The following is a 47,345-nucleotide window of genomic DNA, read 5'->3' as shown; positions in this document are numbered from 1 at the left end:
AAGAAGTCCTTGCCGCCTGGAAAGCTCGTTGGGATCTGGAGCGGGTGCATCGCCTGCTCAAACAGAACCTGGGTTTATCCAAATGCCTCTCTCGTTCCTATGCTACTCAACTCAAACATGCTGACCTGGCCATCGAGGCCCTACACCTTATTCGACAGCAAAAACAACTACATCCAGATCTTTCTTGGCGGACAGCACAGCACAATGCCGCAAAAACCCTCAAATCCCAGCTACTGACCGTACTCCCTGCCCTTTCAGTCTGACTTTATGCCCTTTTTTTACTACTTTTCACTACAGTTCAATCTCTTGGTTTATAAAAACAAACACACTGTCTTTTTGAATCCTAGAGCACACCCCTCCCGAACGGTCGGCGAAGAAAGCGTCTCCCTTCCAAGGGGCAGTATCGCCCTCCGCTACGCGGATAACTTCGGCCCTGTTGATTCGTTACCGTTCGGTAACGAATCAACCGAATCTGATATAAATCTGCCAAATGGCCTTTCGTAACCATTGCGTGCTGGGCAAAATCCCTGAGTGAGGAATGGTTGGCCGTAACCTACAATAGCTGCGGGAATCACTTAGAATCGGCTGGCATGCAAGGGCTCGAGGCCACCTACCATATCGAATCTACCCCTGACCAGATTGGGGCCAGGGCCGAAGCCCTGGCCATCGAACAAAGCATCGAGATGCCCCCCTCTGCCGTGCGTCAGCCGGAGGTTCTGCGCGAGGTGCTGGCCCAGGTAGTCTCCATCCAGGAAGCTGAAAAAGGCTATTACCGGGTCGTTTTGCGCTTTGCGGGCCAGACCACGGCTTTTGAAACCGCAGGCTTGCTTAACGTGTTGTTTGGCAACTGTGCGTTGCAAGAAGACGTAGAGCTGGTAGACCTGAACCTGCCCTCCGAACTTCTTTCGGCGTTTGCTGGGCCTCGCTTTGGGATTGTCGGGTTGCGCCAGCTTACCCAGGTACATGACCGGCCCCTTACCTGCACCGCCCTCAAGCCGCAGGGACTCTCCCCTACCCAACTGGCCGAACTGGCCCGTACCTTTGCACTGGGGGGCATAGACATCGTCAAGGACGACCACGGCCTTACCAACCAGCCCTACGCGCCCTTTGCCGAGCGGGTTCCCATCATTCAAAAAGCCATTGCAGAGGCCAACGCACAAACCGGAGGCCACACCCTGTATGCCCCCATGCTGACAGGTGGCCCCAAAACCCTGCTCGAGCGCCTGCAAACCGCCAAGCAGGCAGGGGTTCAGGTGGTGCTGGTAGCCCCAATGCTCCTCGGGCTTCCGGCCTTTGCCGAGCTGGTGCAAGACCTGAAGATGGCCGTGCTGGCCCACCCCGCCTTTGCGGGCCATCGGATAGCCCCGCCCCTGATGCTGGGTAAGCTGTTCAGGTTGCTGGGGGCCGATGCCACCATTTTCCCCAACTACGGCGGGCGATTTGCCTACAGCACCGAGACCTGCATGAACCTGGCCCAGGCTGCCCGGGTTCCTTGGGGACATCTCCGCCCCACCCTGCCGGTTCCGGCTGGGGGTATGACGGTGGAGCGAGTGGAAGAGATGGTGGGTTTTTATGGGACTGACTCCATGTTGCTGATCGGGGGCAATCTGCTGGCAGCAGGGGACAGTTTGCTGGAACGTACCCAGGCTTTCGTACAGAAAGTGGCGGCCAGCGTGGGCAAAATATAGCGGTAGAATGGGACCATGGCGGTCACTCGAGCCAAAACCAAGCGGGCTTTCCAGAACTACACCTGGGAGGATGTGGAGGTGCTGGCCTACAAATCCGAGGAAGCAGCGCCTTTCAAAAACGTAACCCGCCAGGTGCTGTTTGACGACCCCCACCTGGCCGCCCAGTGGCGCTACTTTGAGGTTGCACCGGGGGGACACACCACCCTCGAGCGCCACCAACACGTGCACGCCGTGATGGTCATCCGGGGGCGGGGGGCTTGCCTGGTGGGGGACGAGGTGCATCCGATTGGTCTGCACGACCTGATTACCGTGCCGCCCCTTACCTGGCATCAATTCCGCGCTACCGAGCATGAGCCCCTGGGCTTCTTGTGCCTGGTAAATGCCGAGCGCGACCGGCCTCAGTTGCCGGGCCCCGAAGACCTGCAAACTTTACGACAAAACCCCCAGGTAGCCACTTTTATTCGGATATGAACGAAGCTTGTCTAACTGGGAAAGGCTTGAGAAAAGCTTGTGATAAGGTGATGGCATGTCGAAAAGAGGTGTATTTGAAGAAACTAAGGGGGCTGAGAACCCCGATGCCCACCTCGAGCAAATTCGCTCGATTTTGTTTGGGCAGCAGATGCAGGAGTTTGAGCGCAAGCTTCAGGGACTGGAACAGCGTGTTCAGGAGAATGCAGGGCAGATGAACCAGAGCCTGCTGGATCGAATCGCGACGCTGGAAAACCGCTTGGTGGGACTTTTGCAGCAGGAGGCTGAGGAACGGCAGATCGCCGACCATTCATTGCAGGGCAGCCTGGATACTGCGGTGGACAACCTGGAGGGCAAACTGGCCTCACAGATGAAAGAAATGCGGGCCGACCTGAAGGATCAAGGCAAGGAGCTACATAAGAAGCTCGACCACCTGGCCGCAAGTCTTCAGGCCGCTATAGACGAGTTGCGCCTGCACAAAACCGACCGCGCTACTTTGGCCAACTTGCTGGTTGGCCTGGCCGAAAAGTTGCGGAAGGAGTAAAGCGCTTAGGGCTTTGGAGATGTAGGTTTCTCCCTCTCTACCCTGCCCCGCTCCAGTCATGGCCCACCCCACTCCCCCCTCCCCCCAAGACGACCTCGAGGCGCTGCGAAGATTGTTGCTCGAGCCCGAGCAGCAAGCCCTGGAGGAGTTGCAAAACCCCAGGCTCTGGGAGGAGCAGGTCGCTAAGGTGCTCCCCGAGGCCCTGGTTCGGCGGGCCCACGCAGATAAATCGGTACAGTACGCCCTGAACCCGATTCTGGAAGAAACCTTTGTGCGGCTGGTGCGGCGCAACCCCAAGCTGCTGGTGGAAATTTTATTTCCTGTCTTGCTGCCGGCCATTCGCCGGGCGGTGGCCAGCCTGTTTGCCTCGCTGACCCAGAGCCTTAACCAGACCCTCGACCAGGTTTTTAGTATTCAGGGGTTGCGTTGGCGGCTCGAGGCCCTCTCTACCGGCAAGAGTTTTGCCGAGGTGGTGCTCTCGCACACCCTCTTGTACCGGGTGGAGCAGGTGCTGCTCATCCAGCGGGACAGCGGGCTGTTGCTGGCCCATCAGGTAGCCGAAGGGGTCAATGTCCAGGACGGCGCTCTGGTCTCGGGCATGCTCACGGCCATCGGCGATTTTGTGCGGGACTCCTTCGACCCCGAGGCCGGGCTCAACACGGTGAACTTTGGTGAGCGGGTGCTGGTGGTCGAGCAGAGCGCTCAGGCCATCCTGGCAGCGGTAGTTCGCGGTAATCCACCCCCGGAGCTACAGGGGCGCTTACAGGACACCCTTTCGGAAATTCACACCCGTTTTGCCGAGGAACTGCGGCGCTATTCAGGTGATAATCAGGTTTTTGCCGATGTTCACCCAATGCTGGAAGCCTTGCTGGAAACCCGGTACAAGCGCCCGGAGAGCCGCCGCCCTTATGCGGTTTTGCTCATTGTGGGCGTATTTTTGGCTGGGCTGGGCTGGTGGAGTTGGAACAATTTCCAGGCTCAGCGAGCCTGGCAGAGCTACCTCGAGCGCCTTTCCCAAACCCCTGGCCTTGTGGTCACCGAGGCACCTCGCCGCTACGAAGTGCGCGGCCTGCGTGACCCCCTGGCCGCCGACCCCCAGACCCTGCTAAAGGGCCTTCCCCTTCGCCCCGAGCAGCTCCGGGCTACCTGGCAGCCCTACCAGTCCCTCGAGCCCGAGATGGTGCTCAGGCGGGTGCAGGAGCGCCTGGACACCCCCAGCACGGTGCGGCTGGCCTGGCGCGATGAGGTGCTGGTGGTCTCGGGCCGCAGCACCTGGGCCTGGCTCAGCCGTCTGCGCAACCTGGCCCCTTTGCTGGGGGTGGAGCAGCTCGATGCCAGCCAGCTTGTGCTCGAGCCGCTCCGCAGATGATGGCAATATTCTGCCAGGCCCGCCCCTTGCGCCCATTGCACCTGCAACCGTAGACTGCACTCACCATTGTGAAGCCTCTATTCAAATGCATTTGCTGTTCAGCTTCAATCGATGAAGGACAGGGGGCCAACTGGTGATTCAGAAAAAAATCTGCATGCTGGGCGCATTCGCCGTGGGCAAAACCAGCCTGGTCGCACGGTATGTGCACGGCATTTTTTCAGAAAAATATCAGACCACCGTGGGGGTCAAAATAGATAAGAAAGTGGTCACGGTAGGACATCAGGAAGTCAGCCTGGTGCTATGGGATCTCTATGGTGAAGACCAGTTCCAGCGGGTGCAACCGTTTTACTTACGCGGTAGTTCGGGCTACTTGCTGGTTGCCGATGGCACCCGCTCCGAGACCCTCGAGGTCGCCCAGAGCATTCAGCAGCGCGCCCAGGAGGTGCTGGGGCCGGTTCCCTTCATCCTGATGCTCAATAAACGCGACCTGCCCTGGGCCGTGAGCGAAGCCCAGCTAAACGATCTTCGAGCCAGCGGCTGGGATATCCGCTACACCAGCGCCAAAACGGGTGAGGGAGTGGAGGAAAGCTTCGAGTCCCTTGCCAAACGAATGCTGGAGCAATCTTGAGAGCCCGGGGGTATGAAAGACCAACATACCCTGGAGGCGCTTAGCGGATGCCCATGACCTCGAGGGCTTTCTCCAGCATGGCATCGCGCCCGGTACGGGCAATGGCTTCGGGTTCGTAGGCCATCTCAACATCGGGGGTGACAAACGCCGGCAAGGCCTCGCCATTGGCCTTGAAAGTACGGATATAGGTAATGGCAATCGCCGAGCCATCCGCCAGCGGCCAGAACTCCGTAGCGGTGTTCATCACACCTGCTGTGCGCTGACCAATCACCTTGATGCCGCCAAACTGCTGGAGTACATAGGCCATAATCTCGCCACAAGAGGCTGTTCCGGGGCTTACCAGGACCGCTACCTGCCCGGTGAAACGAGCAGCTTGGTTCAGACGATAGGGTGGGTTGGGGTCTTTGGGGTCGTTGCCCAGCACTGCTCCGTCGGCATATCCAAAAGGTACTGCAACGCTTTTAGTACGCATTTCCAGAGCAAAATTGCCCACAAAAGCACCCGGGGCACTCGAGCATTCAGTCTCTTCCCCACCCGAGTTGTCCCGTAAATCTACAATGAGCGCTCTGGCACCCCTGGCCTGGGCTTCCAATACAAGCTGGTGCACCCTGGGGCCAATCTGCTGGTAGACCGCAAAGTCGGGGATGCGCAGCACCAGCACCCCCTCTGGCAATCCCCCGGGGGCGTACAGGGTAGGCAGCACCGGCAAGCTATAGGGTTGGCGGCTCAGGGTAAGTTGCAAACGCTCTTCCCCACGCAAAAGCGTCAGGCGCACGGGCTGGTCGGTATTGATGCGGGCTCTGAAATCTTCCAGGCCGGTAAGCGGCATTCCATTGACTGCCTCCACACGGTCATAAGGGCGCACCCCCGCCAGGTCGGCGGCACTCTGAGGAAGCACCTCACTAATCAGCACCCGCCCATCGGCATAAGCCGGGATGGTGATGCCGTATACGGGTCTGGAGTCGGGCTTTCCTGCAAACCTTGCCAGAATTTGCTGGTAGCGCTCCCGGCTCAGATAGAAGGTGTGCCCATCGCCAATATTACGCACCAGACGAGCAATAATCCGGGCCGCTTCCTCAACCCCACACTGCGGCTGACCCGTGCAGGCCTGCGCCAACTCGCGCCCAGACTGCTCGGCCAGAGCATCCCAATCCACCACGCTGTAGCCATAGTAGTGGGTTCGCAACTCACCTATTGCCTGTTGCAGCAAATCGCTGGCCGGCGAGGCCCGGACCAGCTGAATCAACAGCACAAAAGCCAGAACCACCGGGCGCATACACATGGCAGTAATGTAGCAAGACTCTACATGGAAACGGTGAACACACCTCAGGGTTGGCGGTTCAGCAGCAAATACACCACCACAATCACCAGCAGCCAGAGCCACCAGCGGTTGCCAAAGCTGCCCAGGAAGGGGCGGCGTTCGGGCTGGGGCAGCGGAGCTGAAGCACCCGGGATTATGGAGCGAGGCGGGCGGGCCGCAGGCTGCATCTGCAAGCGCTGGCCGCGTTTAATGTGGTAAACCGATTTGTCAATCTGGCCTTTTTTGCGGTAGGCCGCGCCCAGGTTGTGATGCGCCAGGGCATACTCGGGATTGAGTTTCAGCACCTCTTCATACATGCGAATGGCTTCGTCGGTCTGGCCGGCCTCGAGGGTCAGGTTGGCCAGGTTGGTCTTGACCCGGTAGTGGCCGGGGTCGGCCAGCAGGGCCCTATCAAAAGCCTGTCTGGCCTCTTCCCGATTGCCGCTGCGAATGCGCAATAGCCCCAGCGCAGCCCAGGCCTCTGCGCCCAGGTGGGGGTGGTCGAGGTAGGCAGCAATTTTGTTTTCATCTTCCAGGTCAAATGCTTCTATGGCCGCCTTAGCCTGAGAAACATCCAGGTAGCCTGCGATCAGATCGCCATCCTGTTCCAGGAGCTTCTGGGCCTTGTCATACTCCTTTAGCCGTAGCCAGTCACGCAACTCCAGCAGCACCGCTAGCCCATCGGCATTTCCCTCTTCCCCAGCTAGAATTCGGCCTCGAGCTTCCTCATAGCGCCCCAAACGGATAACCTGGTCAAGTTCTTCCATCTTATTGATTCAACAGCCTATTGCACGCAGGCGGGTGAGAAAAGAGCCCACTGCCGAAATCACCGTTCCCACGACCCGGCACGGCAAAAACCGCACTACTGGTGCAAGCACTACTGGTGCAAGCACCTGGCATCTGGAGTAAGTTCTCGAAGAAACCGCTCTCAGTGCGAAGGTGCTTTTGGAATAGCGGCCTGGTTCAACGCCAACAATTCCGGCACGGTCACAAACCGATACCCCTGGGCTTGCAAGGCTGGCAGAATGGTGTGCAAGGCCTCCACCGTTTTACGGCGATCCCCCCCACCATCGTGCAACAAGACAATGCTGCCGGGCTGGACGTTGTGAAGTACGTTTTCCACAATGGACTCTGCCTCGAGAACCTCGGTATCCTTGCCCAATACCGACCACTGCACCACCGTATATCCCTGCTGCAAGGCATAATCGGCCAGACCATTGTGCAGGCGGCCCCCAGGAGGCCGGAATAAGGAGGTGGTGAGGCCCGTGGTATGCGCGATAAGAGCTGCTGTGCGCTCTATTTCCTCTCCGGCTTCCTCTGGGGTCATGGGGGTGTTGCGGTGGCTCCAGGTATGGTTGCCGATGGCGTGGCCTTCCACCACTACCTGCTGGGCAATCTCAGGACGCCTTTGCAGGTGCAGCCCCACCCAGAAAAAGGTGGCCTTCGCACCATACTGCCGCAACACCTCCAACACCGCCACGGTGTCGGGCCAGGGGCCATCGTCAAAGGTAAGGGCAACCAGTTTTTCTTCCCCCACGGGCACAACCCGGCGCACCACCCCGGTATAAGGCGAGGCAGATTGATGGGATTTCTTTGCCATCAAAGGCTGGGGTTGAGGGTTGGGGGCAGGCCTCGAGACGGGCGCCGGAGGCTGTCCTGACTGCTCCAAGGCTTCTGGAAGGGGGTCCTGGCCTGGTGGGGCAATCGGCGTTTCCTCCAGTACCCTGCTTGAAGGCTTTTGGACAGGAGGGCTGGGGTTGGGTTTCGGCTCCACCGCAGGCGTTGGTTGGGCTTCAGCCGGGGTAGATGGAACCAGAGGGCTCTGAGCAGTCCCGGACGCTGCTGCCTCTGTCGGTTGGAGAACCGGAATAGCCCCGCTAAAATAACCCATTTGCAACACCACCACCACCGCAAGAAACAGGGCCAGCCACGGCTTGTAGTGGGCCTTGGGCTTGGTTTTGCGTTTACGAGCCACCCGAATTAATTATTGCACGCATTTGCCATTAGAACGGTGCGGTTGTCATTTTTACTGTTTTGCCACCCCAGCGGTTCCACAGTTCGCTGCTCGGCGTGTTGCAGTTATCGGCTTTTGGAGCCGTGAGCTTGACATGGCCAGGTGCCTTTTTTAGAGTCGGTCCAGTTATTGCAAAGCTAGCAAGTACGAATGACACCAAAATGCATTGGTAAGATACAAACGCTATGGCAGACAATACGCGGGCTTGGATGGAAGAGCTGCTGGCCGAGATGGAAGAGCGACGCAAACATATCGAGGCGGGCGGTGGGCCAGAGCGAATCAAAAAGCAGCACGAGGCGGGCAAAATGACCGCCCGTGAGCGCATTCAGTATTTGCTCGACGAGGGTACCTTCGTCGAACTGCAACCTTTTGCCGAACCCACCGAGACCGAGCTGATGCACGGTATACAAGCACCTGCCGACGGCGTCATTACGGGATACGGCAAGATAGGCGGACGCACAGTTTTCGTCTTTAGTCAGGATTTTACCGTGCTGGGCGGGAGCCTGGGCAAGACCCACGGACGGAAGATTGCCCACGCGATGGATATGGCCGTAAAGGTGGGCGCTCCGGTGATCGGCCTCAACGACTCGGCGGGAGCCCGCATCCAGGAAGGCGTGGACAGTCTTTCGGGCTATGGCGAGGTGTTTTACCGTAATGCCATCTACTCGGGCGTGGTGCCGCAAATCTCGGCGATTCTGGGGCCCTGTGCGGGCGGGGCGGTGTACAGCCCGGCCATCACCGACTTCGTGCTGATGAGCAAGGGCAATAGCTACATGTTTATTACCGGGCCGGAGGTCATCAAGAGCGTGACCCGCGAGGAAGTTACCTTCGAGCAACTGGGGGGTTCGGAGGTTCACACCGCCAAGTCAGGGGTGGCTCACCTCGAGTGCGAGGGTGACCAGGGGGTGCTGGACACCATCAAACAACTGCTGGTTTACCTCCCGCAAAATGCCAGGGAAAAGCCACCCATTATCGAGAATGGCGATCCCAAGAACCGCAAAACCCCCGAACTATTGGATCAAGTACACCCCGACCCCCGACGCCCCTACAACATGCACCAGGTGATCGAAACCATTGTGGATGAAGGCAAGTTTCTGGAGCTCCACACCAACTTTGCCAAGAACATTATCGTGGGCTTTGCCCACCTGGGCGGCCAGAGCATCGGGATTGTGGCCAACAACCCGCGCTACATGGCTGGTGCGCTGGATATCAACGCCTCGGACAAGGCCGCCCGCTTTATTCGCACCTGCGACAGCTTCAACATTCCCATCCTGACCCTGGTAGATGTAACCGGCTTCTTGCCCGGCGTGGCCCAGGAACATCAGGGCATCATCCGCCACGGGGCCAAAATGCTCTACGCCTATGCCGAAGCCACCGTCCCCAAGATTACCCTGATCACCCGCAAGAGCTATGGCGGGGCCTACCTGGCCATGAACTCCCGCGACATGGGCGCGGATGTGGTGCTGGCCTGGCCTACCTCAGCAGTGGCCGTGATGGGCGCTGAGGGGGCCGCCAACATCATCTACCGAAAGGAAATTCAGTCCTCGCCTGACCCCGCCGCTACCCGCCAGGCCAAAATTAATGAATACAAAAAAGCCTTCGACAACCCCTACGTAGCGGCTGGACGGGGCTATATTGACGATGTAATTGACCCTGCCGAGACCCGGCGGCTTTTGATCCAGCACCTCGAGATGCTCTCTACCAAACAAGAAGAACGGCCTTATAAGAAGCACGGGAATATCCCGCTGTAGAAGCTGCTATCTCGAGCGCTGCATTCGCCCCTGGGGACGGGCCGACAAAACCCAATCAAAGCTGCTGCGGGCGCGGGTTTTCATGGTTTCGATGGCACTCCAGTTGGGCTGGCGTTGTGTAAGCACCGCCGAGGCCAGCAGGTCGGGGTCGCCGGGCATGTCCACATACACCGCTCCAGCATCGCGGCAAAAACCGGCCACCTTGGGGTCGTAGGCGATGCCGGCAAAGGGGGTTCCGGCAGCCGCCGCCAGAATGGCCCCATGCAGGCGCACCGAGACCACGTAGCCTGCCTGGGCCAGCAGGTAGCTCACCCGGCGCGGATCCCAGGCCAGCTCGCGGGTGAAGCTGCTGAATTTTTCCAGCACCGGCTCGTCGAAGCCCGGTTGCAGGGCCAGGACAACCACCTCCAGGCCTTCCACCCGTAGCCGATCGGCCAGCTTGTGCAGGCTGGCGTTGGCCTCCTCGGTGCCGTATTTGGGTACCAACACCACCATATTGGGCTCGCGCTCTACCGGTGGAGGGGCCAGCAGGAGGGCCGGGTCGGCCCCCAGGTGAACCTCGAGCCCTAGTCTGCGCCCATACTCGAGCGAGCCTTCATCGCGGAAGAAGCACGTCACCCCACGTAAGGCCCGCCTTACCCGCTGCTCACCCCGCTTGCTGAGGGGCCCCAGGGACTGGTTGAACACATACACCGGATTGCCCCGGCGGCGGGCCAGGCCCATTATGGACAGGTAGTACCACAGGCTCAGGCTCGAGGTCTTGTCCTGTAGCAAGCCCCCCCCGCCCGACAAGAGCAAATCCAGCGTGCCCAGGGCCTTCCAGACTTCCAGCGGCTGGGTGCGCTTGACGGCCTCAACCCCGTAGCGCTGGGCGGTTTCGTCGGGGTTGTTGGAGAACACCACGGCCTCGTGACCACGGGCTTTGACCTCATGCACGATGGCCTCGAGGATGGCCTCGTCGCCCGCATTCTGAAAACCGTAATACCCGCTGACCCCCACCCGCATGAATACCCTCCAGGCTTTTTATATCTTGGCACGCCCCGGGATTAAATGCTTCTATTTGAACCACCATTCACGCACCCGCCGGATAACCCAGACCCCCACCAGGCCAACCGCCAGGCCAATCAGAAGGCCGTTCAGCACCCGGAAAAAAGAAATGCTAAGGGGCGTGTGGTAGTGCGAAAAGGTGTTCAGGATGGAGCCCATCCCCACCGCTACCAGCACCAGCAGGACGTTTTTGAGCCAGGTCGGCCAGGGCAGCAGCAGCGCCACCGGGGCCAGGGCGTGGGCGAAAATCTCCTTGAAGCGGGGCCGCACCATCACGTCCTGCAGGAAGGCCCGAAGCTGCAACTCCCACTCGGGCACGATGGAGGGGGCCGCGTCGTTGCCCCGGCGCAGCACCGCGAGCCCAACCACCGCCAACCCCAGGAGCGCCACCGCCACCTCGCCTAACTTCAGGGGATGGTTGTACAGCGCGTTGAGGGCAGGCTTGTAAGCAGCAGGCAGGAACGATAACGCCACCAGCAGGGGCGGTACCACCAGGGTCAGCGAGACCCCCCGGAAGGGCTCGAGGCCCAGCACGCTCTGGGGGGTGCTGCCCAGGGCCGCCAGGAACACCACCCCGGCCAGCGAGTAGAGCACCGCCGCCAACCACAAACGCAAACCCGGCAGATGGCGCTCGAGGAAGCCCAGCGCCGGGAACACCATCGCGGCCAACAAGGGCCCTGCGTCTCCACGGGCTACCCCCAGGGCAAACAGGGTGAGCAGTACCGCCACTGGAATGCCCCAGGGCTGCGGCAGCCCCACAGCCAGCAAGGCCAGACCTGCCAGAATGCCCACCAGGGCCACAAAGCGCAGCGGCGAAGGGCTGAAGTCGCGAGCGGTGGGCGTGCCGATGGGGATGCTCGAGCGCTCGAGGTCGCGCCGCAGGATGGTTAGAAAAGCCTCGGTATCGCTCGGTTGTTTGTAGGGCCGCAGGTAGAGCAACTGGTGCCCGCGCTCTCGGGCAGCCAGCACAAACTTATCGGCGGTTTCGGCGGGGGTCAGCTTGTCCTGCCACTCGGGCCGAATGCTGAAGAGCCGCTTGACCGGCAGGGTCTGGCTGAGCTGCGCAAACCCCCGCTGGGGGGTGCCCTCAATCCAGGCCATGGGCTTGCCTTGCAGGCCGGCTGCCACGACCTCGAGGTTGTCCTTGTAGCCCAGCACGTCCAGCCCCGCAAAAACCACCGCATCGGCCTCGGGCGGAACCAACTCCACGTCGTATTTGCGATAGGGGTGGTCAAAAGGCCGGGCCACCAGGTAAAAACCCTGGGCCTTGAGCTCGCGGGCCAGGGCCAGGTCGTAGCCCGCCGGGAAAAAGTCCACGTTGACCGGCGTGGCCAGCCAGGTCTGGGTGCCAATCAACACCCGCTCGGTGGGGATATTCCACCGCGCCACCATGGCCTCCAGGAGACTTACCGGGCCGGTCAAGTAGAACCAGCCAGGCTTGATCTGGGCGTTGGGATAAAGCAGCTGCAGGGTATTGGAGGGATGATAGGTTAGAAGCCCTCGGCTCACCCAGTTCCGCACCGATTGTTCATACAGCGCGACCCCCTGCACCCCCAGGGCCTGGTATTCCCGTATCACCTGCAAAAAAGTTTTGCCGGTGAAGCGGGCCTGGTCGGCCACCTCCTCGCCGTCCATAATAAGCACCACCGGCCCCGGACGTTCGGCCTGCATCCGCGGCAGCAACGCGGGCAAGCTCAGCACCACCGAGAGCAACACCGCCAGCCGCAAAAGACTGCGTAGGTTCACGAACGCCCCCCATGATTCACCTTCGAGGGAACCAGGCTTCGTACCCGTGCTGTGAGCATTGCCAGGGCTTCTTCGTTATGCCCCCCATGGGGAATGATCACATCGGCGTAGCGCTTGGAGGGCTCCACAAAGGACAGGTGCATGGGACGAACCTGCTCCAGGTATTGTTGAATCACGCTCTCTACGGTACGCCCACGCTCGACGATGTCGCGTTGCAAGCGCCGGATAAAACGCACGTCGGCGTCGGTGTCCACAAACACCTTGAGGTTCATCTGGGCCCGCAGGGTGGCATCCACCAGCAGCAGGATGCCCTCGAGCACCACCACCGGAGCGGGCTTCACCAGAATGGTCTCCTGGGAGCGGGTGTATTCTCTGAAGGAGTACACCGGAATCTCCACCGGTAGCCCCGCCACGAGCTGGCGGATATGGCTCAGGTAGAGCTCGAGGTCAAACGCATCGGGGTGGTCGTAGCTTTGCTTGAGGCGCTCCTCAAAGGGCAGGTGGGCGTTGTCTTTGTAGTAGTTGTCCATCGGCAACAAGGCTACGTGCTCTGGCCCTGCCGCATTAATCACCGCCTCGGTCACGGTGGTTTTGCCGCTGCCGGTGCCCCCGGCAATTCCAATCACAAAAGCCCGACTCACAAAGCCAATCATACGCTGCGTGGTTTAGCCTGGGTAGGCTCTAACATCAGCAAAGGCTTCGCTAAAGGTGGTTTATCGCGCCCTTCACAGATGTTGCCGCCCGCGAAAACGAGAATGTGTCTGCACCCAGACGCATGTTATGCACCCAAGCGTGGGCCGGGCCCGGCCCACGCTTGGGTTTCGAGTTTCCGGGTGGCAACTGTTCTGTCTGGGATAGAGGATTCTTGATTCTCGAGAGGCTCCTTCTATGTGAAGAGCGCTCTACAGTATAACCTGAAGCCAAAAAGCTGAAGGCCGAAGGCCAGCTCAATGCTTCCGGAGCCCTGATGTACCAGGTGCCCTGCGCTCGAAACGAATCATACCGGATTCAAAAAGACAGTTTACAAAACCAAAAACACTAGAGGCTGTCTTTTTGAATCCTAGAGCACACCCCTCCCTTGAGTACCGGCGCTAGCCGGGGGCCGATGGCCCTTCACTGTCGGTCGGCGAAGAAAGCGTCTCCTTTCCAAGGGGCGGTATCGCCCTCCGCTACGCGGATAACTTCCAAGGGGCGGTATCGCCCTCCGCTACGCGGATAACTTCGGTCGGGTTAGTTCGTCACCAAAGGGTGACGAACTAACCGAATCTGGTATCAAAAATCCAGATCCATGCATAAAGCGTCCGATGAGGACTGAACCGACCCCGCAAGGACGTTGGGCACCACCGAGTCTGTTAGAGTATTGGGCGAAGATGATCGTCCTGACCGGCGAAGTACTGGTTGACCTCATTGGCCGCAATGCGGACTCGCGCGCAAGCCTAGCCTATACCGGCAGGCTGGGCGGCTCGGCTTTGAACACAGCCTCCACCCTGGCTCGATTGGGCGCACCGACCCGCTTTGTGAGCGAGGTTGGGCAGGATTTTCTGGGTGAATGGGCCATCGCCCGCATTGCCGAGCGAAAAATTGAAACCCGTTTTATCCAGCAGCTTCCCGGCGTACCCACCCCCCTGAGCGTGGCTGAGGTAGACCCGGAAGGCAACGCCCGGTTCAGCTTCTATCGGGCTTTTGGCAGTACCCAGTTCAGCCCCGATAGTGCGGCCATGGCCCGGGCCAAGTGGTTTCACTTTGGCTCCTTATCGGCTTTTGAACCCCGCAACATTGCTGGCATCGAAAACCTGCTGGAAATTGCCCGTGAATACGATGTGCTGGTGAGCTTCGACCCCAACCTACACGCCCGACCCAATGAAACCTATTGGGAGCAGCTTCGGCGCTACATGCCCTATGTTTCGGTGCTAAAGGCCAGCCTGAGCGACGCTCAGCTCCTCTTTCCGCACGCCCCCAACGATCCGCAGGTCTTGCTCGAGCACCTGGTTGAGCTTGGGGCCCCGGTCACGGTGCTGACCCTGGGTGCCACCGGGGCCATGGCCGCTTTTCGTACCCGGATGATACGGGTTCCCGGAGTCAAGGTCGCGGTAGCAGATACCATTGGGGCGGGGGATGCCTTCATGGCAGGGCTTATTTACGGCATGATGAAGCAGGAAATCGGCTCCAGAATGGAGCTTTTATCCTGGGATGGAACCCAGCTCCCGGTAATCCTTTCCTCTAGCAATCACCTCGCGGCCATTACCTGCACCGTGGAAGGCGCCAGCCCGCCCGAGCAGCCCTTGCATGCCTGGTGGGAACGTTTTGGCTAAAGACACCCAGAAGATACATCACCGGAATCACACCTCGAGTTGACCGAAAGCCCAAAGCCGAAGGCTGAAAGCCCTACAGCAACTCGTGCAAGCCCTTCTGGGGTCATTGCAAGGAGGCCCCTGGGCCGACTAATACCGGATTCAAAAAGACAGTTTACAAAACCAAAAAAACTGTAGGTTGTCATTTTTGAATCCTAGAGCACACACCTCCCTGTCGGTCGGCGAAGAAAGCGTCTCGCTTTCCAAGGGGCGGTATCGCCCTCCGCTACGCGGATAACTTCCAAGGGGCGGTATCGCCCTCCGCTACGCGGATAACTTCGGCCCTGTTGATTCGTTACCATTCGGTAACGAATCAATCGAATCTGGTATAAGCAATCCAGCGGGTCGCTAAGCCCGGCCAATGAGATGCTCTGAATGGCTTCCCCATCGGCTTGGCCTCAGGGTTGCAATGACGTGAAAAACATAACGATCCACGCCAATTCCATGAGCAACTATCGCAAAATGTACCCGGCACAGCAAAAGCCGCTGTACCGGGTATTCTCGTGTAGCGCTAGACTCGAGCCGCTGAACGGGTGTCCTGGGCCATGGCGTGACCGATGGCCTTTTCGTGCCCATCCACTTCAAAGGCGTGGAGTTTGCTGGTGTCTACCAGCAGTTCAACGGTGTCGCTGGGCAGTACCATGGCGTGGCCGTCTACCTTGGCGGTCAGCATGTGGCCCCCCACTTCTACATGCACTTCGGTATCGGCTCCCAGAGGTTCAACGATTTCGACCCTGCCCTTAACCACATTGTCGCTCTCGGGAATGCTGGTCCAGCCCTTGAGACCGATGTGTTCGGGGCGAATGCCCATCCAGACTTCCTTGCCGTTGTAAGGCATCAGGCTGGCCCCCAGGGTACCGTTGGCCTTGACCTTGAACCCCTCACCCACAAAGTAGGCGCTACCGCCTTCGGTCTGCACCCTCGAGCGAATGAAGTTCATCGAGGGGGAGCCGATAAAGCCGGCCACAAACTTGGTTTCGGGGAAGTCGTAGAGGTTCAGGGGGCTATCGACTTGCAAGACCTCGCCGTCCTTCATCACCACAATGCGCTGGCCCAGGGTCATGGCCTCGACCTGGTCGTGGGTCACGTAGACGGTGGTGACCCCCAAGCGGCGCTGGAGCTTGGAAATTTCGGCCCGCATCTCCACCCGCAGCTTGGCGTCGAGGTTGGAGAGGGGCTCGTCGAACAAGAACACCTTGGGTTCGCGCACGATGGCCCGGCCCATGGCCACCCGCTGACGCTGACCCCCCGAAAGTTCGCGGGGCTTGCGCTGCAAGAGGTGGTCAATCTTGATGATGCGGGCGGCTTCCTTCACCCGGCGGTCAATCTCGTCTTTGGGCACCCTGCGCAGCCGCAACCCAAAGGCCATGTTCTCGTAGACGTTCATGTGGGGGTACAAGGCGTAGTTCTGGAAGACCATGGCAATGTCCCGGTCTTTGGGGGGCACATCGTTCACCAGCCGGTCGCCGATGAAGAGCTTGCCCTCGGTGATGTCCTCCAGACCCGCAATCATGCGCAGGGTGGTGGTCTTGCCGCAGCCTGAGGGGCCTACAAAGACCACAAACTCGCCGTCTTCGGTCTCGAGGTTGAAATCCTTGACCGCCGTAACCTTGCCGCCATACTTCTTGTAGACGTGCTCCAACCGAATTTTTGCCATTATGGCCTCCTACCTTGAAGCTGTGCTGCTCAGAGCGCCAGCCTGTACCCAGTTCCCGCGCTGTGAGACCTCGCCCTGGCGAGCCCATCGGGGATTGCTGCTGGTACGTCGGTAGTTTACCTGGCTACAGGAGCAAACTTCAAGCGCCGACCCGCTGTGGGCTATCCAACCGGTACTCCACGGTAAAGCTCATCGAGGCTCAGAGCAACATTGACACAGGGCAGCCTTACGGCTCCGTCCTCTATGAGCTCGTAGCGCCAGCCACCGTCCTCCATCCGCCAAAAGACTTCCAGCCTTTTATACCGGATTCAAAAAGACAGTTTACAAAACCAAAAACACCAGAGGCTGTCTTTTGAATCATAGAGCACTCCCTTCGGTCGGGTTAGTTCGTCACCCTTTGGTGACGAACTAACCGAATCTGGTATAAAAACCGGGTGACCAGACGGTTGCGATAATCGGTTGTACCTGCCAAGGCAAGCATAAGCCCGTCCACAAACTCGTGCCGGGTCTGGGACTTTGTCTCCTGCTCGAGGAACTCTTCAAAGGTCGCCTAGCGAACCGGATTCTGCCTGGGCATGGCTTCAGTGTAGCAAAACCCACCTATAGCCTAATCGGTGGCCTCACCAGCTTTGGCGGGCTGGCGTTTAAGGTTCTGTACCACCAGCTCGGAGATGTCCAGCACCCGGGGGGCCTGGCCTTCGGGTTCCTGGGTGGCTTCCAGGTTCATCATCTGCATGCAGAAGGGGCAGCCCACCGCAATGGTGTGGGCGCCCGTGCCCTTGAGTTCGCGGTAGCGGTTCGTAGAAACCCGCTCGTTTCCAGGCTCTTCTTCTTTCCAGAACTGCGCCCCGCCGGCCCCACAGCAGAAGCTCTCCTTACCGTGACGTCCTGGCTCATGCAGCTTGAGGCCCGTGGCCTGGATTACCTGCCGGGGTTCGGCAATCACCCCATTGTGCCGCCCCAGGTAGCAGGGGTCGTGGTAGGTGACTTCACCCGCCATCGGGATCATTTCCAGCTTCTTCGCATCGATCAATTCGGCAATGTAATCGGAGTGGTGCTTGACGGTGTATTGACCGCCAAAGTCTTTGTATTCGTTGGCGAGGGTGTGGAAGCAGTGAGGACAGGTGGTCACAATGGTCTTGGGTTTGGCCTCCATCGCGGCGTTCAGGGTCTCCACGTTCTCGGTAGCGAGCTGCATGAACAAGAACTCGTTGCCGGCCCGGCGAGCGGCGTCGCCGGTACACTTTTCCTCCTTGCCCAGCACCGCCCAGCTAACCCCGGACTCGTGCAGGATTTCGGCAAAGGCCCGGGCGGTTTTCTGGGCCCGGGGGTCGTAGGACGGTGCACAGCCCACCCAGTAGAGCACCTCGGCCTCGGGGTTCTGGGCCACGGTTTGCACCTCGAATGGGAGCCCCTCGGTCCAGCCCATGCGCTTATCGGCCCCCAGGTTCCAGGGGTTGCCGTTGCGCTCCATGCCCTTGAAGGCATTGTTCAGCTGGGCCGGAAACTCGCCCTGCATCATCACCCGCTCGCGCCGCACGTCCAGGATGTGCAGCATCTGCTCGTTGCCCACCGGGCACACCTCGATGCAGGCATTACAGGTGGTACAGGCCCAGATGGACTCTTCGTTCATGGCAAAGTCCATCAGGGGACGGGGGCTCTCCTTGCCTGCGGCAAAATCAGGCAAAATCTGGTTCAGCTCGTAGCGCTCGCTAATCAGGATGGCTGCCGGGGAGAGGGCTTTACCGGTGGTATAGGCCGGGCAGACCTCCTGGCAGCGGTTGCACATGATGCAGCTATAAGCGTCCAGTAAGCGCGGCCAGCTAAAATCTTCCAGCCTAGCCACCCCGAACTTTTCCAGCTTTTCCAGCTCTTCAAAGTCTTTGGCGATGGGCAAGAGGGCCCCTGGTTTTTCCTTCTTGAAGGCCAGGTTGAGGGGAGCCAGAAAGAGGTGAATGTGCTTGGAGCGGGCGAAGTAAGGGATGAAGAGCAGGATGGAGCCAATGGCAAACCACCAGAAAACGTGCTCAAAAATCACGATGCGGTCCACGTCCACCCAGAGGAAGATGGCCGAGGCCAGGCTGGCCACCGGCTGGAAGGGGTCGGGGCCGTAGTCCAGGTTGGCGGCCTGGGCGGCTTTGTGCAGCAAGCGGCTTCCCACATGGAATAAGATGAAACTCCCCACAATGGCGCTATCGGTGGGGATGCCCTGGCGCACCTTCTCGTGCAGGGGGGTTTTCTCGTTCCACTGAAAGGTCTTGCGCCCGGCCCCGGAGTAGCGCCTTATTAGCAGGCCCACAATGCCCACCAGGATCAGGGCAGTTAGAAGGTCGGCTATCAGGTTGTAACCGTTCCAGAAGCCCCCCCGGGCCTTGAAGGGAAAGAAGCCCTCGAGCACATCCACCAGGTTCACGGTCAGGTAAAAGACAAAGCCATAGAACACGAAAGCGTGCAGAAGGCTCACCCAGGGCCGCTTCTTGAAGACGGTCTGCATGGTGAGGGTCTGCCAGAGGGCCCTACCGAGCCGAGCGGGCAGATTATCGAAGCGGTCTTCTGGCTGGCCCCGGCGGATGGCCCGGTATACGCGCAGCAGCGCACCACCGCCAAAGTAAAGCGAGGCCAGTACCAGGAGCAAGAAAGCGATTTTTTCGGGGGTGGTCAACATTCTTTGTTCTCCCGTCCAAACTAAATTGAACTTGGTACAAGTTTAGCGTTTCCAACTTCTGGCATCAAGCTTACCTGCTTGTTCAAAATTCCAAGAGATTGACAACGATTATTCAAAGGAATATTATCATTAAAAAGTTTTTGAATGATTGGAGAAAAATAAATGTCTAAATCTGCCAAACAAGCCGAGCCTTCCCCCCCTGAACCCGCCGATCAAATGATCATTCGGGACCTGGAGACGGTCAAGGTGCTCACCGACCCCTTACGACTGGAAATCCTCGAGCTCATGCGCCAGCCCATCACTGTGAAAGCCGTCGCCCGGTCGCTCAAAATGCCCCCCACCAAGCTCTACTACCACATCGGTCAGATGGAGGCGCACGGTCTAATCCGGGTGGTCGCAACGCGGGTGGTTTCGGGCATCATTGAAAAGCAGTATCAGGTTACAGCCAGGCACTACAGCATCGACCGCAAGCTGCTTGGGGTAGACAAGAACAACCACCACAGCCTGACCCAAATCCTGCACAACGTGCTGGACGGGGTTAGCGCTGACATCCAGAAGGGGTTGGAAAGCGGCCTGATTCGGGTTGGCGACGAACACCCTGTACACCAGCGCTTGGTGCTGGGGCGCACCCTGGTCAGGATAACCCCCCAGCAAGCGCAGGAATTCATCGAAAAAATCAACCAGTTGCTCAAACAATTCAGCGAAGACCCATCGGAGGAAGCCCAGCCCTACAGTTTTCTCATCGCCTTCCACCCGCATTCCCAGGCCAAGGTCATGGAAGGCGACGATGGCTAGGCCTGCCTTGGCCAATCCCTTGCAATACAAGGGCTTTCGCAACCTCTGGCTGGCCCAGAGCATCTCCGACTTTGGGGACGGCCTGACCGGGTTGGCCTTGCTGATCATGGTTAATCAGCTCACCGGCTCCACGGCGGCTCTGGCTACCATGGCCATCGTGCTGGCTATTCCCCAGGTCACCCTGGGGCTGGTGGCAGGGGTTTATGTAGACCGCCTCGAGCGCAAAAAAATCATGCTGGTTTCCGACTCCGTGCGGGCCTTATTGGTACTGGGTTTTGTGCTGGTAGACAGCGTGGAGCATATGTGGGTACTCTATGTGCTGGCTTTTTTACAATCGGCGGCGGGCACTTTCTTTGGGCCGGCACGGGGCGCGGTAATTGCCCAGCTTCTGCCTAAAGAGGCCCTGCTGGCTGCCAACTCCATCACCCAGACCAGCCGCATCATCGCCGGGATGTTGGGGGCCTCGGCGGCAGGGGTTTTGATTGGGTCGTTCAAGGTCTACTGGCCGGCTTTTGTCATAGATGCTGCCACATTTGCTTTTTCCTTTTTGCTGGTGCTGCTGGTACAGGTACCCAGGCTGGAGGGTGGCGGACAAGCACAAGCCAGGCGTGTACTCGAGTTGCTTTGGGAAGGTTTGCGAACGATTGGGCATTCCCGCATATTGCGCGGAACCCTGACCGGCGCGGGGGTGATGATGCTGGGGCTGGGCGCGGTGAACATCTTGTTTATCCCCTTGCTCACCAACGACCTTAATGTACCTACCACTCTGTTTGGTCTGGTGCAGGCAGCGCAAACCGCCGGAATGATTCTGGCCGGTGGAGTGGTGGCCCTGCTCGCGTTGCGGCTCAAGCCCACCCACATGGTCAGCATAGGCCTGATGGGGATGGGCTTGATGGTCGGGTTGATCGCGGGGGTGGAGCAGCTGTGGCATGTGCTGGTGCTGTTGTTCTTCATTGGGTTGCTGGGGGCTCCGGTGCAAGCCGGAATCGGCACCCTGGTGCAGACCTCGGTAGACGACCATTCCAGGGGCCGCGTGGGGGCCGCACTGGGCGCGGTGATTGGTAGTGCCAACCTGACCTCGATGGCTCTTGCGGGGGTACTGGCAGGCTGGATTGGGGTGCGGGAAGTGTTTGTAGTAGCTGGCATCCTGGCCGTGGTGGCTGGGGCAGCGGCGTTCTGGGTGTTTAGGGACAGAGCCACCCAAACAGTGGTAGGAGGTAGCAAATGAAAACAGCCTGGGAACTGAGGATTCGGCAATTAGACATCCGACTCGCCAGCCATGCGGATTATGTGGCCCTCAACAACTTCACCAACCTGATCCGTGCAGAGCGCACCCCCGACGACCCCCCTCGCTCGCTGGAAGAAACCATTCAACAAGCCCGGAACATTCCGCCGGTGGTGGATCTGCGGATGTGGGGGATGGAACAACCCGAAGGAACCGAGTTTGTTGCAGTTGGAAGTATAGAGATTGTGCAGCTCGAGCAAAATCGCCATGCGGCCCAGTTCAACCTCGATGTACTGCCAGAGTTTCGCGAGCGGGGCCTCGAGGTTTCACTCCTGCGCCACATTACCGAGGTCGCCGAACAGGCGGGGCGCAGCCTGCTTATCACCTCTACCAATAGCCGGGTACCCTGGGGCGAGGCCCTGATGCAAAAGCTGGGAGCGGAGAAAGCCCTGGAAAGCCACACCAACCAGCTCGTCTTACGGGAGCTAGACCAGCACCTGGTCAAAAGCTGGCTCGAGCAAGGCCAGGAAAAGGCCGTGGAGTTCGAACTCTTGTTCTGGGAAGGGGCCTACCCCCAGGAACATCTGACCGCTTTTGCTGCACTGATGGACGTGATGAATACCGCCCCCAGGGGCAGCCTTCAGGTAGAAGACTTTCAGCTCACCCCAGAACTTTTGCGGCAGATTGAACAGATGCTCTTTGCTGCTGGCAATGAGCGCTGGACGCTGGTCGTGCGCGAAAAAGCTAGCGGCCAGTTGGCAGGCTACACCGAGATTACCTGGCACAAGGGCCGACCCCAAATTATCAATCAGCAGGGCACTGGCGTGCTGACTGAGTTCCGCAACAAGGGACTGGGGCGCTGGTTGAAGGCAGCCATGCTGGACAAACTTCTGCACGAGCGGCCAGAAGCTCGCTTCGTCCGCACCGGCAATGCCGACGCCAACGCCCCCATGCTCAAAATCAACCAGGCTTTGGGCTTCCAGCCCTACATTGCTCAGGCCACCTGGCAGATCGAGACCACACGGGTGCGGGCCTGGCTGGAGGGTGAACCCAAGTAATACCAGATTCGGTTGATTCGGTACCGAATGGTAACGAATCAACCCGGTTCGGGAGGGGTGTGCTCCAGGATTCAAAAAGACAACCTATGGTTTTTTTGGTTTTCTAATTTTACGCGGTGGCCCAAAAGCCTGTCCTAAGCAAAGAAATAACATCGGGTAGAGATAAAAGTGTGTTTCTAAAGGACTATGTAGGGTTGCTTGGCGCATTGTGCCTGAAATGCTGTATTGAAGCCCAATCTCGTCATTGCAGGAATTCCCCAACGCCCTGTTTTGAGAACCTCGAGCCAGGTTTGAAGCGCAAACTCTCACCCAAATATCTACAGATTGTTCGATTGACATGGCGACAAAGTTGAATTGATTCGATAAACACACAGTTCTAGTAAGCTAGATCAAGATTTTACTGTGCGGGACTGACCAAACACAACCGCGCAAAATCTGTTTTTGAATCCGGTATAAAATGCGGGGCGATGAATACCTTTGTGCTGGCCTGGGTTTTGCTCCTGGTGTTTGCTGCTTTCAACAACTATATCATTTATCGCCTGCTGCGGGAGCGCAACCGCATCGACCTGATGTGGATCGGGGTGGTGGCAACGGTAGTCCCCGTGGGGCTTTTTGCGCTGTGGCCGGGGGCCATTACCCTGATGTCCTTCCCGCTCCTGCAAAGCGTGGGGATGCTGGTCATTATGCGCCTAGCACAGCAACGCTAGTGGGGCTGGGCCAACACCACCGCCCAGGCGTTTCCCACCCTCGAGAGCCCCGCCCCAAACTCGGTGTAGTAGGGGTTCATGATGGCCCGGCAGTGGGGCGGCGAACGCAGCCACCAGCGTACTGCCCTGGCCGGGTCGCTGCTGCGGCCCTTGAAGATAATCTCCGACATGCGCAGGTAGCCATAGCCCGCCCGGGCCACCCGCACCCGGGGCCCTACGCCCTGGAAATAGTGCGACATAAAACCGTAGCGCCCCATGTTAAGGGCGTGGCCCCTGGCGGCCTGAGCCAGAGTGGCATCGTAGCGTAAGGGCGGCAAAGGAACCCCACCCCCACCCCCGCGACAGGCCACACCGCTGGCCCGGGCCTCGTTGATGAGGGAAAGAACCTGGGATTCCAGCTGGACGGTAGGCTGGGCCATGGCAGCGGAAAAGCCCAAAACCATTAGCACCCACCAAGCCCGCTTCATAGGGATATCAAGAAACTACCACACACTCGCCCGACCAGGACAGGCAAAATCCTTAACGTAACGGCCAGGGCGATGGGCGCAAATGGGTTACAACAGGGCGAAACTGACAACCGCGAAGATGATTCCCAGGGTCGCTCCTACCGCAACCTCGAGGTAGGTGTGGCCCAGCAGCTCTTTCAAAGGCTCGGGCCGGGGGCCGTGCTCGAACACGGCCCGAAACTCCTCAAACAGGTCGTTCAAACGCTCGGCGTGCAGCCCCGCGGCCCGGCGAATGCCGGTAGCATCGTACATGACGATGATGGCCAGCACCACGGCAATTGCAAAAAAGGCGCTATCCAAACCCTCGGTAATTCCCACCCCGGTCGCCAGCGCCGCTACTGTGGCCGAGTGGGAGGAGGGCATGCCACCGGTTTCGGCCAGGCGTTCCCACTCCCAGCGGCGCTCGACCAGGTAGTAAATGAAGAGCTTGAGGAGCTGCGCAAATACACTGGCCAGAATGGCCGTCCATAACACCTGGTTAGCAAGAAGCTCGGTCACTGCTTTTCATTCTACCTTCATTGTGCAGGGCTGGCCTCTGGCCCTGGGTAGACAATCAGCCTCCGCCTAAGGGTGAACCCCGGCGACGGATGGCTGCCTTAACTGTGTTATGGAGCAGCATGGCCACCGTCATTGGGCCCACACCCCCCGGCACCGGCGTCAGGGCCGAGGCTACTTCGGATACATCGGGCGCCACATCCCCCACCAGGATGTCGCGGCCTTTTTCGTTCTGGCCCACCCGGTTGATGCCCACATCCACCACCACCGCGCCGGGGCGCACCATATCTCGCGTAATTAGCCCCACCTTGCCCACCGCCGCTACCAGCACGTCCGCCCGGCGGCAGACGTCGGGCAAGTCCCGGGTGCGGGAGTGGGCCAGCGTTACGGTAGCATTCTCTCGCAGCATCAAGGCTGCAAGTGGCTTACCCACCAGGTTACTGCGGCCCACAATCACCACTTCCTTGCCCGCCAGAGGAATCTGGTAGTGCTTCAATATGCGCATCACCCCGGCAGGGGTACAGGACTCCAGGGCTTCCAGGCCCATCCACAAGCGCCCTGCGTTGGTAGGGGTCAGGCCGTCCACGTCCTTCAGGGGGCTGATGGCTTCCAGCACGGTATTGAAATCTACCTGCTTGGGCACCGGCGACTGTACCAGGATGCCGTCCACCTCGAGGTCGGCGTTGAGCCGGGCGATATGGGCCAGCAGCTCGTCCTGAGGAGTGCTTTCGGGAAACACATCCACCTGGCTGGACAAGCCCAGTTTCTTGGCCTGCCGGTCTTTGAGGCGCACATACGAAACCGAGGCCGGGTCTTCCCCCAGCCGAACCACCCGCAGATGGGGCACATAGGGCAGCTTCGACAACTGGACTTGCAATTCCTGATAGACCGCTTCGGCCACCGGGGGGCCGGAAAGTTCTAGCATAGCGAACCTCGAGAGAAACAATAAACCAGCAACTGCCGACTAATCGTCCTTAGAAACCGCTTGCAGCTCCCCGGCCTCGATGCGCTTGAGCAACCGGGCCAATACGCCGTTTACAAAGCGCCCCGAGTCCTCGCCGCCGTAGCGCTTGGCGATCTTGACGGCCACCTCGATCAGGGGGGCGTGGGGGGTGGGCTCAAAGAGCATCTCGTAGGCGGCCAGCCGCAAAACCGCCAGGTCGGTCTTGGCCATCTGGGCAAAGCTCCAGCCCTCGATGGTGGCAGCCAGGATTTTGTCAATGGTTTCCTGCTGGCTCTGGTAGCCCTGCACCAACTGGCGGGCAAACAGAAGCCCTTCGGCATCGAGCACGTCGGCATCCTGGTCGGACTCATCGGGCTCGAGTTCCTGGGTAGCGTGTTGCCAGGCGGCCTCGAGCGGAACCCCGCCGACCGCGTGCTCAAAGAGCACCTTAAAGGCCAGTTCACGGGCCTTACGCCGCATAAACACTCCACATGGGGATGGCGAGGTGGGGGTCGGGGCCGAGGCGGGTTGCGTACTCGAGGGAAGCGCTAGTATCTCCCTTGTACCCTGTTCTCTCGACCCTAAGCTGCATTGGGCTCCTTGTATTCGACCGAAACCACCGTCACGTTGACGGCCTTTACCTTGAGACCGGTAGAAGCCGTAATGGCTTCAGCCACGGTTCGCTGGGCTTCCTTGGCCGCCTCCATCACGGGCTTCCCGTAGTCGACGCTCACGTTGAGGTCTATCGTGAGGCTATCACCTTCGCGCTCGAGGCGCACCGGGCGCGAACGACGCCCAGAAAGCACATCCCCCACACTTCGGGTGCCTGCCTGGGCCAGCCTGAGCCCCTTTTGCCCTTCCAGTGCCAGCACCACCAGGCTGATCAGGGCCGATTCGGAAAGGTCGTAGTCCACCATGTACTTAGTTTACCTGCTAAACATATAGAGCACAAAAAAGCGGTAAGACACAAGGGCCTCCATTGACTCTTTCCTGACCTCTGCATCCGTTTCTCTATCCCTATTCAATAGGGTAGTGGCCAGGTTCTAAAGTAGTCCCGGATGCGGCCCCACAGACCCACCAGCCCACGGGGTTCCAGAATCAGAAAGAGCAGAATCAGTACTCCGAAGGCTACGCTGCGCCAGGCCGAAAGCTGCGCCACGTACTGCGGCCCAAAGGCCCCGGCAATCACGCTCAGGGTCTCGGGGATAAGCACGATGAAGAAAGCACCCAGCACTGCCCCCAGCACGGTGCCGGCTCCACCCACAATCACGATGGCCAGGTACTGAATGCTAAAGGACAGGACAAAGTTTTCCGGGGTGACGGCGCCAATCAGGTGCATCAAGATGCCCCCGGCAATGCCGCCATAAAAAGCCGAGAGGGCAAAGGCGGTGAGCTTGGAGCGCACCAGATCTACGCCGGAAAGCTGGGCCGAGAGGTCGTTGTCGCGCACGGCAAACCAGGCCCGGCCAGCCCGGGTGGAAAGCAGGCGTTTGGCATAGAAAAACATCGGAATAGCAAAGACCAGCCCCAGGTAGAAGACCACCCGGTCGTCGGCCAGGGGCAGCCCCAGAAAGGTACCTTCGGCGGGAAGCTTGCGACCGGCCACCCCACCGGTAAAGTCGGTCCAGCGCTTGAAAATATAATCGGCCAGGAACTGGAAGGCCAGGGTAGCAATGGCCAAATAAGCGCCTTTGATACGCAGTGAGGGAATCCCCAGTACGATCCCAATCAGCGCAGCGATCAATCCCCCCGCGAGAATGCCCAGGGGCGCCAAATCACCTGTGAGGTGGCTGGAGGTGTAGGCGCCGATTCCCACAAAAGCCGCCTGACCCAACGAAATCTGGCCTGCACCGCCAACCAGCAAGTGCAAGCCCAGCCCGGCCAGAGCGGCCACCAGAATCTGAGTAGCAACAAACATCGGGTACTGCGGCAACAGCAAGGGCATCACGAGCAGGCTGATTATCGCTATCACCAGCCAGAAGCGGCCCTGTGGGGTGCTGGCATAGGCTTCGTCCTGGCGGTAGTCTTCGCGCACCGTACGGGAAAAACGACGGCTAAAGGCATCGGTAAGGGATTGGCTTAGGCGGTACATGCTTGGGTCTCCTCCAGCCTGAGCGACATCATAGAGACAATAGACGGGTTGGGCACAATGATACTGAAGTGGGCGCACACTTTTCCCTGTCCTTCAGCGTCTGTAGTGAATGGCGGGACACACAATCCCGGGCCGCTACACCACCCCCTGGGCCCTCGCTTTTTACCCCACTCCATCACGTCCCCACCTTCTGCCCCGGGCCTACCGGCTCGCCCACATCGGCGATTTGAACTTCGGCCTCGAGGGTTCCCTGGCCCTCCAGGTAGCGGATGGGCAGGCTGAGCTTGACTTGTTTGGAGCCATCGTAGAGAGCCGCCAGCAAGCCCGCATAGCGAGACTCCACCGTACCGCGCTTGACCTTGCGGGTGCGGGTAATTTCCTCGTCGTCAGCGTGGAGTTCCTTGGGCAGGATAGCAAAGCGGCGCACCTTGAGTTCGTCCGGCAAACTCTCACAGGCCATTTTGAGTTCTTGGGCGATCAGAGCATAGACCTGCGGGTTGGAGGTCAGGCTTTGATAGGTCGAAAAGACGATGCCGCGTTTACGTGCCCAGTTCTGGGTATTCTCGGGGTCGAGCTCGATCAGAGCAGTTACAAAGGGCTTTCCGTGGCCGATCACGACCGCCTCGCGGATATAGGGCGAGTATTTGAGACGATTCTCCAGGAACTGCGGGGCAAAACGGGTTCCATCGGCCAGGGCCCCCACTTCCTTGAGCCGGCCCAGGAGCACAAGGTGGCCGTTTTCGTTGAAGAAGCCGGCATCGCCCGTGCGAAACCAGCCGTCCTCGGTAAAGGTTTCCTTGGTAGCGGCTTCGTTTTTGAAGTAACCCGTAAAGACCTGCCCACCCTTGACCTGAATTTCGCCGTCCTCGGCGATACGCACCTGGGTGTTGCGCAGGGGCTTGCCCACCGTCTCGGGCGGGGTATCGCCGGGCAGATGGGCCACGCTGGTGGCGGCGGTCTCGGACTGGCCATAGACCTGGCGAATATCCACGCCCAGGGCGCGGAAAAAGGTGAAGACCTCCGGGCCCAAAGGCGCACCCCCAGTAGCAGCAATGCGGCAGGCGGCCAAGCCCATACGGGCACGGATTGGGCGGGCTATCAACGGATACGCCAGGGCCCGGGCCAGGTTCAGGCCAAAGCCAATGGGCTCTTTGCGGAACTCGCGTTGGGCGCACTCGAGCAAAACCCCCATGCCCCAGCGGTAAACCGCTTTCTTCAGTCCATCGGCATCTTCCATGCGGCTGCGCACGAGGGCCGCTGTGTCCTCCCAAAGCCGCGCCGGGGCCAGGTAGAAGTCGGGCTGGACTTCTTTAACATCCTCGCGCACGGTAATCATGTCTTCAGGGAAATGAACCACCGTACCATCGGTAAGGTTACGCACCACCGTGAGCATCTGCTCACCAATCCAGGGGAGCGGCAAATAGGAAAAGACCCATTCCCCACCCCGGATGCTGATGGTCTCGCGGCCTGCTTCAGCGCCCGCAATCAACTGGGCATGGGTCAGCATGGCCAGTTTGCTTCGGGCCGTAGTGCCGGAGGTCGGGGCCAGAAGGGCGATGGTATCGGGCCCCACCCCAGACTTAGCAGCCCCCACGGCCTGTTGGCTTTGGGCGGTCTGCCCCAGGGCTACGGCACTGCTAAAGGGCCGCACGCGCTCGTTCCAGTACTTACTCATACCGGCCTCTTCCCAGACCAGCACGAACTTTAGTTTTTCCAGGTGCGGCAGCACTTTATCGAGCTGTTCTTCGTCCGAAACCACGATGCCCTGGCACTCGGAAAACTCGATAAAGTAGCCCACTTCCTCGGGCATGGCGTCGGCATAGATGCCCATGGGCATGGCCCCAACGGTCTGCGCAGCCATCTCGGCAATAACCCACTCCGGGGCGTTCTGGCCCAGGATGGCCAGCACCCGGCCCGGCTCCAACCCCAGTTGCAACAGCCCACCGGCAAGCTGCTCCACGGTCTGTTTCAAGTGGGCCCAGGAGGTGGTTTCCCACACCCCCAGGCGCTTGACCCGCAAGGCAGGGGCATTGGGTTTGGTTTCGGCGTAATGGGCCAAGAATTCAACCAGGGTTCGGTTCATGCGCTCCTCCCCAGATAGGCCTCGGCCACACGCGGGTTCTCCCGCACCCCCGCCGGAGCGCCCTGGTACAGCACCTCGCCGTAGGACATGACCAGCACACCGGTAGAGAGCTCCAGTACAGCTTTTAAGTCGTGCTCAACCAGCACCAGCGTTACCCCCCACTCACGCCTTGCATCCAGCAAAAAGCGGGCCAGATCCTGCTTTTCTTCCAGGCTAAGGCCGGCCATGGGCTCGTCCAGGAGCAGCAGTTTGGGCCGACCCGCCAAAGCCCGCGCCACCTCCACCCGCTTTTGCAGGCCGTAGGGCAGGGCCCCGGCGGGGGCGTGGCGGTAGGGAGAGAGGTGCAGGTAGTCCAGCACCTCTTCGGCATGGCGGCGAATTTTCCACTCGAGCCTTGCTTTGGGGGCCAGGTCGGTGTAGCCCCCCACGGCCAGTTCGGCCCCCAGCTTAACGTTGTCCAGCACGGTCATACCCCGAAAGAGCTCGAGGTTCTGAAACGTCCGGCCCAGCCCCTTGCGCACCCGGGCCTGGGGGCTCTGCCCGGCCAGGTCTTCGCCCAGGAACACCACCCGGCCCTGCTGTGGCCTGTATAACCCCGACAGTACGTTGAGCAGGCTGGTCTTGCCCGCCCCGTTGGGGCCAATTACGGCAAAGAGATCCCCCTCCGAAACGCTAAAACTCACCCCCACCAACGCCTTGACGCCCCGGAAGGAGAGGTGCAGGTCCTGGGCTTCCAGCAGCACCTTAGACATAACGTCCTCCCGCAAGCCCCGTGAAGTAAGGGGTAAGACGACCGGCTTCCCCTAAACTCATACCCATCGCTTCCTCCTGCGGTAGCGCTTGGCCTCGGAGAACCCCCCCGCCACCGCGCCGCCCAAGTAGAACTCCATCACGTCGGCATCGGCCTGGGCCTCCTGGGCTGTGCCCTCGAAGACCACCCGGCCCTGCTCCATCACATACACCCGCTCTACGATGGAAAAAGCCGCCCGAGCATTCTGTTCGACCAGCACCAGGGTAAGGCCCTTGTCGCGACGCAGTTCGTCAAGTACCCGCATGACTTCCTCGGTCAGCTTGGGCGAAAGGCCCAGGCTGGGCTCGTCCACCACCAGAATTTTGGGTTCGGTGAGGAGGGCCATGCCCAGCAGAAGCATCTGCTGCTCGCCCCCCGAAAGGTAACCCCCCTGCTCAAAGCGGCGCTCGTAGATGCGTGGAAACCGGGTGAAGATTTCGTCGGTAATTTCCTTTTGACGTTGAGGCGACAGCTTGTGGGCAGCAGCCCGCAGGTTTTCGGTGACGGTCAGGTAGCGAAAGATGGGGCGACCCTCGAGGATCGCAGTCAGGCCCAGTTCGGCTACCTTGAGGGCGGGCAGGTGGTTGGCTTCCTGGCCGTTGATGACAATTTTGCCGTCCAGGACACGGCCATCGTATTGTGGCAGCAAACCTGCCATGGCCCGCACCAGGGTGCTTTTCCCGGCCCCATTGGGGCCCAAAAGCGCGATGGCCTCCCCGGTTCCAGCCCGCATACTCACGCCCTGCAAGGCCAGGATGACCCCCCGGTAGACCACCTTCAGATTTTCGACGTTAATTTCAGCCATAGGGCAAACCTTGTCTCAGGTCTCATATCGCACGAAACACGACATCTTTCAAACCCGCTCGATGCGGTGCTGTCCAAACAGCCCATACGGACGAAACAAAAGCACCAGCAGCACGATCAAGAAGGGGATGGCCTGGGTAATGCCGGGAAGGAAGGACTCGAGGTATAGCTGCGAAAAGGCCTCGATGAGGCCAATCAGCAACCCCGCCACCACTGCACCCGGCACCGAGTCAAAACCCCCCAAGATCGCCACCGGAAAGACGATCAGACCCAGCAGCACCAGGTGGTGGCCCGGCCCACCACCCCCGGCAGCCCCCGCCAGGAATGCACCCCCAATGGCCGCCATCATGGCAGAAATGCCCCAGGCCACGGCGACCACCCTGGGCGCATTGATGCCCATGGCCAGGGCAGCCGTCTCGCTTTCCGATACCGCCCGCAACAATATCCCGTAGCGGCTGTACTTGAGCAGCGTGACCAGCAAAATGGCCAGCGGCAGTGCCAGAATCAGACTCCACACCGCTTTTGAAGAGAGAAACACCCCCCCCATATTGAACGCCAGGTTGGGCATTTCCTTGGGGAGTTGAGAGATGTCCGCTGCCCCCATGGCTTTCTGGTCTGGCCCCCAGAGAATGAGGGCCGTACCGTCCAGGGTCGCGGCCAGGCCAATGGTGGCCATAATGACCGCCACCACGTTGCGCCCCAGCAGTGGCCTTACAAACCCCCGCTCCACCAGCACCCCAAAGGCAAAGGCTAGGGGAAGTGCCAGCAATAGCGCCACTAGGAGCGGAAAAAAGAGTGACATGGTGTAGGTCAGGTAGGCCCCAATGAGCATGAACTCGGCAATGGCAAAGTTAACCACGCTGGTAGCACGGTAGACCAGCACGAACCCAGAAGCAATTACCGCGTACAAGGCCCCGTTGGCCAAGCCGTTGAGGATGGTTTGAACGACAAGGGAAAAATCCATTGATGAGCCTTTTACGACAAGCTGGGGGTCGAGCGCCCAAAAATGCCGGCCCCGACCCCCAGCACAAACGAACTGTTCAGAGCTTGGAGCCGTCTACCCAGTCGGTAATGGCATCGAAGCGGACATCCCGCACGTTGGCCCGCCAGAGCTTGGTGAAGGGCAGTCGGCGCTCGACCCAGCGCATGTTGCGCACCTGCCCACCCGCGTTGTAGTCACCCAGGCTATCCAGGGCTTCGATCATGCCGGGGCGGTTGAGCTTGCCCGCTGCATTGGCCCGTCGCATGGCCTCGGCGATCACATCCATGGCCATCCAGGAGCCCATGTAGTAGGTAGTGCGGTAGGAGAGGTCGCGGCCTTTGGCCCGGCGCAGGGCCCGAATTTGCTCCACCGCCGGTACCGTGGTGTCGTAGTAGTAGGCGTTGTGGTAGGCCACAATAAAACCGTCGGCGGCGGCACCAGCCCGCTGCATCAGGGCCAGCTCGGCAGAGTAGTAGGTACCCATGAAGGTGGCCCGGATGCCCTGCTCACGGGCAGCCCGTATCAGCAAGGGCTCCACGGTTAGCACGTAGCCGTGGACAATCACAAAATCGGGCTGGGCCTGGCGCAGCTTGGTTACGATGGGGGTCGCGTCGGCAATGGCCAGGGGGGTTACCTCTTCACCCACAATCTGGAAGCCCAGACGGGCCGACTGCTCTTTGATGAAGGGAATGGGGTCGCGGCCAAACTCGGAGTTGGAGTAGCACAGGAAAATCTTGGCGCCGCGCCCCTTCTGGCGGCGAATCTGCTGCAACAGCGCCCCGGCCATATCGTTGTAGGTGGGGCCGAAGACAAAGATGGTGGGATAGGTTTTGGGGTCGGCCAGTTCGTTAGAGAACGAGGTAGCGGTGTAGGGCAGACGCAACCGGGTAATTTCCGGGGCCAGAGCCTTGGAAAGGCCGGTGGAGTTGCCATACACGAACACCAACTCCTCCGGGCTTTCCCGCTGGACTATGCGGTTAAAAGCAGCGGTGCCGCGGGCTACATCGTAGCCATCGTCCTCGACAACCAGTTCAAAACGTCGCCCGCCGATTCCCCCGGCATCGTTGATGCGGTCGGTTGCGTCGCGGAATGCATCCAGGGCTGCGTTGCCCGCAAAGGCAAAGGCCCCCGTGAGGGGCAGAATAGCCGCGAGCTTGACCGGGCGGGCCTGTGCGCGGGCAATCATCCAGGGGCTATACACCGCTGAAGCTGCCAGACCTGCTTTTAGTACTTGCCGACGGTTCATTTTCATGTACTTCCTCCTATTGGGATTACTTCTCCGATTGTGTTGTGCCCCTAGAATACTATGACGGCTTGCATTTTGTGTACCCGGTTCAAAACCAGCCTGTTTAGGCGAACCCCAGCGGCGAACCACGCTCAATCTGGGCTTCGGACTCCGCCCATCCAACAAACAGTGGAGCTAACATGTCCAGTGGTATGATTCCGCTGCTTACCCAGCCCATTACCCTCGAGGGCCAGAGTCCCATCCAGGGCTTCTGGGATGGCATCACCATCTGGAAGAAACTCAACGCGCCCTACTCCCTGGGGAGCTATGTGAAGGTGGAGGATACCCTGACCCTCCAGCCCGGCGTCCACTTTGTGGCAGACGGGGGCTGGCTTTCCATCGAGCCAGGCGGAACCCTTGTGGCCGTCGGAACCGCCGCCGAGCCCATTGTGTTTACCGGGGTCACACAAACGCCGGGTGCCTGGGATGGTATTTACTTCGCGGTGCACAACCGAGGCCAGGTTCATCGTCTGGAGTACGTCCACATGTCCTACGGCGGCGGGGACTCGAGAGAACTCATCGCCAACGGCCTCATCACCAACTACTCGGCGGGACTATACATCGCCCCCAGCAGCTTCCGGCACAGCTCGAGGTAGGCCATCTCTTGCACCGACGAGGATCGGGCCCTGGTGCGGCTGGGGCCCGGCAACACCTTCTCGAACAACGCCTTTGGCGATATAGATCCCGACTGCAATCCCACCAATGCCCCATGAAACCTGGAGGGTTCCGCCCCTGAAACCCCTTTGTCTGGCCGTGTACAGTAAGCAGAACCACCCATGATACCAGATTCGGTTAGTTCGTCACCAAAGGGTGACGAACTAACCCGACCGAAGTTATCCGCGTAGCGGAGGGCGATACCGCCCCTTGGAAGTTATCCGCGTAGCGGAGGGCGATACCGCCCCTTGGAAGGGAGACGCTTTCTTCGCCGACCGACAGTGAAGGGCCATCGGCCCCCGGCTAGCGCCGGTACTCAAGGGAGGGGTGTGCTCTAGGATTCAAAAAGACAGCCTCTGGTGTTTTTGATTTTGTAAACTGTCTTTTTGAATCCGGTATGAAATGTTGACCTGCTTCACAGAACCCGGCTCGGGATAAGCCACATCGTGGTCATCAACCGCAAATGAGGGGTGCGCGGGGCAAGGATACTCCCGCAGCCCACCGCTTTAAAAAAGCTGTACAGGAGCACCTCAGCCCGCTTCTACGTAAGATGCGATGTACTCCAGCTCCTTCAGGTGGCGCAGGTCGTGCCCGGCCAGCATCTGCACAATAAAGCGGATCGTCTCGGGGCCGCGTTCGGGATGATAGGCCACCTTGTCCCAGTCAGGCGGCTCCAGGTTGCGCAAAAGCTCCAGGTTCCAGCGGCGCAAGGCGCAAAAGGCCTCCAGGGCCAGCCGGGCCGAATAGCTTTCGTAGTTGCGGTAACGGATGCCCCAACGGTCGTGATCAAAAGCCTGGGCTTTATCGGCGCCCGCCAGGGCCTGCCGTATGCGAAAGCCGTAGCCAATTTCTATATCCGCCAGGTGGCAGTAGATCTCCCCTGCCGTCCAGTGGGTCAACTCACAACCCCGGCGCATGTCCAGGCGGGGAAACAAATCGGTAAGCATTTCGGGCGTCTGAGCCAGCACTTCCAGGAGGTCGCGGTCGCCCAGGGCCTCGAGGTTCTTCTGGACGTACTCGAGTTTTTCCATAGAACCATGCTAGGCCCAATGCCCAGGTACAGAATTCCCTTCTGGCTTGAGCCTTGGGTCTTGGTTTTGCAAATATGCTATGGGATCACCAGGGCCGGTGCGTGAACTCACACCACCCCCAACCGCGCCAGCAGTTCGAAAGGTTTAGCGGCAAAGCGCTCTATCGCGGCGCTCAGATTGGACACCTGCCATTGCCGCAAGCAGTTGATGGCAAAACCCCGGAGGTGCGCCAGGCCCATCGCCGCCTGACCTCGCACCAGGCAACGATCTTCAGCAAAAGTCACATCGCGCACCAGAGAGTCATGGTGCTCAATACTCCAGCGGCTGCGAATGAGCCTGGCCAGGCGCGCAGCCTCCCAGTCCAGACTGGTGAGGGCATAGCTGCGGCTTTGCTTGAGGTGACGGGTTCGCTTGTCATACCAAATCCACGTAAACCCCTTGCCTTCTCCCCTGGCTGGAGAAGGTGACGACACCACGACCGCGCTATTTACAATCAGTTACGCAAACGCAATTGACTGCATCTGGGGTGTCGCCGAATGAGGGAGCTTGGAACGACTCTCAAAGCCAGCTCTACAGGTAAAGTTGGTATTAGCTAAGGTTTGCGGGGGTTTACGCACCGACCCTGATGAGGTGGAGATAACGTACATCTTGTGGTTAGGTTGGCTTTAAACTAAGAACCATGCTCCAACTGCACCTGCTGGGTTATCCGTGTTTTGAACTCGAGGGCAAACGGTACGAGCTCGCTTCACAAAAGCCGCTGTATCTGTTGCTGTACCTGGCCTATCAGGGCGATTGGGTCAGCCGGGCGCACTTGGCCACTTTTTTATATCCCGACGAAGACGAGCCCACCGCCCGCCACCGCTTGCGTTTGCTACTCTCGCGCCTCCGAGAACTCCCCTGGATCCAGACTCTCGAGGCCGAGCCCCAGCGCTTACGCTTTAAGGTAGCAACCGATGTGCAGGCATTTCGAGCAGCCATCCAGCAGCGAGACTGGGCCAAAGCTATACAACTCCACCAGCGACCCTTGCTGGATAAGTACCTCATTCGCGAAGCCCCCGCTTTTGACACCTGGCTCGAGGCAGAAAGGGAGGAACTGCGTTCGCTCTGGCGGGAGGCCGTATTGGAAGCGGCCCTTGCTTTGGGCCAGAAAGGCCAAAACAAGGAAGCTGCTGGCCTGCTGCGCCGGGTCTGGGAACAAGACACCTTCGACGAGCAGGTACTGCAAGCCTACCTGCATAGCCTGCATGTGCAAGGCCGTCGAGATGGTGCGCTAGAAGTATTTGAACTATTCAAAAGCCGCTTGCAAAGCGAGTTAGGGCTGGCTCCCCTCCCTGAAACCGAACACCTGGCCGAAGCCATTCGGCAAGGGCGGCCCCTGGATACCCCTCCACCCCGAGCCGGGCTCCCCCTCCCGGACAGCCCTCTGATTGGTCGCCAAATGGAGCTGTCAGAGCTGAGCCTGGGAGCCCCCCGGCTGCGGGTACTCACGGGCCTAGGCGGTGTGGGCAAAACCCGGCTGGCCCTAGAGCTGGCAAGACAACAGGCCGACCAACTGGCCCAAGGAGCCTATTTTGTTTCGCTGGAAGGGGTAGAGAGCCTTGAGCAAATCTCCGTCGCCATTGCCGAAGCGCTGGGGTTTACCTTTTTTGGCCCCAGGGAACCTAAAGCCCAACTGTTGGATTATCTGAAGAGCAAAGAAATACTGCTGGTGCTGGACCACTTTGACCATCTGTTGGAAGAGGCTGGATTGCTGGCAGAGATGCTCGAGCAGGCCCCAAAGCTGCGTTTGCTGGTTACCTCCCGGCAGCACCTGGAACTGCCCGAGGCCTGGAATTACCCCCTTCAGGGTCTACCCCCACCCGACCCCACCCACCTGGAGTCGTCTGAGGCCATCCTTTTTTTTGTGCAAACCGCAAGGCGCAGCCGCCCCGACTTCAAACCAACCCTAGCCGACTTGCAAGCCATCGCAGAACTCTGCTCGAGCGTAGAAGGTCTGCCCCTGGCCTTGGAACTGGCCGCAACATGGGTGCGCGAGCTTTCTTGCGCGGAGATCCTCGAGGAAATCCGCGACCATCAAGGACTACTGGGCCACAAGGCGACCGGGATGGAGGCGGTGTTCGAGCACTCCTGGCATTTACTCTCGCCCGAGCAGCAGCGCTTGATGATGGCGCTTTCGCTCTTTCGGGGAGGGTTTAGCCGCAGGGCTGCGCAGCAGGTTACGGGGGCTTCGCACTACCTTCTCTTAAGCCTGCTGGGCCACTCTCTACTACAAAAAGAGTCCATTGGCCGTTATCGAATGCATTCGCTGCTGCAACAATACGCGCAGCAAAAACTCGCACAACAGCCCGAACTAATGGCTCACCTTCAACACCAACACGCCCTGCACTTTGTGGCCTTCCTCGAGGCGCAAAACAAACCTTTGCAAGAGGGGCGCTGGGATCGGGTGGTGGACGAGGTCGCGGTCGAAGCCGAGAACATCCGGCTAGCCTGGATTTTTTGCTTGCAGCAGCGCCTATGGCCCCAGCTCGAGTCGAGTGTAGCGGCTTGGGGCCACTTTCTCAGCTCGAGGGGCCTGTACCGCGAGGGGCAGGCGACCTTTGCCCAGCTGGCAGAAACTGCCCAAAGCGAAGAACAGCCGCTCCTGTGGGCACAGGCGACCCAGCGACAGGGTTGGTTTGGTCTGCAACTGGGCCAGACCGAGAGCGCCAAGACTTTGCTCGAACACAGCCTGCCCCACTTAGAGCAGCAGCGCCACACCAACGGCCTGCTGTACGGTTACAACGGACTGGGGGTGGCCTGGACGCGGCTGGGCGACTACGCCCAGGCCGAGATGTGGTTCCAGAAGGCCCGCGCCCTTGCGGAAGAGACCCAGAACACCGCCAGTTTAGCCAACACCCTCAACAGCCTGGGCAACACCTGCCGCTGGACTGGAAGGTTTGCCGAGGCCACCGAGTTTTTTCGACAAGGGCTTCGACTCGCCGAGGAGATTGGCAACCAGCAAACCACCGCCTTTTTGTTGGCCAACCTGGGCGGAGCGCTTTGGGAATTGGGCCAGCAGCAGTCGGGTCAACAGACCACCCAACAGGCGGCCCGACTGGCCGAGGAAATCCGCCACTGGCCTTTGCTCTCGGGCTGCTTGTCCAACCTCGCGGAGATGAGTTTTGTGCAAAAGGACTATGCCGCGTCTAACGATTTGCGCCAGCGCAGCCTGAGCTTGCGGCGAGAAATGGGCAACCGTCGGGGTGAAGCCTTCGACACGGTAATGCTGGGCTACAACGCCCTCAGATTAGGCCAACCGACGGAGGCCCGTGAGCACTTCCTGGAAGGACTGCGCATCGCCCAGGAGGTTGCCGCCAGGCCAATTCAACTCGATGCGCTGATCGGTCTGGCCGAACTCGAGCTGAAGGCAGAAAAACCAACCAAGGCCCTCCCTTTGCTGCTGCTGGCCACCCAACACCCTGCTACATCGGCAGAGGCCAAAGGCCGTGCTAATCAGCTCCTGTCTGCACTTCCGCTCGCCAAGGTAAATGCGGCCCGGAAAAAGGCGGCGTCACTCGAGCTGGAGCAGGTGGTGAGGCAGATTCTCGAGTAATTGCTTGCCCGATTCAACCTACTGTTGCAAGTTTTGCTCGAGGCTACTTTACTGTATCGGTATCTTTGATGTTCCCTGAGAACACATTGCCCTCGAGCACCGGCTTGGCCTGCTCACCAATCAAAATCCCTATCTCGCTGCCCGACACCGTGTTGCGCTGGGCGCTGCCACCCGAGCGACCCAAAAAGCCAACGCCATTGCGCTGGTTGCCCACAAAGCGGTTGTTCTGCACTATTGCCTCTGCGCTGCCTTCCAGCAATACCCCGTTAAAGTTCTGGCCGATTTGGTTCTCTACCAGGGTGGCCCGTGCGTTTTTGCTAAGCATTACCCCGGTTTCACGATAGGCCCGAATGGTATTGCCCCGCAGAGTGGCTTGGGCCGCTTCGTCCAGCACCAGTCCGTGGCTTAGGCCGCCCTCCATCTGGTTGCCGGTGAGGGTGGCCTTGCTCTGACCCTTGAGGTAGATATAGCCCGCGCTTCGCAGGATGTGGTTGTTGCTCAGGGTCAGTTCGGCCCGGTCGGCAGCGTAGATGCTCGACCAGGACAAGGTGCGCTCGATCAGGTTGTCCACCAAATCGGCTTTACTGTCGCCCAGGGCTTCCAGCACCCCTGCTGGATGATCTTTAAGAGTGTTGCCCTGTAGCAAAATGCGGCTGCTGTCTTCTAGCAGAATGGCCCCGATGTAGGTATCGTTGGGGTACGCGCCTCCGTTGCGCTCGAGGGTGTTGCGGAGGGCTTCTACGCGGGCTTGATTGTCTATGGACAGAGCAAAACGGGGGTTGTCGCGGATTTGGCTGTTTTCCAGTCGAAACTCGCTTTGATCTACCACCCTTATGGCATCAAACTGCTCCTTGTCATTGAAGCGCCCGTTGCGCTCAATTACGCTATCGAAGAGTTGCACCTTGCTGCGCCCCGCCATTTGCAGGGCCGGGCGGCGGGTGTCTTGTAGCAGAATATTCCGAAGCACAGCCTGGGCGTTGTCGGCGGTATACACCCCAGTGTCGTTTTTGAGCAAACGGCTGTTGCTAAGTTCCAGCACCGCCCCATCAGCAAGCTGTATGCCCGCCAGTTGGTTGGCAGTCCACTCGCTGCCTTCGGCCCGCCCCTGGGCCTTACCGTAGAGGTACAGCCCATTACCGTAGCCAAAGGGACGGGAAGGGTCGGTTGAACGGGCGGCTAAGGCTCCGCGAAAACGGCAGTTGATAATTTCAAAGCGAGCATCCTGAATGTTGAGCAGGTCTCCACCCCTAAACCCCGCCTGCTGAAAGCCTAGGCCCTCGAGGCGCACACTTATGTCTCCTTTGACCAGCATTCCCACCGGTGAAGCGCGCAGGCTCAAGATGCTGCGGTCATGGCCCTCCCCGATGAGGGTCAGGTTTTGGCTGACCACCAGCGGTTCGCTGAGGCTGTAGGTGTTGGCAGCTAAGCGATACGCCCCGCCGCTGGCGGCTGCCTTGACGAGTTCTCCGACCGAAGAGATGGGCGTGGGGGTTTGGGCCAAGCCCCAGCCCAGCCCGGTCACCAACACTGCCAATACCAATGGTTTCATGATTCTCCCTTCAGCAAACTGCTGCGCTGGTTGCGCTGCTGGGCTACCCGTTGCGCCCACCAAAGGCTGGCCATCGCCAACCCAATCAATCCCATCGCGACTAGAGGTCGGTAGATAACCCAAGCTAGGGCTACTGAACTCAGCGATAGCACCAGAGCTAGCACACCGGCAAACAGGTTGGCCCCCAGCCGTGACAAATCGCCCACCAGCGGAATCCACCGGGTAGCTTGAATCAGCAGCGAAACCGCGAGGCGTAGTCCGAATAGCATCAGGGCAAAACCTGCCACACGTAGGGCCAAAGTCAGGCTGTGGTTGTTGCTCAGGGCTTGCTCGAACATCACCGGGGCCGAATGCTGTCCGGGCCGAATCAAGGCCACGGTAGCCCCCGAGGCGCTTTGGGCCTCGAGGCGGTTGCCGTTTTGCTGGGCCACTACGCTCACTAGGGTAGGTGGGATGTACTCAAAGCGCACCCGTACATCCCCCAGTTTGGCCTCGGCAGGGCGGCCCGAGCCATAGGGCAGATAGAGGTAGCCCCCCTCGAGGGCAACCCTGCTGAGGCCCAGCGCCTTCTCCACGGTTGGCAGGACGGCAGGGTCTAGGGGCAGCGGTTGAAAGCCAAACAAGCGCTGGGTCAGGCCCTGATCGAGTTGGAAATCGCCCAGCGCTACCGAGGGGGCGGTGAGGGTAGCGCTTTTGAACGGCAGGGCCTTGGGGTTGTGTTGCTCAACCGGGAAGTTGCTCGAGTCCACCGGGGTTTCCGACCAACGTAAGGCGTGGCTTTGCTCGTCCTCGGTGCTGGTTACGTTTTTCCACTGGTACATCTCGACGGTGCGGCGCAGCCGCAGGGCCTCGACCTCAAGGCCCAGAATGGGGTCGCGCAGGGCTTGAGTGGGGCTGGCTGTCCCACTAAGGTGTACCAGGGCGCGGTTGTGTTTGGGGTCAATAGGTTGGGGCTGTACCGCGATAACCCGACTGGCCCCTTGGTTGAGCGCTCGAGCGATATTCACCGCACGGCCCTCATTCCAAAACAGCAGCGGAAAGGCGGCCACAAACAACAACAAGCCCCCAGCCAAGGCAACAGTCCCTTTGAGCATATACACCTCCAGTTCTTGTCACCTCAGGAAGTTTTGTCGGGGGGGGGCATGTTCCGACAACACCCGCCGGGTGACGCTAAAAATGTTTACTGCGAAGGCCACCAGCCCCAGACCGACCAACACAAAGATCAGATTTACCCAAAACACCCCCTCAATCCTCTCGGAGCCGAGGCTTTGCAGGGGCATCAGGGCGACAAAGGCCCCCATCAGCCCCATCGGCCACGGGGTGTTGCTCCAGGAGGCTCCGCTGGTGTGGTTCTTGTAGGCCATCACCGCGAACCGCCCGAACAGCCCAAACCCGCCCACCACCAGTTGATCGCCCTCGGCAACTGGGGTTTCCCCGTAGGTTTGCAACAGCAGGCGGGTTTGGTGGTCGAGGGTCAGCTCGGTCAGGCGGGCTGCGGTCAGGCTGGGCCGGGGATGTGCTTGGGTGACTCGACCCTTCAGGATACGCATGGAATGCCTCTGTGGGTGGGGCGGTATACACCGCCCCATCTATACGGTCAGGTTTAGCGCTTGCTGGGTGCGGGGATGAACGGCCCGAACTTGTCGCCATAGCGCCCGATCACCGACAGCGCGTCCTCCAGGCTCATGCGGGGCAGCCAGACCTCGGAGTCCGCCGCCAGGCTGCTGCCCTGTACGTTCAGGCCCAGGATGCTGCGCAGTTGGTTGGCCCCGGTGTTGGGGGCGCTGACCTTGGCCTCGGCGACGTTGCGGTCTATCACGTTGCGGGCCATGTAGGCGCTGGCCCAGCGCTGCGAGACCTTGAGGTTGGCCTGTTGCAGCAGGTTGCCCTTGCCATCGGCAATCCCTCGAGCCTCGTCGGCTAGGGCGCTTACCTTCATCTTGGTGTTGAACTCGAGGTAGTCGGCCACCACGTTGCCAAAGAACAGGTTGTCGCGCAGCACGATGCCTTTGGCGTTGGCGGCGTTGTCTATGCCGTAGAAGTCGGAAAGGGCGAAGATGTTATTGGTGAGGGTGTATTTGACATTGGCCTCGAGCTTGATGGCCGAGCCACCTTGGGTCTGGGAGAAGGGGTCGTACTTCTCGGTGAAGGCCGCCATGTTGTTCTCGAAGGTGTAGGTGGGCTGCTCGGCGGCGTTGGTGGAGTTGAAGCTGCGCGAGAGGTGGAAGCCGAAACCGGTGTTGTTGATAGCCGCATTGTTCTTGACCAGCACCTTGCCGCCCCTGCCGGGGAAGAAGGCAAAGGCCCCCTGCGAGGCCGCCGCGTTTATCACGATATTGGCCTGTATCACGACCTCGCCCTGTTGCCCGGTGGTGATGGCCATGGCATTGGTGTCGGGGCTGAACAGCGAGTTTGCGGCGGCCTTGCGCTTAATCCGCAGTTCCTTGTCGTCGGTGTAGGTATTGCGCGGGCCGTGATCAATGATGATGCCTTCCACCACCACCTTGTGGGCCACGGGTTTGACGTTGGTGGAAAACTTATCGGTCTTGATTGAAAGGCGCGGGGTGATGGCAAAGTTTTGCGAGGTACGCGATCCGGTCAGGATGGTCTTGTACTTGCCCCAGGGATCGCGCTCGCTAAAGTCGTCCGACCAGCCGCCGTAGATCTCCACCGGAACCGTGATCTCGTCGCTGCCATTCTCGCCGCGCCCCACATAGCTACCCTCGGCGATGAAGACGCGGTCTCCAGCGGCCAACAAATCCACCACGTTGCCCAAGTCCTTGACTGGGGCTTGGACGGTGCCCTCGCGGCCCGAGCCGCGCTTGGAGCTGACGAACCAGTCTCGAGCCAGGGCCATAGTGCCGATTGCCAAGATCATCCCAATGAGCAAGAGCTGTTTCATGTTTTCCTCCTGGATTAGTTGAGGCCGCTTTGATCGTCTTCCATGTTTTCGATCTCGGTTTTGTCGCGGTTCCAACTCTTCACCTTGTGCAGCAGGTAAGCGAAGACATTGCCTGCGGAGAGGGTGATGGACTGGCTACGGTGAATTCCCCCGCTGGCGGTGATCTCCAGTGCAGCTTGTTGACCGCGTGAGACTTCGACCCGAATGCTGCTGGAAGTGTCAAAGTGCTCGGCCAATTCGGCCTCCATCACCACCCAAACTTCCGAGACGATCCGCGCATCAGTGCCCTCTCGAGCTAAGTAGTTGCGGGCCGCAAGCGCATCGCGGTTGAGCATGGTTTGCAGTGCCCCTTCGTTGATAAAGAGCTTGACCAGTTTGAGCCTTCCGCTGCGGGCTTGCTCAAACGTCATATTGCGAGCCGCGCTTAGGTTGAGGCCATAGACCCGTAGGCTGCCGTTGGCTTCCACCTCAGCCTTGGTGGTGTTGTTCCAAGTTATCTCCACTGGAGACAGTACCCGCACACGGTTGTTTAGGTGCTCGGCACGAATATTGTTTTGAATTGCCAGATAGGCGGCTGATCCGATCGGGTTTTTCTTTTCGCCGTAAGAACCCAGCACCACATTCTCAGCTTTCCCTCGGAAATACTTGACACTGTTGTGCTCCAGATACTGATTGGTGATTTTAGTTTGGGCCAACGCCTGCTGCGCCGAAACCCCGAACAGCATTACCGACACTAGGGTCAAAATAAGTCTCATATAGTTCTCCTTTACTCAAGATTTCTGTAGTAGTTTCCTGCCAACCTGTTGCCAATGGATACCATGTCTACCCTGCCTCACGCATGTCTCCCTCCTTGGTCGCAATACTCTCTGTGGGCCGTTGCAGTGCCGTTGCAGTGGCGTTGCTAGGGCTTGGGGCTGCCAAGCTGCTCATGCTCGGCCTCCCGTCCGGCTACCAGGAGTTGGTCGAGGTAAAACCACACCGCCACCCACGACTCAAACTCGAGCCGTTCCCCGGTTTTTAGGTTGTGCAGGCTGTACTGCGGCTGATGGTTCTTCTCGACAAAGCGAACCAGATAGCTGCCGACCACCTTCTCACGGGACATGGGCTACAGCCTAGGCAGGCCCCGTTGCAGCGCCGTTGCAGTGGGTTATGGCGGGGGCAGACGGCTTGTTTTGGCTTTCGGGATTGAGGTATGAGCCATTCTAGGCCAGCAGTTGTTGCACCAGGGTTTCAAGCGGATCTCTAGCAGGTTCACCCGTAGAGGGCAACTGTTCCAGCAAGGTCTGGCTCTCGCGCCGGGTAGTGCTTTTTGTGGCAGGATGGGCCACAACTTCGGCCAGCAGTTGCTTGGCCCGGAGGGGTTGTTGCACCTTGGCGAAATACTGAGCAAAAGCCGCTAGGTCGGCCAGTAGTTGGGGCCAGGCTTGAGCTTTCCAAGACAGCTCGAGGCTTTGCTGCAAATGGGGCAAGGCTTGGGCTGGGTCGCCGAGTTTGAGCAAGGTTTGGCCTAGCATTCGCAGTACCTCGTTTTTGATGTTGAGTTCTTGCACCTGTTCAGCCAAGGCCAAGCTGGCTTGGTACTGTGCTAGGGCTTTGGGATAGTGCTGTTGTTGGTAAAACACCCCGGCCAAACTCGAGGTCAGTATGGCTTCGGCCCGAAAGGCTTGAAGGCCTTTGATCAAAGCCAAGCCACGCTCAAAAGTGTGTTGAGCGATCTGAAATTGGCCCAGTTCGATGTTTAGTGCCCCGATGTTGTTCAGCGCGATGGCGGCATTGCCCAACTCATTCATGCCCAAGTACAACTCCAAAGCCCGGCTATAGCAGGCTTGGGCTTCAGCCCAGCGGCCTTGCTCGCGCAGAATCAAGCCCAGCCCGTGCTGGATATTGGTTTCTTGGCGCATATCGCCGATGGCCGCAACGGTCTGGGCGGCCCGGTAGAGGTACTGCTCGGCCTGTGCGTACTCCCCCTTTTGCCAGTGCAACCGCGCCATCGAGGTCAGAACATAGCCAAGCTGTTTTTCGACCCCCTCGAGTCCCGTCAGCAGTTCGAGGCTTTGCCCCAATTGCTGCTCGGCTTGACCAAGGTGGCCCATCACCATCGAACGGTCGGCCAAGCCATTAATCACCCCCGCCATCAGCCGGTCGCGCTGCTCAGAGAAGGGTGCGGAAGTCAAAATGTCTACCGTGCTCTCGTACACAAGGTTGCCCTCGCGGTGCCGGCCAGTCATCGAATACAAGTAGTCAATGCTGTTCAGGGCTTTCTCGAGCAGGTCGAGCCGATTCTGCTTGCAAAGCCACAACCAGCCCACCCGGCAATTCTCGGTGTCGGGATAGAGCTGCAAAAAGGTGTGTTTGGCATCGGCAAATCGCTGGGCGATCTGGGTCATGAAGTATTCGGCGTGCCGCTGGTGGGTCGGCACCAGGTCGGCTGTTTCCCCGAGTTTTGCTGCGGTGTATTGCTGGATCAGGGGGTGTAAATCCATTCGGTAGCCGGGCTGCTGTCTGATCAGCGACTCATTAACCAGGGACAACAGAAGGCTGTAATGCGCCCCCGCCACTTGTTCGGCGGCCTCGAGGGTACAGCCGCCCACGAACACCGAGAGCCTAGCCAGGGTCTGCCTTTTTTTTTCTGAAAGATTGGCCCAGGTCTTGTCCAGAATCGCCCGCAGGTTGCGCTGACGCTCGGGCAGGTCGGTGAGGTCGGTTTGCAGCAGGTCGTAGCCTTGTTCCAACTCCTGGGCGATGCGCCCGACGGGCATGATCCGTGCCCAGCTCGAGGCCAGCTCAATCGCCAGCGGGTGTCCCTCCAGCTTCTGGCAAAGCTGGGCGATGGTGTCCAAGTCGCTTTGCTCTAAAACGAGTTGCGGGGCCACCCGCTTAACCCCATTGACGAATAGTTGCACCGCATCATAGCTTTCGGGCGGCAGAGCGCTGCCGGAACCGGGGTAGCTCAAACCCTGTACATCAAACAGCCACTCCCCGCTCAGCTTGAGGCTCTCGCGGGAGGTGACCAGCAGTTTGAGGTTTTGGCTCCGCTGCAAGATTTCCGCCACCAGCCCGCTGGCCGCCATAACCTGCTCGAAGTTGTCCAGCACCAACAGCAGGTGTTTGTTGCTTAGGTAGTCCAGCAGTTGGGCCTTGGGGTCGCGGTTAGGAGCCAGCTTTAGCCCCAGCGATTGAACCAGGCTCGAGACCACCCCCTCGGCTGAGTCCAACGCGGCCAGCGAGACGAACCGCACCCCGTCTGCGAAGCTACCCTGTACCTGCTGGGCCAGCTCGAGGGCCAGTCGGGTCTTGCCCGTACCCCCAATGCCCATCAGGGTCAGCAGGCGACACTCGGGCTGTTGGAGTTGCCCGGTTAGCTCGCGCAACTCCTGCCTGCGCCCGACAAAGCGGGTGGACTGGGCAGGCAGGGGGCTGGGCTGAGCCACCGCCCTTGCGGGACTGTGGGCCAGCAGAGGCTTGGACTCGCGGATGCTTTGGGCCAAGGTTTGGGTTTCGGGCAGCGGCTCGGTTTCAAACTCTTGCCACACCGCCTGCTGAAACCCGTCGTAGGCTTTTAGGGCCTTTTCCCGCTGTCCGGCCAGATAGGTGGTTCGTAGATAGGCTTGCAGCACCGTCTCAGCCAAGGGGTCACAGCCCAGCAGCTTGTGCAGCACCTCAGAGGCCGAAGCGAAATCGCCGCCAGCCTCGAGGGTCTGGGCTTGGCTCAAGAGTGCAGATTCGTAGAGGTTTTGCAGGCTGGCCCGCTCCAGCTCGAGCCAGCTCGAGTAGGTTGGCAGGTCGGGGTCGCTGTAGCCGCCCAGCAAGGGGGCCGCATAGAGGTCTATGGCCTCCTGCCAGCGCTGCCCCTGAACCGCCTGCTTGAAAACCTGCACATCGGTTGACGGGTTGAAGCGCAATTGCTGGGGGGTGGCCTCGAGGGTCTTGGCCCATTCATAGGGTTTGGCCCGGTGCAGCAGCAGACGAAGCTGGGTGAGGGCTGCGGTTTCCTCGTCGTCGGGTCTGAACAAGAAGGCGGCCTCGCTGCGGCTCACCCAGTCGCCCCGGTAGGCCAGATAGAGCAGCAGCAGGGTGGGCTTGTTGAGGGTCAATGCTCGAGTCGCCCTACCATCGCTCAGATGTGGCAAACCCAATAGCTCAACCCGAATGGACATTTGAACAAAGTCTAACAGATCAAATACAAAGGGTTGAGGTTCTCTGTAGCCTAAGACAGCTATAAGACGGCCCATCCACAGACTCTAAATGTGAGTCGTCTTGCCCCGCCCAAAACCAGCCCCCAGATCCTGGCCAGCTACATCCTCAAGCTCGAAGCTCGGGAGGGGGTTTTGCTGTTTGTGCTGCACGATCTGCGCGGTGGGGAGCGGCTGGTCTTCGACTCGGCAGAAGCACTCAAGCGCTTTCTCGAGCGCTCTGCCGCGGTGAGACGGCGGTAAGACGGCCCATCGCCAGACTGGGTACAGGAGGGCAGCATGAAACGAAGGTGGATCGGGATTCTAAGTACACTCACGATAGACTTTTACTATGGGAAACTTTCGGTACATTGAGTTGAGCAGCGAAGAGGATGAGCGGCTGAGGGCCATCGAGCAGAGCCCGCACATGAACAAGAAGGTCAGGCTGCGCA

The 47,345-nt window shown here is 59.6% G+C and carries 43 protein-coding genes; 15 read left to right on the top strand and 28 right to left on the bottom strand.

Annotated elements, in window-relative coordinates:
• The 6 genes from Mhypo_RS18340 to Mhypo_RS07750 form a co-directional block, all read left to right on the top strand.
• A partial coding sequence (locus tag Mhypo_RS18340; protein WP_420845998.1) for a hypothetical protein occupies positions 1 to 263 on the top strand: 263 nt, incomplete at its 5' end.
• Between the two features lie 327 nt (positions 264 to 590).
• The gene (locus tag Mhypo_RS07770; RefSeq protein WP_119340733.1) at positions 591 to 1,688 is read left to right on the top strand and encodes a RuBisCO large subunit C-terminal-like domain-containing protein; all 1,098 of its coding nucleotides are present in this window, start codon (positions 591 to 593) and stop codon (positions 1,686 to 1,688) included.
• Positions 1,689 to 1,703: 15 nt separating this feature from the next.
• Positions 1,704 to 2,159 carry a cupin domain-containing protein gene (locus Mhypo_RS07765; RefSeq protein ID WP_119340732.1) on the top strand — a complete coding sequence of 152 codons (456 nt, stop codon included), beginning with the start codon at positions 1,704 to 1,706 and terminating at the stop codon, positions 2,157 to 2,159.
• Positions 2,160 to 2,214: 55 nt separating this feature from the next.
• Positions 2,215 to 2,700 carry a hypothetical protein gene (locus tag Mhypo_RS07760; protein ID WP_119340731.1) on the top strand — a complete coding sequence of 162 codons (486 nt, stop codon included), beginning with the start codon at positions 2,215 to 2,217 and terminating at the stop codon, positions 2,698 to 2,700.
• A gap of 58 nt (positions 2,701 to 2,758) precedes the next feature.
• The gene (locus tag Mhypo_RS07755) at positions 2,759 to 4,069 is read left to right on the top strand and encodes an OmpA family protein (protein WP_119340730.1); all 1,311 of its coding nucleotides are present in this window, start codon (positions 2,759 to 2,761) and stop codon (positions 4,067 to 4,069) included.
• A gap of 133 nt (positions 4,070 to 4,202) precedes the next feature.
• Positions 4,203 to 4,697, top strand: coding sequence for a Rab family GTPase (locus Mhypo_RS07750; protein ID WP_186814660.1), 495 nt, complete (start codon positions 4,203 to 4,205; stop codon positions 4,695 to 4,697).
• Between the two features lie 40 nt (positions 4,698 to 4,737).
• On the opposite strand, the gene Mhypo_RS07745 is transcribed toward Mhypo_RS07750, so the two are convergent.
• The 3 genes from Mhypo_RS07745 to Mhypo_RS18090 form a co-directional block, all read right to left on the bottom strand.
• Positions 4,738 to 5,973, bottom strand: a complete 1,236-nt coding sequence (locus Mhypo_RS07745) for a S41 family peptidase (RefSeq protein WP_170148244.1) — start codon at positions 5,971 to 5,973, stop codon at positions 4,738 to 4,740.
• 50 nt (positions 5,974 to 6,023) lie between these two features.
• Positions 6,024 to 6,764, bottom strand: coding sequence for a tetratricopeptide repeat protein (locus tag Mhypo_RS07740; protein ID WP_240637160.1), 741 nt, complete (start codon positions 6,762 to 6,764; stop codon positions 6,024 to 6,026).
• 161 nt (positions 6,765 to 6,925) lie between these two features.
• A complete protein-coding gene (locus Mhypo_RS18090) occupies positions 6,926 to 7,597 on the bottom strand; it encodes a polysaccharide deacetylase family protein (protein WP_170148243.1) in 672 nt (223 codons plus the stop codon).
• A 599-nt stretch (positions 7,598 to 8,196) separates the two neighbouring features.
• Here Mhypo_RS18090 and Mhypo_RS07730 point away from each other — a divergent pair.
• Positions 8,197 to 9,762 (top strand): acyl-CoA carboxylase subunit beta, encoded by a 1,566-nt coding sequence (locus Mhypo_RS07730; protein ID WP_119340726.1) that lies wholly within the window; start codon positions 8,197 to 8,199, stop codon positions 9,760 to 9,762.
• A gap of 6 nt (positions 9,763 to 9,768) precedes the next feature.
• Here Mhypo_RS07730 and csaB read toward each other — a convergent pair whose 3' ends face one another.
• Genes csaB through udk form a run of 3 tightly spaced genes read right to left on the bottom strand, consistent with a single transcriptional unit; the run spans position 9,769 to position 13,208 of the window.
• Positions 9,769 to 10,767, bottom strand: a complete 999-nt coding sequence (gene csaB / locus Mhypo_RS07725) for a polysaccharide pyruvyl transferase CsaB (RefSeq protein WP_119340725.1) — start codon at positions 10,765 to 10,767, stop codon at positions 9,769 to 9,771.
• A 51-nt stretch (positions 10,768 to 10,818) separates the two neighbouring features.
• The gene (locus Mhypo_RS07720; RefSeq protein WP_119340724.1) at positions 10,819 to 12,555 is read right to left on the bottom strand and encodes a DUF5693 family protein; all 1,737 of its coding nucleotides are present in this window, start codon (positions 12,553 to 12,555) and stop codon (positions 10,819 to 10,821) included.
• Complete coding sequence (gene udk, locus Mhypo_RS07715) at positions 12,552 to 13,208, bottom strand: uridine kinase (protein WP_119340723.1); 657 nt, start codon at positions 13,206 to 13,208, stop codon at positions 12,552 to 12,554. Before udk ends, Mhypo_RS07720 begins: the two co-directional genes overlap by 4 nt.
• 717 nt (positions 13,209 to 13,925) lie before the next feature.
• Here udk and Mhypo_RS07710 point away from each other — a divergent pair.
• Positions 13,926 to 14,867, top strand: coding sequence for a carbohydrate kinase family protein (locus tag Mhypo_RS07710; protein ID WP_119340722.1), 942 nt, complete (start codon positions 13,926 to 13,928; stop codon positions 14,865 to 14,867).
• A gap of 550 nt (positions 14,868 to 15,417) precedes the next feature.
• Here Mhypo_RS07710 and Mhypo_RS07705 read toward each other — a convergent pair.
• Together Mhypo_RS07705 and Mhypo_RS07700 are read right to left on the bottom strand one after the other, a co-directional pair.
• Positions 15,418 to 16,563 carry an ABC transporter ATP-binding protein gene (locus Mhypo_RS07705; RefSeq protein WP_119340721.1) on the bottom strand — a complete coding sequence of 382 codons (1,146 nt, stop codon included), beginning with the start codon at positions 16,561 to 16,563 and terminating at the stop codon, positions 15,418 to 15,420.
• 607 nt (positions 16,564 to 17,170) lie between these two features.
• The gene (locus Mhypo_RS07700; RefSeq protein ID WP_119340720.1) at positions 17,171 to 19,228 is read right to left on the bottom strand and encodes a (Fe-S)-binding protein; all 2,058 of its coding nucleotides are present in this window, start codon (positions 19,226 to 19,228) and stop codon (positions 17,171 to 17,173) included.
• A 216-nt stretch (positions 19,229 to 19,444) separates the two neighbouring features.
• Here Mhypo_RS07700 and Mhypo_RS07695 point away from each other — a divergent pair, with 216 nt between their 5' ends.
• The 4 genes from Mhypo_RS07695 (at position 19,445) to Mhypo_RS07680 (ending at position 23,013) form a co-directional block, all read left to right on the top strand.
• Positions 19,445 to 20,023, top strand: a complete 579-nt coding sequence (locus Mhypo_RS07695; protein WP_170148242.1) for a winged helix-turn-helix domain-containing protein — start codon at positions 19,445 to 19,447, stop codon at positions 20,021 to 20,023.
• Positions 20,016 to 21,251 (top strand): MFS transporter, encoded by a 1,236-nt coding sequence (locus Mhypo_RS07690; RefSeq protein ID WP_119340718.1) that lies wholly within the window; start codon positions 20,016 to 20,018, stop codon positions 21,249 to 21,251. Before Mhypo_RS07695 ends, Mhypo_RS07690 begins: the two co-directional genes overlap by 8 nt.
• Positions 21,248 to 22,306 carry a GNAT family N-acetyltransferase gene (locus tag Mhypo_RS07685; protein ID WP_119340717.1) on the top strand — a complete coding sequence of 353 codons (1,059 nt, stop codon included), beginning with the start codon at positions 21,248 to 21,250 and terminating at the stop codon, positions 22,304 to 22,306. Before Mhypo_RS07690 ends, Mhypo_RS07685 begins: the two co-directional genes overlap by 4 nt.
• Before the next feature lie 467 nt (positions 22,307 to 22,773).
• A complete protein-coding gene (locus Mhypo_RS07680) occupies positions 22,774 to 23,013 on the top strand; it encodes a hypothetical protein (RefSeq protein WP_119340716.1) in 240 nt (79 codons plus the stop codon).
• Here Mhypo_RS07680 and Mhypo_RS07675 read toward each other — a convergent pair.
• The 11 genes from Mhypo_RS07675 to Mhypo_RS07625 form a co-directional block, all read right to left on the bottom strand.
• Positions 23,010 to 23,480 (bottom strand): CAP domain-containing protein, encoded by a 471-nt coding sequence (locus tag Mhypo_RS07675; RefSeq protein ID WP_119340715.1) that lies wholly within the window; start codon positions 23,478 to 23,480, stop codon positions 23,010 to 23,012. The genes Mhypo_RS07680 and Mhypo_RS07675 overlap by 4 nt on opposite strands.
• 87 nt (positions 23,481 to 23,567) lie before the next feature.
• Positions 23,568 to 24,017: a divergent PAP2 family protein gene (locus Mhypo_RS07670; protein WP_119340714.1), complete on the bottom strand. Its 450-nt coding sequence runs from the start codon at positions 24,015 to 24,017 to the stop codon at positions 23,568 to 23,570.
• A gap of 55 nt (positions 24,018 to 24,072) precedes the next feature.
• Entirely contained in the window at positions 24,073 to 24,939 is an 867-nt protein-coding gene (gene folD / locus Mhypo_RS07665; RefSeq protein WP_119340713.1) for a bifunctional methylenetetrahydrofolate dehydrogenase/methenyltetrahydrofolate cyclohydrolase FolD, read from the bottom strand.
• Between the two features lie 39 nt (positions 24,940 to 24,978).
• Positions 24,979 to 25,437, bottom strand: a complete 459-nt coding sequence (gene nusB, locus Mhypo_RS07660) for a transcription antitermination factor NusB (protein ID WP_119340712.1) — start codon at positions 25,435 to 25,437, stop codon at positions 24,979 to 24,981.
• A gap of 101 nt (positions 25,438 to 25,538) precedes the next feature.
• Positions 25,539 to 25,874 carry an Asp23/Gls24 family envelope stress response protein gene (locus Mhypo_RS07655; RefSeq protein WP_119340711.1) on the bottom strand — a complete coding sequence of 112 codons (336 nt, stop codon included), beginning with the start codon at positions 25,872 to 25,874 and terminating at the stop codon, positions 25,539 to 25,541.
• Positions 25,875 to 25,978: 104 nt separating this feature from the next.
• On the bottom strand, positions 25,979 to 27,049 hold the full coding sequence (locus tag Mhypo_RS07650; RefSeq protein WP_119340710.1) for a branched-chain amino acid ABC transporter permease: 1,071 nt from the start codon (positions 27,047 to 27,049) through the stop codon (positions 25,979 to 25,981).
• Between the two features lie 175 nt (positions 27,050 to 27,224).
• Complete coding sequence (locus Mhypo_RS07645) at positions 27,225 to 29,132, bottom strand: AMP-binding protein (RefSeq protein WP_119340709.1); 1,908 nt, start codon at positions 29,130 to 29,132, stop codon at positions 27,225 to 27,227.
• Positions 29,129 to 29,884, bottom strand: a complete 756-nt coding sequence (locus Mhypo_RS07640) for an ABC transporter ATP-binding protein (protein WP_119340708.1) — start codon at positions 29,882 to 29,884, stop codon at positions 29,129 to 29,131. The genes Mhypo_RS07645 and Mhypo_RS07640 overlap by 4 nt, the downstream gene beginning before the upstream one ends.
• A gap of 57 nt (positions 29,885 to 29,941) precedes the next feature.
• Positions 29,942 to 30,727, bottom strand: a complete 786-nt coding sequence (locus tag Mhypo_RS07635) for an ABC transporter ATP-binding protein (protein ID WP_119340707.1) — start codon at positions 30,725 to 30,727, stop codon at positions 29,942 to 29,944.
• Positions 30,728 to 30,775: 48 nt separating this feature from the next.
• Positions 30,776 to 31,690 (bottom strand): branched-chain amino acid ABC transporter permease, encoded by a 915-nt coding sequence (locus Mhypo_RS07630; RefSeq protein WP_119340706.1) that lies wholly within the window; start codon positions 31,688 to 31,690, stop codon positions 30,776 to 30,778.
• A 76-nt stretch (positions 31,691 to 31,766) separates the two neighbouring features.
• Positions 31,767 to 32,954 (bottom strand): ABC transporter substrate-binding protein, encoded by a 1,188-nt coding sequence (locus Mhypo_RS07625; protein ID WP_170148245.1) that lies wholly within the window; start codon positions 32,952 to 32,954, stop codon positions 31,767 to 31,769.
• A 191-nt stretch (positions 32,955 to 33,145) separates the two neighbouring features.
• Between Mhypo_RS07625 and Mhypo_RS07620 the strand changes: the two genes are divergently transcribed.
• A complete protein-coding gene (locus Mhypo_RS07620) occupies positions 33,146 to 33,589 on the top strand; it encodes a hypothetical protein (protein ID WP_119340704.1) in 444 nt (147 codons plus the stop codon).
• A gap of 588 nt (positions 33,590 to 34,177) precedes the next feature.
• On the opposite strand, the gene Mhypo_RS07615 is transcribed toward Mhypo_RS07620, so the two are convergent.
• Both Mhypo_RS07615 and Mhypo_RS07610 read right to left on the bottom strand, forming a co-directional pair.
• Entirely contained in the window at positions 34,178 to 34,678 is a 501-nt protein-coding gene (locus Mhypo_RS07615) for a DinB family protein (RefSeq protein ID WP_119340703.1), read from the bottom strand.
• 107 nt (positions 34,679 to 34,785) lie between these two features.
• On the bottom strand, positions 34,786 to 35,154 hold the full coding sequence (locus Mhypo_RS07610) for a transposase family protein (RefSeq protein ID WP_119340702.1): 369 nt from the start codon (positions 35,152 to 35,154) through the stop codon (positions 34,786 to 34,788).
• 203 nt (positions 35,155 to 35,357) lie between these two features.
• Here Mhypo_RS07610 and Mhypo_RS07605 point away from each other — a divergent pair, with 203 nt between their 5' ends.
• Complete coding sequence (locus tag Mhypo_RS07605) at positions 35,358 to 38,270, top strand: AfsR/SARP family transcriptional regulator (RefSeq protein ID WP_119340701.1); 2,913 nt, start codon at positions 35,358 to 35,360, stop codon at positions 38,268 to 38,270.
• Positions 38,271 to 38,313: 43 nt separating this feature from the next.
• Here the strand turns inward: Mhypo_RS07605 and Mhypo_RS07600 are convergent, their stop codons facing one another.
• The 7 genes from Mhypo_RS07600 to Mhypo_RS07570 all read right to left on the bottom strand — a co-directional run bounded on the left by Mhypo_RS07600 (position 38,314) and on the right by Mhypo_RS07570 (position 46,878).
• Positions 38,314 to 39,819, bottom strand: a complete 1,506-nt coding sequence (locus Mhypo_RS07600; protein ID WP_119340700.1) for a right-handed parallel beta-helix repeat-containing protein — start codon at positions 39,817 to 39,819, stop codon at positions 38,314 to 38,316.
• On the bottom strand, positions 39,816 to 40,913 hold the full coding sequence (locus tag Mhypo_RS07595; RefSeq protein ID WP_119340699.1) for a TMEM43 family protein: 1,098 nt from the start codon (positions 40,911 to 40,913) through the stop codon (positions 39,816 to 39,818). Before Mhypo_RS07595 ends, Mhypo_RS07600 begins: the two co-directional genes overlap by 4 nt.
• A gap of 18 nt (positions 40,914 to 40,931) precedes the next feature.
• Positions 40,932 to 41,369 (bottom strand): hypothetical protein, encoded by a 438-nt coding sequence (locus tag Mhypo_RS07590; protein ID WP_119340698.1) that lies wholly within the window; start codon positions 41,367 to 41,369, stop codon positions 40,932 to 40,934.
• Positions 41,370 to 41,422: 53 nt separating this feature from the next.
• On the bottom strand, positions 41,423 to 42,721 hold the full coding sequence (locus Mhypo_RS07585; protein ID WP_119340697.1) for a hypothetical protein: 1,299 nt from the start codon (positions 42,719 to 42,721) through the stop codon (positions 41,423 to 41,425).
• 14 nt (positions 42,722 to 42,735) lie between these two features.
• Positions 42,736 to 43,455 (bottom strand): hypothetical protein, encoded by a 720-nt coding sequence (locus Mhypo_RS07580; protein ID WP_147371343.1) that lies wholly within the window; start codon positions 43,453 to 43,455, stop codon positions 42,736 to 42,738.
• Between the two features lie 167 nt (positions 43,456 to 43,622).
• Positions 43,623 to 43,823 carry a hypothetical protein gene (locus Mhypo_RS07575; RefSeq protein ID WP_119340695.1) on the bottom strand — a complete coding sequence of 67 codons (201 nt, stop codon included), beginning with the start codon at positions 43,821 to 43,823 and terminating at the stop codon, positions 43,623 to 43,625.
• A gap of 100 nt (positions 43,824 to 43,923) precedes the next feature.
• The gene (locus Mhypo_RS07570) at positions 43,924 to 46,878 is read right to left on the bottom strand and encodes an ATP-binding protein (protein ID WP_170148241.1); all 2,955 of its coding nucleotides are present in this window, start codon (positions 46,876 to 46,878) and stop codon (positions 43,924 to 43,926) included.
• Positions 46,879 to 46,968: 90 nt separating this feature from the next.
• On the opposite strand from Mhypo_RS07570, the gene Mhypo_RS07565 reads away from it, so the two are divergent.
• On the top strand, positions 46,969 to 47,157 hold the full coding sequence (locus Mhypo_RS07565) for a hypothetical protein (RefSeq protein WP_119340693.1): 189 nt from the start codon (positions 46,969 to 46,971) through the stop codon (positions 47,155 to 47,157).
• Positions 47,158 to 47,345 lie beyond the last annotated feature (188 nt).

Source organism: Meiothermus hypogaeus, assembly GCF_003574035.1.
Classification (GTDB): Bacteria; Deinococcota; Deinococci; order Deinococcales; family Thermaceae; genus Meiothermus; species Meiothermus hypogaeus.
Note: the sequence above shows the minus strand (reverse complement) of the source record. Positions and strands in the feature narration are given on the sequence as shown.

Coding starts and splice junctions, on each gene's coding strand:
- Mhypo_RS07770 (WP_119340733.1), top strand. CDS start 591: ATGCAAGGGCTCGAGGCCACCTACCATATCGAATCTACCCCTGACCAG.
- Mhypo_RS07765 (WP_119340732.1), top strand. CDS start 1,704: ATGGCGGTCACTCGAGCCAAAACCAAGCGGGCTTTCCAGAACTACACC.
- Mhypo_RS07760 (WP_119340731.1), top strand. CDS start 2,215: ATGTCGAAAAGAGGTGTATTTGAAGAAACTAAGGGGGCTGAGAACCCC.
- Mhypo_RS07755 (WP_119340730.1), top strand. CDS start 2,759: ATGGCCCACCCCACTCCCCCCTCCCCCCAAGACGACCTCGAGGCGCTG.
- Mhypo_RS07745 (WP_170148244.1), bottom strand. CDS start 5,973: ATGCGCCCGGTGGTTCTGGCTTTTGTGCTGTTGATTCAGCTGGTCCGG.
- Mhypo_RS07740 (WP_240637160.1), bottom strand. CDS start 6,764: ATGGAAGAACTTGACCAGGTTATCCGTTTGGGGCGCTATGAGGAAGCT.
- Mhypo_RS18090 (WP_170148243.1), bottom strand. CDS start 7,597: ATGGCAAAGAAATCCCATCAATCTGCCTCGCCTTATACCGGGGTGGTG.
- Mhypo_RS07730 (WP_119340726.1), top strand. CDS start 8,197: ATGGCAGACAATACGCGGGCTTGGATGGAAGAGCTGCTGGCCGAGATG.
- csaB (WP_119340725.1), bottom strand. CDS start 10,767: ATGCGGGTGGGGGTCAGCGGGTATTACGGTTTTCAGAATGCGGGCGAC.
- udk (WP_119340723.1), bottom strand. CDS start 13,208: ATGATTGGCTTTGTGAGTCGGGCTTTTGTGATTGGAATTGCCGGGGGC.
- Mhypo_RS07710 (WP_119340722.1), top strand. CDS start 13,926: ATGATCGTCCTGACCGGCGAAGTACTGGTTGACCTCATTGGCCGCAAT.
- Mhypo_RS07705 (WP_119340721.1), bottom strand. CDS start 16,563: ATGGCAAAAATTCGGTTGGAGCACGTCTACAAGAAGTATGGCGGCAAG.
- Mhypo_RS07700 (WP_119340720.1), bottom strand. CDS start 19,228: ATGTTGACCACCCCCGAAAAAATCGCTTTCTTGCTCCTGGTACTGGCC.
- Mhypo_RS07695 (WP_170148242.1), top strand. CDS start 19,445: ATGATCATTCGGGACCTGGAGACGGTCAAGGTGCTCACCGACCCCTTA.
- Mhypo_RS07690 (WP_119340718.1), top strand. CDS start 20,016: ATGGCTAGGCCTGCCTTGGCCAATCCCTTGCAATACAAGGGCTTTCGC.
- Mhypo_RS07685 (WP_119340717.1), top strand. CDS start 21,248: ATGAAAACAGCCTGGGAACTGAGGATTCGGCAATTAGACATCCGACTC.
- Mhypo_RS07680 (WP_119340716.1), top strand. CDS start 22,774: ATGAATACCTTTGTGCTGGCCTGGGTTTTGCTCCTGGTGTTTGCTGCT.
- Mhypo_RS07675 (WP_119340715.1), bottom strand. CDS start 23,480: ATGAAGCGGGCTTGGTGGGTGCTAATGGTTTTGGGCTTTTCCGCTGCC.
- folD (WP_119340713.1), bottom strand. CDS start 24,939: ATGCTAGAACTTTCCGGCCCCCCGGTGGCCGAAGCGGTCTATCAGGAA.
- nusB (WP_119340712.1), bottom strand. CDS start 25,437: ATGCGGCGTAAGGCCCGTGAACTGGCCTTTAAGGTGCTCTTTGAGCAC.
- Mhypo_RS07655 (WP_119340711.1), bottom strand. CDS start 25,874: ATGGTGGACTACGACCTTTCCGAATCGGCCCTGATCAGCCTGGTGGTG.
- Mhypo_RS07650 (WP_119340710.1), bottom strand. CDS start 27,049: ATGTACCGCCTAAGCCAATCCCTTACCGATGCCTTTAGCCGTCGTTTT.
- Mhypo_RS07645 (WP_119340709.1), bottom strand. CDS start 29,132: ATGAACCGAACCCTGGTTGAATTCTTGGCCCATTACGCCGAAACCAAA.
- Mhypo_RS07640 (WP_119340708.1), bottom strand. CDS start 29,884: ATGTCTAAGGTGCTGCTGGAAGCCCAGGACCTGCACCTCTCCTTCCGG.
- Mhypo_RS07635 (WP_119340707.1), bottom strand. CDS start 30,727: ATGGCTGAAATTAACGTCGAAAATCTGAAGGTGGTCTACCGGGGGGTC.
- Mhypo_RS07630 (WP_119340706.1), bottom strand. CDS start 31,690: ATGGATTTTTCCCTTGTCGTTCAAACCATCCTCAACGGCTTGGCCAAC.
- Mhypo_RS07625 (WP_170148245.1), bottom strand. CDS start 32,954: ATGAACCGTCGGCAAGTACTAAAAGCAGGTCTGGCAGCTTCAGCGGTG.
- Mhypo_RS07620 (WP_119340704.1), top strand. CDS start 33,146: ATGATTCCGCTGCTTACCCAGCCCATTACCCTCGAGGGCCAGAGTCCC.
- Mhypo_RS07615 (WP_119340703.1), bottom strand. CDS start 34,678: ATGGAAAAACTCGAGTACGTCCAGAAGAACCTCGAGGCCCTGGGCGAC.
- Mhypo_RS07605 (WP_119340701.1), top strand. CDS start 35,358: ATGCTCCAACTGCACCTGCTGGGTTATCCGTGTTTTGAACTCGAGGGC.
- Mhypo_RS07600 (WP_119340700.1), bottom strand. CDS start 39,819: ATGAAACCATTGGTATTGGCAGTGTTGGTGACCGGGCTGGGCTGGGGC.
- Mhypo_RS07595 (WP_119340699.1), bottom strand. CDS start 40,913: ATGCTCAAAGGGACTGTTGCCTTGGCTGGGGGCTTGTTGTTGTTTGTG.
- Mhypo_RS07590 (WP_119340698.1), bottom strand. CDS start 41,369: ATGCGTATCCTGAAGGGTCGAGTCACCCAAGCACATCCCCGGCCCAGC.
- Mhypo_RS07585 (WP_119340697.1), bottom strand. CDS start 42,721: ATGAAACAGCTCTTGCTCATTGGGATGATCTTGGCAATCGGCACTATG.
- Mhypo_RS07575 (WP_119340695.1), bottom strand. CDS start 43,823: ATGTCCCGTGAGAAGGTGGTCGGCAGCTATCTGGTTCGCTTTGTCGAG.
- Mhypo_RS07570 (WP_170148241.1), bottom strand. CDS start 46,878: ATGTCCATTCGGGTTGAGCTATTGGGTTTGCCACATCTGAGCGATGGT.